The sequence below is a fragment of the Buttiauxella warmboldiae genome, assembly GCF_003818135.1.
GTDB lineage: Bacteria > Pseudomonadota > Gammaproteobacteria > Enterobacterales > Enterobacteriaceae > Buttiauxella > Buttiauxella warmboldiae.
This window is the reverse complement of the sequence record NZ_RPOH01000015.1, coordinates 1-57,671: the sequence shown is the minus strand read 5'-3', so window position 1 is coordinate 57,671 and position 57,671 is coordinate 1. Positions and strand designations below refer to the sequence as shown.

The 57,671-nt window shown below is 52.7% G+C and carries 53 protein-coding genes and 1 tRNA gene (1 of these 54 running past the window's edge); 17 read left to right on the top strand and 37 right to left on the bottom strand.

Translation table 11 applies throughout. The features are described from left to right. Positions 1-505, top strand: partial view of a tryptophan permease gene (gene mtr / locus EHN07_RS04730; protein ID WP_124023046.1) — the final stretch only. Its footprint begins 740 nt before the window's first position; only the last 505 of its 1,245 coding nucleotides appear in the window; the start codon falls outside the window, past its left edge; it ends in the stop codon at positions 503-505. Positions 506-537: 32 nt separating this feature from the next. Here the strand turns inward: mtr and EHN07_RS04725 are convergent, their stop codons facing one another. The 3 genes from EHN07_RS04725 to ubiU all read right to left on the bottom strand — a co-directional run bounded on the left by EHN07_RS04725 (position 538) and on the right by ubiU (position 3,528). Beyond that, positions 538-1,548 (bottom strand): luciferase-like monooxygenase, encoded by a 1,011-nt coding sequence (locus tag EHN07_RS04725; protein ID WP_124023045.1) that lies wholly within the window; start codon positions 1,546-1,548, stop codon positions 538-540. Between the two features lie 91 nt (positions 1,549-1,639). After that, positions 1,640-2,524 (bottom strand): U32 family peptidase, encoded by an 885-nt coding sequence (locus tag EHN07_RS04720; RefSeq protein WP_124023044.1) that lies wholly within the window; start codon positions 2,522-2,524, stop codon positions 1,640-1,642. A gap of 8 nt (positions 2,525-2,532) precedes the next feature. Next, complete coding sequence (gene ubiU, locus EHN07_RS04715; protein WP_124023043.1) at positions 2,533-3,528, bottom strand: ubiquinone anaerobic biosynthesis protein UbiU; 996 nt, start codon at positions 3,526-3,528, stop codon at positions 2,533-2,535. 248 nt (positions 3,529-3,776) lie between these two features. On the opposite strand from ubiU, the gene ubiT reads away from it, so the two are divergent. Together ubiT and EHN07_RS04705 are read left to right on the top strand one after the other, a co-directional pair. Next, entirely contained in the window at positions 3,777-4,301 is a 525-nt protein-coding gene (ubiT, locus tag EHN07_RS04710) for a ubiquinone anaerobic biosynthesis accessory factor UbiT (RefSeq protein ID WP_124023042.1), read from the top strand. Beyond that, positions 4,295-4,801 (top strand): GNAT family N-acetyltransferase, encoded by a 507-nt coding sequence (locus EHN07_RS04705; protein WP_124023041.1) that lies wholly within the window; start codon positions 4,295-4,297, stop codon positions 4,799-4,801. The genes ubiT and EHN07_RS04705 overlap by 7 nt, the downstream gene beginning before the upstream one ends. On the opposite strand, the gene EHN07_RS04700 is transcribed toward EHN07_RS04705, so the two are convergent. Continuing rightward, positions 4,785-5,093, bottom strand: a complete 309-nt coding sequence (locus tag EHN07_RS04700) for a GIY-YIG nuclease family protein (protein ID WP_124023040.1) — start codon at positions 5,091-5,093, stop codon at positions 4,785-4,787. The two genes, EHN07_RS04705 and EHN07_RS04700, sit on opposite strands and share 17 nt — an antisense overlap. Positions 5,094-5,146: 53 nt before the next feature. Here EHN07_RS04700 and EHN07_RS04695 point away from each other — a divergent pair, with 53 nt between their 5' ends. Further along, the gene (locus tag EHN07_RS04695) at positions 5,147-5,575 is read left to right on the top strand and encodes a YhbP family protein (protein WP_124023039.1); all 429 of its coding nucleotides are present in this window, start codon (positions 5,147-5,149) and stop codon (positions 5,573-5,575) included. Here EHN07_RS04695 and EHN07_RS04690 read toward each other — a convergent pair. Beyond that, positions 5,572-6,090 carry a type 1 glutamine amidotransferase domain-containing protein gene (locus tag EHN07_RS04690; protein ID WP_124023038.1) on the bottom strand — a complete coding sequence of 173 codons (519 nt, stop codon included), beginning with the start codon at positions 6,088-6,090 and terminating at the stop codon, positions 5,572-5,574. The two genes, EHN07_RS04695 and EHN07_RS04690, sit on opposite strands and share 4 nt — an antisense overlap. A 101-nt stretch (positions 6,091-6,191) precedes the next feature. On the opposite strand from EHN07_RS04690, the gene EHN07_RS04685 reads away from it, so the two are divergent. After that, complete coding sequence (locus EHN07_RS04685) at positions 6,192-6,833, top strand: NAD(P)H-binding protein (protein ID WP_124023037.1); 642 nt, start codon at positions 6,192-6,194, stop codon at positions 6,831-6,833. 6 nt (positions 6,834-6,839) lie between these two features. Here EHN07_RS04685 and nrdG read toward each other — a convergent pair whose 3' ends face one another. The 13 genes from nrdG to arcA form a co-directional block, all read right to left on the bottom strand. Continuing rightward, positions 6,840-7,304 carry an anaerobic ribonucleoside-triphosphate reductase-activating protein gene (gene nrdG / locus EHN07_RS04680; protein ID WP_124023036.1) on the bottom strand — a complete coding sequence of 155 codons (465 nt, stop codon included), beginning with the start codon at positions 7,302-7,304 and terminating at the stop codon, positions 6,840-6,842. Beyond that, positions 7,305-9,440, bottom strand: a complete 2,136-nt coding sequence (gene nrdD, locus EHN07_RS04675) for an anaerobic ribonucleoside-triphosphate reductase (RefSeq protein ID WP_124023035.1) — start codon at positions 9,438-9,440, stop codon at positions 7,305-7,307. It lies immediately after the preceding gene. 346 nt (positions 9,441-9,786) lie between these two features. Beyond that, positions 9,787-11,445: an alpha,alpha-phosphotrehalase gene (gene treC, locus EHN07_RS04670; RefSeq protein WP_124023034.1), complete on the bottom strand. Its 1,659-nt coding sequence runs from the start codon at positions 11,443-11,445 to the stop codon at positions 9,787-9,789. A gap of 66 nt (positions 11,446-11,511) precedes the next feature. Continuing rightward, complete coding sequence (treB, locus tag EHN07_RS04665) at positions 11,512-12,930, bottom strand: PTS trehalose transporter subunit IIBC (protein ID WP_124023033.1); 1,419 nt, start codon at positions 12,928-12,930, stop codon at positions 11,512-11,514. Between the two features lie 124 nt (positions 12,931-13,054). Further along, positions 13,055-14,002, bottom strand: a complete 948-nt coding sequence (gene treR / locus EHN07_RS04660; protein WP_124023060.1) for a trehalose operon repressor TreR — start codon at positions 14,000-14,002, stop codon at positions 13,055-13,057. A gap of 266 nt (positions 14,003-14,268) precedes the next feature. After that, a complete protein-coding gene (gene ridA / locus EHN07_RS04655; RefSeq protein ID WP_124023032.1) occupies positions 14,269-14,655 on the bottom strand; it encodes a 2-iminobutanoate/2-iminopropanoate deaminase in 387 nt (128 codons plus the stop codon). A 65-nt stretch (positions 14,656-14,720) separates the two neighbouring features. Further along, positions 14,721-15,182 carry an aspartate carbamoyltransferase regulatory subunit gene (gene pyrI, locus EHN07_RS04650; protein WP_124023031.1) on the bottom strand — a complete coding sequence of 154 codons (462 nt, stop codon included), beginning with the start codon at positions 15,180-15,182 and terminating at the stop codon, positions 14,721-14,723. 17 nt (positions 15,183-15,199) lie between these two features. After that, positions 15,200-16,132 carry an aspartate carbamoyltransferase gene (gene pyrB, locus EHN07_RS04645; protein ID WP_124023030.1) on the bottom strand — a complete coding sequence of 311 codons (933 nt, stop codon included), beginning with the start codon at positions 16,130-16,132 and terminating at the stop codon, positions 15,200-15,202. A gap of 257 nt (positions 16,133-16,389) precedes the next feature. After that, positions 16,390-16,869: an arginine repressor gene (locus EHN07_RS04635; protein WP_244202351.1), complete on the bottom strand. Its 480-nt coding sequence runs from the start codon at positions 16,867-16,869 to the stop codon at positions 16,390-16,392. Between the two features lie 175 nt (positions 16,870-17,044). Continuing rightward, positions 17,045-18,448, bottom strand: a complete 1,404-nt coding sequence (locus EHN07_RS04630; RefSeq protein ID WP_124023027.1) for a YfcC family protein — start codon at positions 18,446-18,448, stop codon at positions 17,045-17,047. A 69-nt stretch (positions 18,449-18,517) separates the two neighbouring features. Next, positions 18,518-19,522, bottom strand: coding sequence for an ornithine carbamoyltransferase (gene argF / locus EHN07_RS04625; RefSeq protein WP_124023026.1), 1,005 nt, complete (start codon positions 19,520-19,522; stop codon positions 18,518-18,520). Between the two features lie 119 nt (positions 19,523-19,641). Beyond that, positions 19,642-20,553, bottom strand: coding sequence for a carbamate kinase (gene arcC / locus EHN07_RS04620; protein WP_124023025.1), 912 nt, complete (start codon positions 20,551-20,553; stop codon positions 19,642-19,644). 16 nt (positions 20,554-20,569) lie between these two features. Continuing rightward, on the bottom strand, positions 20,570-21,790 hold the full coding sequence (arcA, locus tag EHN07_RS04615; RefSeq protein WP_124023024.1) for an arginine deiminase: 1,221 nt from the start codon (positions 21,788-21,790) through the stop codon (positions 20,570-20,572). Positions 21,791-22,459: 669 nt separating this feature from the next. Here arcA and EHN07_RS04610 point away from each other — a divergent pair. After that, on the top strand, positions 22,460-22,912 hold the full coding sequence (locus tag EHN07_RS04610) for a NanQ anomerase/TabA/YiaL family protein (protein ID WP_124023023.1): 453 nt from the start codon (positions 22,460-22,462) through the stop codon (positions 22,910-22,912). 43 nt (positions 22,913-22,955) lie between these two features. Here the strand turns inward: EHN07_RS04610 and argF (EHN07_RS04605) are convergent, their stop codons facing one another. Beyond that, the gene (gene argF, locus EHN07_RS04605) at positions 22,956-23,963 is read right to left on the bottom strand and encodes an ornithine carbamoyltransferase (RefSeq protein ID WP_124023022.1); all 1,008 of its coding nucleotides are present in this window, start codon (positions 23,961-23,963) and stop codon (positions 22,956-22,958) included. A 163-nt stretch (positions 23,964-24,126) separates the two neighbouring features. Here argF (EHN07_RS04605) and rraB point away from each other — a divergent pair, with 163 nt between their 5' ends. Further along, the gene (rraB, locus tag EHN07_RS04600) at positions 24,127-24,552 is read left to right on the top strand and encodes a ribonuclease E inhibitor RraB (RefSeq protein WP_124023021.1); all 426 of its coding nucleotides are present in this window, start codon (positions 24,127-24,129) and stop codon (positions 24,550-24,552) included. Between the two features lie 60 nt (positions 24,553-24,612). Here the strand turns inward: rraB and EHN07_RS04595 are convergent, their stop codons facing one another. The 4 genes from EHN07_RS04595 to pepA form a co-directional block, all read right to left on the bottom strand. Next, entirely contained in the window at positions 24,613-25,116 is a 504-nt protein-coding gene (locus tag EHN07_RS04595; RefSeq protein WP_124023059.1) for a GNAT family N-acetyltransferase, read from the bottom strand. Positions 25,117-25,253: 137 nt separating this feature from the next. Beyond that, the gene (locus tag EHN07_RS04590; RefSeq protein ID WP_124023020.1) at positions 25,254-28,109 is read right to left on the bottom strand and encodes a valine--tRNA ligase; all 2,856 of its coding nucleotides are present in this window, start codon (positions 28,107-28,109) and stop codon (positions 25,254-25,256) included. A 6-nt stretch (positions 28,110-28,115) separates the two neighbouring features. After that, entirely contained in the window at positions 28,116-28,574 is a 459-nt protein-coding gene (locus EHN07_RS04585) for a DNA polymerase III subunit chi (protein ID WP_124023019.1), read from the bottom strand. 115 nt (positions 28,575-28,689) lie between these two features. Further along, entirely contained in the window at positions 28,690-30,201 is a 1,512-nt protein-coding gene (gene pepA, locus EHN07_RS04580) for a leucyl aminopeptidase (protein WP_124023018.1), read from the bottom strand. Between the two features lie 277 nt (positions 30,202-30,478). On the opposite strand from pepA, the gene lptF reads away from it, so the two are divergent. Beyond that, positions 30,479-31,582: an LPS export ABC transporter permease LptF gene (gene lptF / locus EHN07_RS04570; protein ID WP_124023017.1), complete on the top strand. Its 1,104-nt coding sequence runs from the start codon at positions 30,479-30,481 to the stop codon at positions 31,580-31,582. Continuing rightward, positions 31,583-32,662 (top strand): LPS export ABC transporter permease LptG, encoded by a 1,080-nt coding sequence (gene lptG, locus EHN07_RS04565; RefSeq protein WP_124023016.1) that lies wholly within the window; start codon positions 31,583-31,585, stop codon positions 32,660-32,662. Between the two features lie 92 nt (positions 32,663-32,754). On the opposite strand, the gene EHN07_RS04560 is transcribed toward lptG, so the two are convergent. Together EHN07_RS04560 and EHN07_RS04555 are read right to left on the bottom strand one after the other, a co-directional pair. After that, positions 32,755-34,251, bottom strand: a complete 1,497-nt coding sequence (locus EHN07_RS04560) for a helicase HerA-like C-terminal domain-containing protein (protein ID WP_124023015.1) — start codon at positions 34,249-34,251, stop codon at positions 32,755-32,757. A gap of 150 nt (positions 34,252-34,401) precedes the next feature. Further along, positions 34,402-34,914, bottom strand: a complete 513-nt coding sequence (locus EHN07_RS04555) for a M48 metallopeptidase family protein (RefSeq protein WP_124023014.1) — start codon at positions 34,912-34,914, stop codon at positions 34,402-34,404. Between the two features lie 84 nt (positions 34,915-34,998). Here EHN07_RS04555 and rlmG point away from each other — a divergent pair, with 84 nt between their 5' ends. Continuing rightward, the gene (rlmG, locus tag EHN07_RS04550) at positions 34,999-36,135 is read left to right on the top strand and encodes a 23S rRNA (guanine(1835)-N(2))-methyltransferase RlmG (protein WP_124023013.1); all 1,137 of its coding nucleotides are present in this window, start codon (positions 34,999-35,001) and stop codon (positions 36,133-36,135) included. Here rlmG and EHN07_RS04545 read toward each other — a convergent pair. The 3 genes from EHN07_RS04545 to proP all read right to left on the bottom strand — a co-directional run bounded on the left by EHN07_RS04545 (position 36,132) and on the right by proP (position 41,804). Beyond that, positions 36,132-38,150: an NADPH-dependent 2,4-dienoyl-CoA reductase gene (locus tag EHN07_RS04545; protein WP_124023012.1), complete on the bottom strand. Its 2,019-nt coding sequence runs from the start codon at positions 38,148-38,150 to the stop codon at positions 36,132-36,134. The genes rlmG and EHN07_RS04545 overlap by 4 nt on opposite strands. A 447-nt stretch (positions 38,151-38,597) precedes the next feature. After that, entirely contained in the window at positions 38,598-39,995 is a 1,398-nt protein-coding gene (gene ygjG, locus EHN07_RS04540) for a putrescine aminotransferase (RefSeq protein WP_208646979.1), read from the bottom strand. 303 nt (positions 39,996-40,298) lie between these two features. Further along, on the bottom strand, positions 40,299-41,804 hold the full coding sequence (gene proP / locus EHN07_RS04535; protein WP_124023010.1) for a glycine betaine/L-proline transporter ProP: 1,506 nt from the start codon (positions 41,802-41,804) through the stop codon (positions 40,299-40,301). Positions 41,805-42,373: 569 nt separating this feature from the next. On the opposite strand from proP, the gene EHN07_RS04530 reads away from it, so the two are divergent. Further along, the gene (locus tag EHN07_RS04530) at positions 42,374-43,405 is read left to right on the top strand and encodes an NADP-dependent oxidoreductase (protein WP_124023009.1); all 1,032 of its coding nucleotides are present in this window, start codon (positions 42,374-42,376) and stop codon (positions 43,403-43,405) included. Between the two features lie 29 nt (positions 43,406-43,434). On the opposite strand, the gene EHN07_RS04525 is transcribed toward EHN07_RS04530, so the two are convergent. Beyond that, complete coding sequence (locus EHN07_RS04525) at positions 43,435-44,454, bottom strand: LacI family DNA-binding transcriptional regulator (RefSeq protein WP_124023008.1); 1,020 nt, start codon at positions 44,452-44,454, stop codon at positions 43,435-43,437. A gap of 277 nt (positions 44,455-44,731) precedes the next feature. Here EHN07_RS04525 and ascF point away from each other — a divergent pair, with 277 nt between their 5' ends. Both ascF and EHN07_RS04515 read left to right on the top strand, forming a co-directional pair. Next, positions 44,732-46,195: a PTS cellobiose/arbutin/salicin transporter subunit IIBC gene (gene ascF, locus EHN07_RS04520; protein WP_124023007.1), complete on the top strand. Its 1,464-nt coding sequence runs from the start codon at positions 44,732-44,734 to the stop codon at positions 46,193-46,195. 17 nt (positions 46,196-46,212) lie between these two features. Next, complete coding sequence (locus tag EHN07_RS04515; RefSeq protein ID WP_124023006.1) at positions 46,213-47,643, top strand: 6-phospho-beta-glucosidase; 1,431 nt, start codon at positions 46,213-46,215, stop codon at positions 47,641-47,643. A gap of 29 nt (positions 47,644-47,672) precedes the next feature. Here EHN07_RS04515 and EHN07_RS04510 read toward each other — a convergent pair whose 3' ends face one another. The 4 genes from EHN07_RS04510 to EHN07_RS04495 all read right to left on the bottom strand — a co-directional run bounded on the left by EHN07_RS04510 (position 47,673) and on the right by EHN07_RS04495 (position 50,277). Continuing rightward, positions 47,673-48,170 (bottom strand): YjjA family protein, encoded by a 498-nt coding sequence (locus tag EHN07_RS04510; protein WP_279630480.1) that lies wholly within the window; start codon positions 48,168-48,170, stop codon positions 47,673-47,675. 115 nt (positions 48,171-48,285) lie between these two features. After that, positions 48,286-48,927, bottom strand: a complete 642-nt coding sequence (locus tag EHN07_RS04505; RefSeq protein WP_244202350.1) for a TetR/AcrR family transcriptional regulator — start codon at positions 48,925-48,927, stop codon at positions 48,286-48,288. Positions 48,928-49,036: 109 nt separating this feature from the next. After that, on the bottom strand, positions 49,037-49,510 hold the full coding sequence (locus EHN07_RS04500) for a threonine/serine exporter (protein WP_124023003.1): 474 nt from the start codon (positions 49,508-49,510) through the stop codon (positions 49,037-49,039). Next, positions 49,501-50,277, bottom strand: a complete 777-nt coding sequence (locus tag EHN07_RS04495; protein WP_124023002.1) for a threonine/serine exporter family protein — start codon at positions 50,275-50,277, stop codon at positions 49,501-49,503. Before EHN07_RS04495 ends, EHN07_RS04500 begins: the two co-directional genes overlap by 10 nt. Before the next feature lie 304 nt (positions 50,278-50,581). Here EHN07_RS04495 and pobA point away from each other — a divergent pair, with 304 nt between their 5' ends. Both pobA and EHN07_RS04485 read left to right on the top strand, forming a co-directional pair. Beyond that, on the top strand, positions 50,582-51,766 hold the full coding sequence (gene pobA / locus EHN07_RS04490; RefSeq protein ID WP_124023001.1) for a 4-hydroxybenzoate 3-monooxygenase: 1,185 nt from the start codon (positions 50,582-50,584) through the stop codon (positions 51,764-51,766). 48 nt (positions 51,767-51,814) lie between these two features. Then, a complete protein-coding gene (locus EHN07_RS04485) occupies positions 51,815-52,693 on the top strand; it encodes a helix-turn-helix domain-containing protein (protein ID WP_124023000.1) in 879 nt (292 codons plus the stop codon). A 94-nt stretch (positions 52,694-52,787) separates the two neighbouring features. Here EHN07_RS04485 and EHN07_RS04480 read toward each other — a convergent pair whose 3' ends face one another. Further along, positions 52,788-53,252 (bottom strand): YbaK/EbsC family protein, encoded by a 465-nt coding sequence (locus EHN07_RS04480; RefSeq protein ID WP_124022999.1) that lies wholly within the window; start codon positions 53,250-53,252, stop codon positions 52,788-52,790. A 413-nt stretch (positions 53,253-53,665) separates the two neighbouring features. Between EHN07_RS04480 and EHN07_RS04475 the strand changes: the two genes are divergently transcribed. Further along, positions 53,666-55,006, top strand: a complete 1,341-nt coding sequence (locus EHN07_RS04475) for a PTS sugar transporter subunit IIC (protein WP_124022998.1) — start codon at positions 53,666-53,668, stop codon at positions 55,004-55,006. A gap of 46 nt (positions 55,007-55,052) precedes the next feature. On the opposite strand, the gene fhuF is transcribed toward EHN07_RS04475, so the two are convergent. Continuing rightward, on the bottom strand, positions 55,053-55,841 hold the full coding sequence (fhuF, locus tag EHN07_RS04470) for a siderophore-iron reductase FhuF (protein WP_124022997.1): 789 nt from the start codon (positions 55,839-55,841) through the stop codon (positions 55,053-55,055). 113 nt (positions 55,842-55,954) lie between these two features. After that, positions 55,955-57,022, bottom strand: a complete 1,068-nt coding sequence (locus EHN07_RS04465; protein WP_124022996.1) for a diguanylate cyclase — start codon at positions 57,020-57,022, stop codon at positions 55,955-55,957. A 269-nt stretch (positions 57,023-57,291) separates the two neighbouring features. Here EHN07_RS04465 and EHN07_RS04460 point away from each other — a divergent pair, with 269 nt between their 5' ends. After that, positions 57,292-57,531, top strand: a complete 240-nt coding sequence (locus EHN07_RS04460) for a DUF1435 domain-containing protein (RefSeq protein WP_244202352.1) — start codon at positions 57,292-57,294, stop codon at positions 57,529-57,531. A gap of 53 nt (positions 57,532-57,584) precedes the next feature. On the opposite strand, the gene EHN07_RS04455 is transcribed toward EHN07_RS04460, so the two are convergent. Beyond that, positions 57,585-57,671: transfer RNA gene (locus tag EHN07_RS04455), tRNA-Leu, on the bottom strand.

Genomic DNA, 57,671 nt, shown 5'->3' with positions numbered 1-57,671 from the left:
CATGGGAAATATTCCACGCAGCGACTTTATCGCCATTGCGGATAAAGGCGGCAATATTGATGTGCTGGTCGGCGCGTTGAGCGGCGTGCTGAACAGTCGTGCGCTGGATTTACTGCTAATCGTTTTCTCAAACTTCGCCGTTGCCAGCTCCTTCCTCGGGGTGACATTGGGCCTGTTCGATTATCTGGCTGACCTGTTTAAGTTTGATGACTCCCCCATTGGCCGCCTGAAAACCGCTCTGGTGACATTTATCCCGCCAATGTTAGGCGGCGTTATCTGGCCTGACGGGTTTATCTACGCGATTGGTTTTGCGGGGCTGGCAGCCACTATCTGGGCGGCAATCGTTCCCGCTCTGTTGGCAAAAGCCTCACGTAAAAAGTTTGGTAGCCCAATTTATCGGGTGTGGGGCGGCAATAAAATGATTGCGCTGATTCTGATCTTTGGTGTGACAAACGCAGCAATTCATATCCTTTCAAGCTTCGATCTATTACCGGTTTATGATTAAATTTGTCGCCCCTCCATTGAGGGGCGACATCATTAACTGGTCAAACTTTCATGCACATCCATCGCCAAATCAAATGAGTGTAGCCGTGCCTGGGGATCAAAAATTTGCCCGTTAACCATAATTTCATCGGCCTGGGTTTCCCGCAGTAATGCAGTCAGCCCGTGGCGAACTTTCGCTTTATCTCCCACCAGCGACATGCTCAGCGCCTGCTGCACGCCATACTTCTCCGCCGGGCTCCAGAAGTTATCCATATTTTCAATCGGCGGCGGGAGCTGGCCTGTTTCACCACGGCGCAATTTGACAAACGCTTGCTGCATCGAGGTAAACAGAAATTCGGCGTCGCGGTTACTGTCTGCGGCGATGATATTAATGCACACCATCGCATAGGGTTTTTGCAGGCGAGCAGAGGGTTTGAACTGCGCGCGGTAAAGCTGGAGCGCCTGGAACAACATATCGGGCGCAAAGTGTGAGGCAAAGGCAAACGGCAGCCCGAGCTGTGCGGCAAGCTGTGCGCTATAAAGGCTGGAGCCCAGCAGCCAGACGGGGATTTTCGCGTTATAGCCGGGAACCGGGCGCACCGCCGGGTTTGGATCGGTTGCGTCAAACCACGAAATCAGCTCGCCCACATCACGTGGGAAATTGTCGATATCGCCACTCATGTGGCGGCGCAGCGCCATCATGGTGCGCTGGTCGCTGCCCGGTGCGCGGCCTAATCCCAAATCAATACGTCCGGGATAGAGCGTTTCCAGGGTGCCGAACTGCTCGGCAATCACCAGCGGGGAATGGTTCGGCAGCATCACGCCGCCGGAGCCAAGGCGTAAAGTCTCGGTGTTCGCCGCCAGATAGCCAATCAGCACGGATGTTGCTGCGCTGGCGATACCGGTCATATTGTGGTGCTCGGCCAGCCAGTAGCGGTGGTAACCCCGCTGTTCGGCAAGACGCGCTAAATCCAGCGAGCGGTGAAATGCATCACGAGGCGTTGCGCCTTGTGGGATGGGGGCTAAATCGAGTAGAGAGAACGGAACTTGGGTGATGTCAGACATAACGGCTCACTTTGTTGGTTTCGTTTGCTGATAATTGCCTTTCAGTATTACGCAAAATTACCAACAATTAAGTAACAAAGTGAGCCTTTTCTCAGCTCTGAGTCACCAGTTCTAAGCCCGCCACGCGTCGCCAGTAACCATTACAATCACTTTGCTGCGCCAGTGACAACGGAGCATTGCCATTCTCATTTTTACGGAAGGCTTCCAGCACGCGCAGTGTTTCCATACCCATCGGCGACAGGCGCACCATATCGACTAAGCCTTTCATCGATGCCAGCTCATTGCCGAGGTTATATACATAGCCGCTCATGGTCTGAATACCGTTGAGCACAAACACCTGCTGGTTTTCCTGCGACAGCATGTTGCGCCCGACGGGATATTTAATGCAGCAGGTTTCGCATTCATCTTTTGGCTTATCTTCTGAACGCGCGGTAAAGCAGCGTGCGGAGTAGGCTAGCGGCAGGTGCCCGTAGCTAAGCACTTCCACTTCAAACTTGTTGCGGATGCCCAGCTCATCACACTGAGCCAGCATATTCGCCAGCCAGTCGCGCGACAGCTCAACCGGCATGCACCAGCGAATCATCCCTTGCTTGAGTAACAGACGGAGAGTCACCGCGTTATAGCAGTTAAGCGCATGGCCTGCGACAAAGGGCAGCTTACGCTCGGCCGCCATATTCACCGCGCCAATATCGTTGGCTTCAATCAGAAAATCGCCGTTTTCGACATAGCGTTTCAGCTCGTTTAATTCAGACGGGGCCTGGACCAGCGCAAGGGTCGAAAGCACAATCTGTTTCCCCTGGTCTGCGAGGCTTTTCGCCATATCCAGCCAGTCGCCGGTTTTGGTAGCGCGGCGCTTGCTGCATACCGACTCGCCAAGATAGATGGTCTCGGCGCTGCTGCTTGCCGCCGCCTGGTAGAATTTTTCCAGCGTCTCTTTTGGCCAGTAGTACAGCACCGGCCCTAATGAATATTTCATGGGTTTTCCTACTGCCATTTACGGTGATAGGCACCGAGAGTGGTTTGCGTACCTTCGGCCATCGCACCGAGATCTTCCATCCATGCCGGTTGAGCACGATAGTTTTCCGCATCGGCCATACACAGGTCGATTGCCTGACGCCAGACTTTTGCCACCTGGCTGACATAGGCCGGGCTGCGCTGGCGGCCTTCGATTTTTACCGAGGCAATATTGGCCGCCAGCAGCTCCGGCAGCAGCTCCAGGGTGTTCAGGCTGGTTGGCTCTTCCAGCGCGTGATATTTCTGATCGTCAACCAGGTAGCGGCCTTTACACAGCGTGGGATAACCCGCGTTTTCGCCATCCTGATATCTGTCGATCAGCACATCGTTAAGGCGTGATTCCAGCCCCTGCGGTGTTTGCTGCCAGCGCACAAAGCGCGCCGGGGAGCAGGCGCCCACGGTATTCGGCGATTCACCCGTCAGATAGGAAGAGAGGTAGCAGCGCCCTTCAGCCATGATGCACAGGCTGCCGAATGCAAAAACCTCCAGCGGCACTGGCGTGACCCGGGCTAGCTGTTTGACCTGATGGATAGAGAGCACGCGTGGTAATACAACACGCGCAACCTCGAAGTTGCGATGATAAAAACGAATCGCTTCTTCATTGGTGGCGGAGGCTTGTACCGAGACGTGGCGCTCAATGTGTGGATAACGTTCTGCCGCGTACTCAAGCATGGCGAGGTCAGCAAGAATTAACGCGTCGGCTCCGAGTTGCGCTGCCATATCCACTGCTCGCTGCCAGCGCACGTAGCCGTCCGGGTGCGCAAACGTATTGATAGCGATGTGCAGTTTACGGCGATGTTGATGCACGTAACTCACCGCTTCTTGCAGTTTCTTCTCCGTGAAATTCAGTCCAGCAAAATGGCGAGCGTTGGTATCATCTTTAAGACCAATGTAAACCGCATCGGCGCCATTATCGATGGCCGCTTTCAACGCCGGTAAGTTTCCAGCTGGGCAAAGCAACTCCATAATTTATCCTGAATCATCGGGTCGCCTTAGCGGGCCACCCTTGCCACCCGGTGTCGGGCGGCAAAATTGTTAACGAACTGGGATTTTAGTTAACCCGTCCGCGACAAATTTTGATTTAAGGCAGCTAATGGCGTATTGATGAAATCAAACTGGTGGTATTGATAACCCGCAAACTTGTTGATTTACACCGCTACGGAGAATGGCTGGTGTGGCAAAATAGCGGTTAAATTTCTCAAGGAGTAAAGCTTGTGTTGGATAAATTGCGTTCACGCCTGGTCCATCTTGGCCCGTCACTGTTAAGAACCCCGGTTAAACTGACGCCCTTTGCTCTGAAGCGCCAGGTGCTGGAACAGGTGCTGGGCTGGCAGTTTCGTCAGGCAATGGAAGAGGGCGAGCTCGAGTTCCTTGAGGGACGCTGGCTGAGTATTGAAGTGCGCGACCTCGGGCTGAAGTGGCTGACTTCAGTCCAGGATAATAAGCTGGTGGTGTGTGAAGATGCCCCGGCGGATGTGAGCTTTAGCGCCACCGCCAACGATCTTTTGCTGATCGCCGCCCGCAAGCAAGATCCCGATACCCTGTTTTTCCAGCGCCGCCTGATGATTGAAGGTGATACTGAGCTGGGTCTGTACGTCAAAAATTTAATGGATGCCATTGAGCTGGATGCGATGCCGAAACCCTTACGCATACTGTTGCTACAACTGGCTGATTTTGTTGAAGCAGGGATGAAATACAAACCTGTTCCAGAACGTAACTCGGTGGGTGAGCCATGCTAATTCGTGTAGAAATACCTATTGATGCTCCCGGCATTGATGCTTTACTTCGCCGTTCCTTCCATGGCAACGGTGAAGCGGATTTGGTGAAAGATTTACGGGAAGACGGCCTGCTGACGTTAGGCGTGGTTGCTACGGACGAGGAAGGTCAGATTGTCGGTTATGCCGCATTCAGTCCGGTTGCGGTCGCAGGTGAAGAGCTACAGTGGGTGGGCCTGGCCCCCCTTGCCGTAGATGAAGCTTACCGCGGCCAGGGGCTGGCAAAGAAACTGGTGTATGAAGGGCTGGATTCGCTCAATGAATTTGGCTATGCGGCGGTGGTGACTTTAGGTGAAGCGGCGCTGTATCAGCGCTTTGGCTTTGTTCCCGCCGCACAGTTTGGCCTACGTTGTGCCTGGCCTGATACCGAAGCTCACTTCCTGATCCATCCGTTAGCCGACGATGCGCTTAACGGTGTTTCCGGGCTGGTGGAATATCACGAACGCTTCAATCGAGCTTTTTGATCTCCAGGCGCTTTTGAAGACCTGTCAGCAGGTCTTCAAAAGCCAGGGTTCCCGTCACCAGCTTCTCTTTCTGCCCCTTCGTGAGCTGTTTGATGCGATACTCCAGGCGCAGTGCGCTGGAACGATCGCCCACCGGATGGCTGAAGGCCAGGGCTAGCTCGCCTTTTCCCCGTAACGCTTTCGCACCCTTACCGCTCTGATGCTGTGAGAAACGGCGTTCCACATCGGTGGTAATACCGGTATATAAACGGTTATCTGGCGTGCGGACTAAATAGAGATACCACAGAGACATAGGTCAGGCGCATAATTGATGTTTCCCGCAGAATATCACTCTTCAGGTTGCTCATGGAAACGCTCAATGCCATCAGCCGTTGGCTGAACAAACAGCATGTACTGACATACTGCGTCGGCAGTCACGATGATTTATGGTGCGCCAATGCCTTCTATTTATACGACGCACAGCGAATCGCTTTTTATTTGCTAAGCGAAACCCATACCCGGCATGGCGAGCTAATTGGCAAACAGGCGCGGGTGGCTGGCACCATCAACGGGCAGCCCAAAACGGTTGCGTTGATTCGTGGCATACAGTTTCGTGGCGAAATCACGCTAATTGAGGAAGAGGCGGCAGCCGCCGTTCGTAATCGCTACTGCAAGCGCTTCCCGGTGGCGAGAGTGATGAAGGCGCCGGTGTGGGAAATTCGGCTTGATGAACTGAAAATGACCGACAACACTCTCGGCTTCGGGAAAAAACTTCACTGGCTGCGGGAAAGCTAACGCCCTAACAGGCGCAGCGCCTCGCGATTAAATGCCGGCAGATCGCCCGGCGTTCGGCTGGTGACCAGCTGGTCCTTATCCACCACCACTTCTTTATCGTAAAAATCGGCTCCGGCATTTTTTACGTCAATAATAATAGGCTTCACGGCGGTTAATTTACGCCCACGAATGACATCCGCGCTGATTAAAAGCTGCGGGCCGTGACAGATAGCAAATACGGGCTTGCCGCTATTCACAAAATCCCGCGTGAAGGTGACGAAACGTTGATCCCCGCGCAGGGTATCTGGTGAATGGCCGCCGGGTAACAGCAGGGCGTCGAAATCAGCCGGCCGTACTTCATCAATAGCTTTGTCGATAGTGACTTTTGCCTCGCCTCTTTTGCCGGTCACCGTTTTTCCCGCCTGTTTATCAATGGTCACCACTTCATGGCCCGCTTTGCGGAACTCTTGTGCAGGCGAGGTAAACTCAGCATCTTCAAATTCGTCGGTGATCAAGACTGCAATCTTCTTGCTCATAGCGCCTCCGGTTTGATGGTTTCAGTGATTAATCCTGGACGACGGGGCTGACTTTGCAAGCGAGCGGGCTAGACTTAGATTCATCTGAATAAGGAGTTTCCATGACGCGTGTATTGATTACCGGAGCCACAGGCCTGATTGGCGGGCATCTGTTACGCATGCTGGTTAATGAGCCACAGGTCAGCCATATCGTTGCGGCGACGCGGCGGCCGATGACGCCGATGCATAAAGTCACCAATCCCCACGATCCGCAATTAAGCGATGTGCTCACCCAATTAAGCGCACCGCTGGACGTCGTTTTTTGCTGCCTTGGCACCACTTTGCGCGAGGCGGGCAGTAAAGAAGCGTTTGTGCTGGCGGATTACACGCTGGTGGTCGATACTGCAATTACCGGTCAGCGTCTTGGCGCGAAGCATATGCTGGTGGTCAGCGCGATCGGGGCTAACCGTCAATCACCGTTTTTCTACAATCGGGTGAAAGGCAAAATGGAAGAAGCGTTAATCGCGCAGAGCTGGCCGTGTCTGACCATTGCGCGCCCGTCCATGTTGCTTGGGCATCGCGAATCGCAACGCTTTAACGAAGCGTTGCTTGCGCCATTGTTTAAAATTATGCCTGGAAAATGGAAGTCTATTGAAGCGCGGGATGTGGCAAAGGCGATGCTGCACGCGGCGCTTGCACCTGCGTGCGAAGGGGTGAATATTCTCGACTCGCGTCAGTTACGAGAAAGGGCAACAGCCTCATAAAGAGGCTTACCGCAAATAATGAACAACCTGATTGCTGCTGCCGCGCCAGATAAGCGCCGGGTCTTTGAGATCCTGAACAAATTTGCCGTCGACCAGCACATTGATTAAATCCACCACTTCACGCTGAGCCGCGGTTAATTCATCAATTTTATAACCCGTCCACATCCAGATATCTTTGCCGGGACATTCCGCGATTACCCGTTTTACCAGCTTCAGTACATCGGCGAGGTTTTGCGGATGCAGCGGGTCGCCGCCCGAAAGCGACAACCCCTGGCGACGAATACGCGTATCGTTCAGATCGGCAACGATCTGGTCTTCCATTTGCTGGGTAAATGGCACACCTGAATTGACCCGCCAGGTGCTCTTGTTATAGCACCCGGGACATTCATGCACGCAGCCGGAGACAAACAGCGTGCAGCGGGTACCCGGCCCATTCACGATGTCTACCGGGTAATACTGATGCATATTCACTTAGCCAATCTGCCCGTTGCCAAGATGCTTGACGCGACGCTTCACCTCTTCTTGCTTACCGGCGTTAAACGGACGTGCATCCGGGCTGCCGAGATAGCCACAAACGCGGCGCGTTACCGAGACGCGTGCGGCGTCGTGGTTGCCGCATTTCGGGCAGGTGAAGCCTTTGCTGGTGCACTCAAACTCACCGGTAAAGCCGCACTCGTAGCACTCATCAATTGGCGTATTGGTGCCGTAATACGGCACGTGTTGATAGCTGTAATCCCAGACATCTTCCAGCGCCTGCAGGTTGTGCTGGATGTTCGGGTATTCGCCATAACAGATGAAACCACCATTCGCGATCGGTGGATACGGCGCTTCAAAATCGATTTTGTCGTAAGGGTTAACTTTCTTCTCAACGTCTAAATGGAAGCTGTTGGTGTAATAGCCCTTATCCGTCACGCCCGGGACAATGCCAAATTCGGCGGTGTCCAGACGGCAGAAGCGGTCGCACAGGTTTTCACTCGGCGTGCTGTACAGGCTGAAACCGTAGCCGGTTTCCTCTTTCCAGCTGTCGGTTGCCTGGCGCAGGCGTTCGACAATGGCGACGGCTTTGGCACGCAGCTCTGCGCTATCGTACACGTGCTGATTGCCGAACAGCGCGTTCACCGTTTCGTGAATACCGATGTAGCCCAGGGAAATCGACGCGCGGCCATTTTTGAAAATCTCCGCAACGTCATCGTCTGCTTTCAGGCGCACACCGCAGGCCCCTTCCATATACAGGATTGGCGCCACGCGAGCTTTCACCCCTTCAAGGCGAGCGATGCGCGTCATCAGGGCTTTATAAGCCAGCTCCAGGCGCTCATCGAGCAGCTGCCAGAAGGTGGCTTCATCCCCTTTGGCCTCCAGCGCAATACGCGGCAGGTTCAGACTGATCACCCCGATATTGTTACGGCCATCGTGAATCTGCTCGCCGTTCTCTTCATACACACCCAGGAAGCTACGGCAGCCCATCGGCGTTTTAAACGAGCCGGTGACTTTTACCACCTGATCGTAGTTCAGAATATCGGGATACATGCGCTTGCTGGCGCACTCCAGCGCGAGCTGTTTGATGTCGTAGTTGGCATCGCCAGCTTTGTGATTCAGGCCGTCTTTAATGGCGAAGACCAGTTTTGGGAACACCGCCGTTTTACGGTTTTTGCCCAGGCCCGCGATGCGGTTGCGCAGAATCGAGGTTTGGATCAGGCGCGATTCCCAGCTGGTTCCCAGGCCAAAGCCAAAGGTCACAAACGGCGTCTGACCGTTGGCGGTATGCAGGGTGTTGACTTCATATTCCAGCGACTGGAAGGCGTCATAGCACTCTTTTTCAGTGCGCGAGAGCGCATAGCCTTTGGCATCCGGGATCTGCCACTCTTCAGCCGTCTGGCGATGCTTTTCAAAGCTTGCGCTCACAAACGGCGCCAGCACCTCGTCAATGCGGTTAATCGTGGTGCCGCCGTAAATGTGGCTGGCAACCTGGGCGATAATTTGCGCGGTAACGGCGGTTGCGGTAGAGATGGATTTTGGCGGTTCAATCTCCGCATTCCCCATCTTAAAGCCTTGCGTCAGCATGCCTTTGAGATCGATAAGCATGCAGTTAAACATCGGGAAGAACGGCGAGTAATCCAGGTCGTGATAGTGAATGTCACCGCGTTCGTGCGCCAGCACCACATCACGCGGCAGCAGGTGCTGTGAAGCGTAGTGTTTTGCCACGATACCGGCTAATAAGTCGCGCTGCGTCGGAATAACTTTGCTGTCTTTATTGGCATTTTCATTGAGCAAAGCGGAGTTGGTTTGTTCTACCAGACCGCGGATTTCCTGGTTCAGACGGCCACGCTTCTCACGCTCGATATCACGGTCGTGGCGATATTCGATATAAGCGCGCGCCAGCTGCTTATAGTCGCCGGCCATCAGCTGATTTTCTACAGCCGTCTGGATCTCACCAATATCAACCTGGCTGCGGCCTTCCATCTGAGCGCGGACAATATCTGCGACGCGGCTGCAATAGTCTGCGTCATCGACTCCCGCTGCTTTAGCTGCACGAAGAATAGCTTCTTTAATGCGCTCTGAAGTGAAAGGCACTTTGCACCCGTCTCTTTTCATCACATGCGGCGTCATGATTTCTCCATTTTAAAAAGGTTATCCACAAAGGGATGTCGTTGTCAGCAAGCCGCGACGAGCTCGCACTGCCGCAGGCTTGCTGATTTTGCCCCAGGCTTTATCCACAGATAATCCCCAGAGATGTCGGTGTCTCTTGTTGCTATAATAAGCGAAAAATACAATATATGGGGGCGGGATGCATTTTAAGGTCTATATGTAGTGATTTGCATCAAACAAGTTTGCGATTTTATTGATGCAGGACAAGGTAAATCGGGCGTAGCAGGAGGGATGGGCAACAAGGACAAATCTTAAAATTTTGGAGAAGAGATCTCCCTCAAAATAAGAGGGAGAAATTGAGGGAAGTTTAACCTTGCAACCAGTAAACCGCTTCAAATGGCCGTAAACTCATGTCACCCGGTTCACCCGCAGCATCACAATAGTTGCTCATCAGCACATCCCAGTCGCCGGTGAAGGCTTCCGGCATCCACCATTGATTTTCGCGGCTGAGATTGGCGGCAACCACCAGCGTTTGTCCCTGCCATTCGCGGCGGTAACACCATAAATACGGATGCTCCGGCAGCAGGTCCTGATAGTTTCCCCAGGTGAAGACCGGGTTAGCCTTGCGCAGCTTAATCAGTTTTTGATAGGCGTAAAATACGGAGTCCGGGTCATCGATCGCGGCTTTAGCATTGATGCTCTGGTAGTTATCGCACAGGTTTATCCACGGCGTACCATCAGTGAATCCCGCATGTTCACCCTCATCCCACTGCATCGGCGTACGGCTGTTATCGCGTGATTTACCGGCAAGAATCGCCAGCAAATTGTCGCTATCCCGGCCCTGGGCGCGCAGCTCGGCGTACATGTTATGGCTTTCCACATCGCGGTAATCAGTGATGCGTTTGAAGTGTGGATTGGTCATCCCCAACTCTTCGCCTTGATAAATGTACGGCGTGCCCTGCATACCATGTAGCACCATCGCCAGCATTTTTGCCGCCGGAACACGCAGTTCGCCTTCATCACCAAAGCGCGACACGATGCGCGGCTGGTCATGGTTGCACCAGAACAGCGCATTCCACGCCACGTTATGCATCCCTTGCTGCCAGTGGCTGAAAATGGCTTTCAGCGCCACGTAATCAGGTGCGGCCAGCGCCCATTTTTGCCCGCCCGGATAGTCCACCTTCAGGTGGTGGAAGTTAAACGTCATCGACAGTTCATTGCTGTTGAGCGCCGCATATTGCTGGCAGTTATCGAGCGTGGTTGATGACATTTCGCCTACCGTCATCAGTTCGCGCGGCACAAACACATCGCGGCTGAACTCTTGCAGATATTCATGAATACGCGGCCCGTCGGTATAGAAACGACGCCCGTCGCCGCCTGCAATATCACAGGGGAAATCCTGATCCTTAGAAACCAGATTGATCACATCAAGACGCAAACCGTCCACGCCGCGATCGGCCCAGAATTCACACACTTTTTTCAGTTCAGCGCGAACCTGTGGGTTTTCCCAGTTGAGATCCGCCTGCTCAGGCGCGAAAAGGTGCAGATAATACTGGCCGCTTTCCGCATGCCAGCGCCAGGCGTTGCCGCCAAATTTAGAGCGCCAGTTATTGGGTAAAATTTCCGGGGTGCCGTCACGCCAGATATAAAATTCGCGGTAGGGGCTCTCTTTATTGAGCGCCTCATGGAACCAGGCGTGCTGTGTGGAGGTATGGTTAAACACCATATCCAGAATAATGCGGATGCCGCGCTCATGGGCGCCGGCGACTAACAGATCAAAATCATCCAGGGTGCCATAGGTGTGGTCGATGGCGCAGTAGTTCGCCACGTCATAGCCGTTATCCACCTGCGGTGAGACATAAAACGGCGTCAGCCAAATGGCATCAACGCCCAGCAGTTTGAGATAGTCGAGACGCTTAATCACGCCAATCAAATCACCGGTGCCGCTGCCGGTGGTATCCTGGAAACTCTTCGGGTAGATCTGGTAGATGACACCATGCTGCCACCAGGGAGGAGTTGTATTCATATTACGGGTCCCGAATATAAGGGGCCGCACCGGGCCCCTGGTAAAACACACCAAACCTGAAGCGAACTACACCACCAACAACGTGCCCTGACGGTGATTACGCTTATACATAACGCTGGTCAACACGATTGGGATCGCCACCGCAGTCAGCATCGCCAGGGAATAAACCTGCCAGTAACTCGGCTGAATGGACAGAATGCCAGGCAGCCCGCCAACGCCAATCCCGTTCGCCATCACGCCGCTCAGGCCGCACAGCAAGCCTGCCAGCCCTGAGCCAATCATCGCGCACAGCATCGGGAAGCGGTATTTCAGATTGATGCCGTACATCGCCGGTTCGGTGACGCCGAGGAAGGCGGAAATCGCCGCCGGAACTGAAATCTCACGTTCGTTATGCTTGCGGCTGCAAATGATGATGCCAACCACCGCCGATGCCTGAGCAATGTTCGACAGCGCAATCAGTGGCCACACCGGCGTACCGCCCATGCTCTGAATCATCTGCATGTCGATAGCGAGGGTGGTCTGATGCACCCCGGTAATCACCAGCGGGGCATACAGGAAGCCAAACAGCGCGGCGCCAACCGGGGCAAAACTTCCGGTCATCAAATGGCGAACCGCAAAGGCCACGCCATCACCAATCCAGCGACCAAACGGGCCGATAAACGCATGGGCCAGGAATACCGCCACAATCAGGGAGCAGACCGGCACTACTACAAGATAGAGGTAATCTGGCACGATGCGTTTCAGACGCGTCTCAATCATCCCCAGAGCCAGACCTGCCAGCAGCGCCGGGATCACCTGCGCCTGGTAGCCCACCTTCTCGATGGTAAACAGGCCAAAATTCCAGACCTCAGGAATTTTGCTACCCAATTCATAGGCATTCATCAACTGCGGTGACACGAGTGTGACGCCCAGTACAATCCCAAGGATAGGTGTTCCACCGACTTTTCGCACCGCTGACCAGCAAATACCCACCGGCAGATAGAAGAAGATCGCCTCGCCAATCAGCCATAAAAAGTCATAGATGGATTGCAGTGCAGGGTACATTTGCGCAAGCGTCTGCCCGTTGCTCATTGGCAGATCGCCAATCACGTTACGGAAGCCGAGGATCAAACCCCCGCTGATTAACGCGGGTAGCAGAGGGAAGAAGATCTCTGCAAAATGGGAGATTGTGCGCTCATGCCATTTCATATTCTGGCGTGCCGCGAGTTTCGCCTGCTCTTTGTCTGAATTGCTGTGGCCGCTGGTGGCGATCAGCGCCTTGTAGTAATCACCCACTTCGGGGCCAATCACCACCTGGAACTGCCCGGCATTGGTAAAGCAGCCTTTGACCATCGGCAGCTCTTCAATCTCTTTTGGCCGGGCAATAGCGCTATTGTTTAAGACAAAACGCAACCGGGTAATACAGTGGCTGACGGTGGCGATATTCTCCCGCCCGCCGACCAGCTCAATCAGCTGGTCTATGTCCTGTTGTTTCACTTTGGCCATGATGATGTTCCGCAGTAGTGAGTAGGGGTATCTGGCTGCAAGGTTATCTTTTAATCTTTTTCACTAAAATGGGAACGTTCCCGAAACCGGGTGACGATCACAATAAACCGTGAGGAGCGGGGGATTATTGTAATGAACTGGGGATCACTATCTGGCGCAGATCGCAGGAGTGGGTGATTTGGCCGATTAGCTGTCTGGCGGCCTGACGTCCGGCTTCGGCGTAACCGGGATCGACGGTAATAATCTCGGGGTGGAGGAATTTCATCAGCGGCGTGCTTCCCACGCTCGCCAGCTGCAAGGCGCCGAGCGGCCGTTGCTGCAAATACTTACTGGCACCCAGCGCGAGGGTATCTGTGGCGCAAACCAGCGCGCTGGTTTGTGGGGTCAGCACTTCAGCAACGCGATCGTAGCCTTGTTTCATCGCCAGACCCGGCAAAGAGAAGTTGGGCGTCAGCGCGTGGCGCTGGCAAAAAGCGAGATACGCCTGGTGGCGGCGTAAACCTGTGGTCACATCACTATGGGGGACGCCAAGGAAGCTGATGTGGCGATGGCCTTGCTCATAAAGACGCGACATTAAGATATTGATTGCCCCTTCGTCGTCATAACACACCGAGGCAAACCCTTTGGCATCCCGCGCCATCAGCACCATCGTTGACTGCCACGGCTGCAAAATCTTTTCGTTAATGCCGGTGAAACCAAATAAAATCACGCCGTCGATATTGCGCCGTTGCAGGACGCCAAGATGTTCTTCAACCAGTTTTGGGGAAAACTGACTTTCCATCATGATCGGATCGTAACCCTGCTCGTACAGCGACGGCAGCATGGTTTGCACCGCCAGGTTTTCTGATAGCGAGTCCAGGCGCGTCACGATAATGGCGACGACTTTATCGCTCTGCCCACGCATCGCGCGCGCCGAACGGGAAGGGGAAAACCCCTCTTGCTGCATCACCGCTTCCACGCGTGCTCGCGTACGGGCGCTAACCCCGCTTTCATTATTTAAAACACGAGAGACAGTCGATTTACCTACGCCGCTTAAACGGGCGATATCTTTTATCGTGAGGCGGCTTTGCATAGTGATGGTTTTCCCGGCAATCAATTGCTTATCAGAGTACGGCAGCCCAACGATATCACAATGGAAAAAATCTGGTTTACGTGAGGTTAATATTTGCCGCCATACAAAGCCCGCGGGCATGAGATTAGCGATGGCGAAGGTTGGCTTGCCGTTCCCGGCGGTGGGAAACGCTTTGCTGAGGCGGCACAAACGTAAGCCGGGGCAATTGTTGCGAGCGTAAAGCAATAACTGTATTAAGGCCGCGAGAGCGGCCCTGGATAGAATCTTTAGCGGCGAACGGCAATCGCTTCGATCTCAATCTTCACATCTTTAGGCAGACGAGCGACTTCCACGCAAGAGCGCGCAGGGAAAGTAGCATGGTGCTCATTAAAGAAGGCTTCGTAAGTGGCGTTGACGAGAGCAAAGTCGTTGAGGTCTTTTACGAAAACGGTAGTTTTAACGATATCGCCCACTTTCAGGCCGGCCGCTTCAACAATCGCCTGCACGTTTTCCAGAGACTGGCGCGCTTGCGCTGCCACATCTTCCGGCACGCTACCGGTTTTCGGATCGACCGGGATCTGGCCCGAGGTGATGATCATGCTGCCAAGATCAACGCCCTGAACATAGGGGCCGATAGCTGCTGGTGCGTTTTCGGTGCTGATGGTACGAGACATGAGAACTCCTCTGAATGGTTTTAAAGCTCCGCCCATTATAGAGGCGAGAGCTTTAGCAGCAACGTTTAATCCGCCAGCACAACGTGGTGGGCAAACTCTTTTTCACAGTATTTGCATTTGAGGCTGATGGTCTCGTCGCGTTTTTTCACGGCAAACGATGAGTGAACCGGTTCACTACGGCTGATGCAGTTGGTATTCGGGCACACCAGCACTTTATCGATGCGTGAAGGCAGGCTTGGTTTGCTCTTACCCACCACTTCATATTCGTCAATACGGTTCACGGTTGCGTGCGGGGCGTACAGCGCCAGTTGGTTAACCTGCTCATCCGTCAGGAAGGTATTTTCAATTTTGATCAGGTCCTTACGGCCCTGCTCGTGAGAAGGCAGGTTCAGGCCAATGGTGATACGCTGGTCGGTTTCCGTCAGCTGGAACAGGGTCAGCAGCTTAAAGCCAACCTGTGCAGGAATATGGTCGATAACCGTGCCGCGTTTAATCGCTTCAACTTGTAATTTGTTGTCGTGTGTCATCTTAATTTTCCTCTCACTCAAACCAGTTCCGGTTGCAAAACTAACGCCAGCAGTGCCTGGCGGGCGTAAATGCCGTTGCCTGCCTGCTGGAAATACCAGGCGTGGGAAGTCTTATCGACATCCGTGGTAATTTCATCCACGCGTGGCAGCGGGTGCAGCACTTTCATGTTTTCGCGGGCATCAGCAAGGTCTGCGGCGCGCAGCACAAACTGCGCCTTCACGTTGGCGTATTCCGAGGGGTCGAGGCGCTCTTTCTGCACGCGTGTCATGTACAGAATATCCAACTCAGCTACCACATCATCGATGCCTTCGTGACAGCTCCACTCAATGCCTTTTTCGTCCAGCATATCGAGAATGTACTGCGGCATAGCCAGCGCATTGGGGGCGATAAAGTAGAAGCGATTACCCTCGAATTTCGCCAGCGCCTGCGCCAGTGAATGCACGGTGCGGCCATATTTCAGGTCACCGACCATGGCGATATTCAGGTTCTCCAGACGGCCCTGCGTCTCCTGAATGGTGAACAGATCCAGCAGCGTTTGCGTTGGATGCTGGTTGGCACCGTCGCCCGCATTGAGCACCGGCACACGGCCTGAGAACTCTGTCGCCAGACGCGCGGCCCCTTCCTGTGGGTGGCGCATCACAATGGCGTCGACATAGGTGCTGATAACCGAAATGGTATCGGCCAGCGTTTCCCCTTTTTTGCCCAGCGAGGTATTGCTGCTGTCTGAGAACCCGACCACCGACGCCCCCAGACGGTGAATGGCGGTTTCAAAAGAGAGGCGCGTGCGCGTTGATGCTTCAAAGAAACAGCTGGCAACAACGATGTGTTTCAACAGTTCGGGTTGCGGATTCGCTTTCAGTTTTGCCGCGGTAGACAACACCAGTTCAAGTTCTTCACGACTGAGATCGTTGATGGAAATGATATGTTTTTGATATAGGGGGTTAGCCATGTTTATCTCCTGCTCTCGGGCGTCGGGCAAAAAAAAGCCCCTCAACGAGGGGCCTTTAGAATGGGTTGCAGCAACGGAAAGAAAACAGGCTAGCGCCGTCTTGCAGACGACGTGGTGTGGCATTTTTTTGAACACACTGGACCATGCTTCCTCCCGGCAAATTGTGGCGCATTATACGCATCTCAAAGGACACTTCAAGCGATTAATTCACAACTTTTTAGCGTTAGCAATCGATTGCTGTGAATATTTATCCAGGGTTAATGCAATCCAAGGGCCTGCACTATACGCCGATGTACCTGCGCGGTTTTCTGCACTTCACGTGGCGCAATCCACACGATACTGCTGCCCGCAACGACCCCTAAAATTTCCGGCAGGGCGTGATAGTCAAGAATTCTGGCCACGGCACGGCCGTATCCGTGAGCGGTGTGAATAAGGACAAATTCGGCATTATGCTCCACGCTAATCACCATCTCTGCCACCGAACGTGCGGCATCTGGCTCGGGTTGGGATTGCGGGTTTAATGCATAAATTTTCTGCCCTTTGGCGTTGCGCATTTTGATAACGTCGAGCAGTTTTAACAGGCGGGACACCGTTGATTGGCTGATATCGTTATAGCCGTGGCGCCGTAAATCCTGGCGGATCTCTTCTTGTGAAAAATAGCTCTTATGTACGATAAGTCTCTGGCAAAGGGCGAGTTGACCTTGTTCTTTGTCTGAGGTTACGTTGGAAACCCTCATAATATTCACCATTCCATGTGTTATTCAGGTTAATAATTTACGCGATGGATAGTTTTAAACTGTTTACTGGATCGTAGTTTTACTTTTTTGTTAGATAACAAGTAGTAAAACAAGGCGTATTTCGCTATTCACTCAGGTTCTGCCACCGCTAACCTGAGTGAAATGTCGCAGCCCGTTATAACATGGTGCCAATACTCAGGGTCGCCATTACCAGCACGGTCAGGATGCCGAGCAGCGGAGCGACCCATTTGAGCCAGCGCATATAGGGCACGCGGGCAATGGCCAGGCCCCCCATGACTACCGCAGAAGTCGGTGTGACAAGATTGACGATGCCGGATGCTGATTGATAGGCGGTGACGATTAAATCGCGGCTAACACCGGCAAAATCACCCAGCGGCGCCATAATTGGCATGGTCAAAACCGCCAAACCTGAAGATGAAGGCACCAGGAAAGAGAGCACCACTTCCAGCCAGTACATCACGTTGATAAACATGACGCTCGGGAGGCCCGCCACCAGACCTTCGGCGCTATGCAGAATGGTATGGGTGATCATACCTCTGTCCATAATCACCACGATCCCACGAGCGATACCGATGATCAGCGCCACGCCGAGCAGATCGCGCGCGCCGTCAATAAAGTTACCGGTGATCTCTTCTTCGCTCATGCGGGCGATTAGCCCGACAACAATCGCTGAGCCGAGGAAGACGGCGGAAATTTCTGCCATCCACCAGCCCAGAACCGAAACACCATAAATCATTACGGCGAAGGCGAGGGTAAAGATTGCCAGCACAATTTTGCGAGTGGTGGTGAACTCAAGGGCGTCTTGTTTTCGGTTACGCAGGAACCAGGCGCGATCTTCTTCTAATTTATCAGCGACCAGCGAGCGGCCTGGATCTTTACGTACCATGCGGGCATAGCGCATGACATAAGCGACGCAGATAAACCAGCCGACGACTAACATCGCAACGCGTAGCCCAATACCATGGGTAAAGGGAATGCCTGCGGCGTTAGCGGCAATAACGGTAGCGAAAGGGTTGATCGTGGAGCCGAGCGTTCCGATCCCGGCGCCGAGTAATATTGTGGCTGCCGCAACCACCGGATCAAAACGGGCGGCAATCATGACGGGAACTAACAGGGTATAGAACGGAAGTGATTCTTCGGCCATGCCATAGATAGTGCCGCCTGCGGCAAATAGCCCCATCAGGATTGGGATCATCCACTCTTCGCGGCCGCGTAGTCGTTCTGTTACACGTTCAATACCGGCATCAATGGCTCCGGTTTTTGTCACGATCCCCAAAAAGCCACCGATGATCAGAATGAACAGCGCAACATCAATCGCACCCGCTTCGTTGGTTTCATGGTTATACAGGCCGTTAATCGGTGCCATCAGTACGTTGACTAACCCTTGTGGGTTGGCGGGAACGTTCTGATAAGTGCCCGCTACCGGAACTTCTTTGCCCAACACCTCATTCATTGCCATATCGTATTGACCTGCGGGGACGACCCAACTCATTGCAGCGACCAGGGCAATTAACACAAACAGGATGGTGTAGGCTGAGGGGAACTTGAATTTAGTCATGGTTCAGCTTCCTTATGAACTTCAGGGTAGGGATAACCGGGGAAGGTGCCCCGGTTATCCTCCTGCTAACTACTCGCCAAGCGTGGCAACCATTACTGCTTTGATGGTATGCATGCGGTTTTCGGCTTCGTCGAAGACGATGGAGTTTGGTGACTCAAAGACTTCTTCTGTGACTTCCAGTCCTTTAAGGCCGTAGGTTTCTTCGATTTCGCGGCCCATCGTGGTGTGCTCGTTATGGAACGCGGGCAGGCAGTGCATAAATTTCACCTCGGGATTGCCGGTGGCATTCACCACTTGCTGATTGACCTGGTACGGCGTCATCAAACTGACGCGTTCAGCCCACGCCTCTTTTGGCTCACCCATCGATACCCACACATCGGTGTAGAGGAAATTGACCCCTGCGACCCCTTCTTCCACGCTGTCGGTCAGCATGATGCGAGCTCCTGTTTGCCTGGCGATAGCCTGGCATTGCTCAACCAGGGCGCTTTCCGGCCAGAAAGCTTTTGGCGCCACAAGGCGGATATCCATCCCCATTTTCGCCGCCCCGACCATCAGCGAGTTGCCCATGTTATTGCGGGCATCGCCCAGGTAAGCGAAGGAGAGTTGATTGAGTTTTTTACCCGGCGAATGCTCAAGCATGGTCATTAGATCGGCCAGGATTTGCGTTGGGTGGAATTCGTTGGTCAGGCCGTTCCACACCGGAACTCCGGCAAATTCACCAAGCTCTTCAACGATAGCCTGGCCAAAACCGCGATATTCGATGCCGTCATACATGCGGCCCAGAACGCGTGCGGTATCTTTCATTGACTCTTTATGGCCAATCTGCGAGCCGCTTGGGCCGAGGTAAGTGACCAGCGCGCCTTGATCAAAGGCGGCGACCTCAAATGCACAGCGGGTGCGGGTGGAGCTTTTTTCAAATATCAGCGCAATATTTTTGCCGACCAGGGTTTTCTTTTCAGTCCCGTTATATTTTGCGGCTTTCAGTTGCAGAGCCAGGTCGATCAGATGCTGGATTTCTTCAGATTTGAAATCGAGAAGTTTCAGAAAATTGCGGTTTTTCAAGTTGATAGTCATTTTAGTTGTCCCTTTGATTATTGATTTTTTTCCCCTCACCCCGGTCCTTTCCCCCAGTTGGGGGAGAAGGTCGTACAGTCCTCCTCCAGGAGAGGGTGAGGGTGGTTTAAACTCAACGCTCACTCGCGAATCAGCGTCCCTTTCTCACCGGCCAGAATCGCCGGGCCATCCTCAAGCGGCCCAATTCCCGCAATCCCGTGGCACTGCGCCACGAACTTGCTACAGGCGGCAACTTTTGGCCCCATCGAACCGGCATCAAATACCATGGCGTCTAACTCTTGCGGAGTGATTTGAGAAATTGGGCGTTGCGTTGCGGTGCCCCAGTCGAGATACACCGCATCAGTATCGGTGAGAATAAGCAGGGCGCTGGCTTCAATCTGGCGTGCCAGCAAGGCCGCTGAAAGATCCTTATCAATAACGGCTTCAATACCGTGTAAGCCACCGGTTTTTTCTACCACCGGCACACCGCCGCCGCCGTTACAAATCACCAAATGGTCACGCTGGATGAGTGCAGTAATCGCATCGCTTTCTACGATGCGCATCGGCTGAGGTGACGGCACCACGCGGCGGAAATAGTGGCCGTCGGCTTTTACTGTCCAGCCTTTTTCCGCAGTCAATATGTCGGCCTGCGCCTTGTCATACACCGGGCCGATGTATTTGGTCGGGTTCTGGAACGCAGGGTCGTTTGCATCCACTTCAACCTGCGTCAGCAGCACGCTGACTTCGCGGTTCGGCAGCTGGTTTTTCAGCGACTGTTGCAGCATATAGCCGATCATTCCCTGGCTTTCCGCCCCCAGAATATCCAGCGGATAGGCGGCTACTTTGCTGTAAGCGCTGTTTTGTAATGCCAGTAAGCCCACCTGCGGCCCATTACCATGCACCAGTACCACGCGCCATTGTTCGGTTAATGCGGCGATAGTTTTTGCTGCGATATCAATATTCTTACGCTGGATATCCGCTTCCAGTGGCTCGCCGCGTTTTAACAGCGCATTACCGCCCAGAGCGACGACGAGAGTGGGTTTTATCTTCATCCTGAAACTCCTTATCTCAAATTCCATCACGCTCTAATGGGCAGCTCATGCAGCGTGCGCCGCCGCGACCGCGGCCGAGTTCGTCACCTGGAATTGCCAGCACGGTGATACCGGCTTTATCATATTTTTCGTTGGTCCAGATATTGCGCTCGTAGCCGATCACGACTCCTGGACGCACGGTCAGGACGTTATTGGCGTCATTCCATTGCTCACGTTCGGCTTCAAACGCATCGCCGCCGGTGGTAATCAACCGAACCTGGTCAATTCCGAGCGCCACTTCAATGGCGTGCAGCAGGTGCGGCTCCTGATGACGCTTAATGCCGCCGCGCCCGTCTGGTGTCAGCGTCCAGCATTGTGAATCTTTACGCACTACTTCGGGATAAACCGAGAAAGTATCCACATTGATATGCGTCATAACCGTATCGAGGTGCATGCAGGAACGGTGTTTTGGTAATTCAACGGCAATAACGCGGGTCGCCTGCTGATGCTTAAATAAAGATTGAGCGAGGAACTCGACACCCTGTGGCGTGGTGCGCTCAGACAGGCCAACTAATACCGCACCACGACCAATAACTAATACATCACCGCCTTCAATAGTGGCGTGATCGTAATTAATGTTTTCATCGCCATAATATTTAATGAAATCACCATTAGCGAATTTTTCGTGCCAGCGATAAATAGCTCTTAAATTATTTGTTTCGCGTTGGCGAGCACGTTTAGCCATTGGGTTGATTGACACGCCATTATAAATCCAGCAAGAGGTGTCACGAGTAAATAAATGGTTCGGTAATGGCTTTATGATAAAGTCAGAGGCCTGATGAATATCCACCACCATATTGCTTACATAATTTGGGATTTCACTGTAAGTCAGGCCGCCACTCAGGCGTCTTGCCAGCTCACGGTGCGGCATATCCGCCAGCCAACTGCGAACGTCAGAGGCGAAAGTGGGGCCTAAACGGTAATCGGAAATTTGTGTTTCAAGCAACCAGTCTTTTGCTTCGCGATTATCTAAAGTCTCAGTAATGAGATCGGTTAATAATAAAACTTCGACACCTTGCTGGCGTAAATTATTGGCGAATATATCATGCTCGGCACCCGCACGCTCTACGGATAAGACATCGTCAAACAATAATTCCTGGCAGTTTGATGGCGTTAATCTTTTCAGGCTGAGGTTGGGGCGGTGCAGCATAACGCTACGTAATTGACCAATTTCTGAACCGACAAAATGTTTGTCCATAATTATTCCCTTAAATTACTCTGAAAAATATCTCCGTGGCTCAAAGGATTCCTCTCCCTTGACCAGATATATTTGATAACTTAACTCGGGGCCTATACTAAAATCATTGCAGTTATTTAATGTGATATTTGTCACGCGTTGTGGTGCCAGGTAAATAAATGGGGAATTAATTGATAAAAGTCTGAATATTGATGATAAATAAAATGACCATGGTGAATAAAAACCGGGAATAGCGATTTTTTATTTAATGAGGGGAAATTCATAGAATCATGAAATAAAAATAATGTCATATATGTAATTGAAAAATAAGGTTTATTTTTAATGGTGAAATGCTTATGCAAAATCAACTATTAATTATTTTAAAAAAAACAATCTGGCAGGGATAATTATTTTCGAATTTGCACTATTTTACGAAGTGTAAACTGTGAGCGATAACCGTATCTTAGATATTTATTGTTATAAAGCAACGTGTTGCAGAGGTTGCAATGTCCGTCTGTTTTGCATTTATGTTGTATTTGTGAATAAAAACCCAAAAATTATCCCTGAGATGTGAAAAATTTTTAGATAACTATGCGTAAGTGCAGAAATCCGGCGGAAAGATCTGGTCGTTTGAAAAATTTGGTCGTATAAAACAACTATTGAAACGGTGTTTTAAAAAAGGAAAGAAAAATGATTATTGGTAACATCCACGCATTACAGGATTGGCTCCCTGAACAACTGCGCCAGGCCATTGAGCATGTTAAGCAGCACGTCACCCCAGAAACCCCGGTGGGCAAGCATGATATTGATGGCAACCGTCTGTTTATGCTGGTTTCTGAAGACTCCACTCAGCCAATCGAAGAACGTCCGGCTGAATTCCACCAGCGTTACCTGGATATCCAGATCGTGATGCGCGGCGTGGAAGGGATGACGTTTAGCTGCCTGCCTGCGGGTACGCCGGAAAAGGACTGGCTGGCTGATAAGGACATCGCGTTCCTGCCTGCGGGCGAGCAGGAAAAAACCCTCGTATTAAACGAAGGGGATTTCGTGGTCTTCTATCCTGGTGAAGTTCACAAACCGCTGTGTGCCGTAGATAAGCCTGCCACCGTGCGTAAAGTTGTCGTGAAAATGCTGATGGCTTAACAGCTGAACAGGGCGGATGGTTTAAACCATCCGCTATCTTTGATTAAATATCCGCAAGCGTCGCGACCATCACGGCTTTAATGGTATGCATCCGGTTTTCAGCCTGGTCGAATACCACGCTACTGGCCGACTCAAACACCTCATCGGTCACTTCCATTCCCCCGTGCATGCCGTACTGCTCAGCCATTTGTTTGCCCAGCGTTGTCTGGTCATCATGGAAAGCAGGCAGGCAATGCATAAACTTCACGTCTGGATTATCGGTTAATGCCAGCATCCTGCTGTTAACCTGATAAGGACGTAACAGATTAATGCGCTCGGCCCATTTCTCTTTGGCCTCGCCCATGGATACCCACACGTCGGTATAAATGAAATCGGCCCCTTTTACGCCGGTGGCGACATCTTCCGTCAGGGTTATCTTGCCACCGTTATGCGCGGCCAGCGCCTGACATTCGGCCACCAGTTTTTCATCCGGCCAGCAGGCCTGTGGTGCCACCAGACGCAGATCCAGCCCGGTTAAGGCCGCCGCCTCCAGCATTGAATTGCCCATGTTATTGCGCGCATCGCCAGCATAAACCAGCGTCATCTGCTGGAAGGTTTTACCCGGCAACTGTTCCTGCATGGTCAGCAGGTCCGCCAGCAATTGCGTGGGGTGAAACTCGTTAGTCAGCCCGTTCCATACCGGCACTCCGGCATACTGCGCCAGCGTTTCAACCACTTCCTGACCAAAGCCGCGATACTGAATACCGTCGTACATTCTGCCTAAAACACGCGCCGTATCCTTAATTGATTCTTTATGCCCAATCTGGCTTCCGCTTGGGCCGAGATAAGTGACGCGAGCGCCCTGGTCAAATGCGGCAACTTCGAAAGAGCACCGCGTACGGGTCGAGTCTTTTTCGAAGATGAGCGCGATGTTTTTTCCAGCAAGACACTGAATTTCAGTGCCTTTTTTCTTGTTATTTTTTAGTTTGCTAGAAAGAGCGAGTAGTTCATGAAGCTGGGCAGGGGTGAAATCCAGTAATTTCAGAAAATGCTTTTGATAAAAGTGACTCATATTTCCCTCGCATGGCATACACTGTTTATTGAATATAAATTCAATTTATATGTATGGATATTCATTTGCAACCCCGTGTGTAAAAACTTTGCCGGGAAAGGTGGAGGCAATCTCTGCCGTGTGTGAAAATAGCAGCATCTGCCGACAAATTGAGGGAAAGGCCATGGCAAATCCAGAACTGCTCGAAGAACAACGCGAAGAAACGCGCCTGATTATTGAAGAATTACTGGAAGACGGCAGCGATCCTGACGCGCTGTACACCATCGAGCATCACCTTTCCGCAGACGATTTCGAAACGCTTGAAAAAGCCGCTGTTGAAGCGTTCAAAATGGGTTACGAAGTCACGGACCCGGAAGAGCTGGAAGTGGAAGAGGGCGATACCGTTATCTGCTGCGACGTACTGAGCGAAAGCGCGCTGAAGGCCGAGCTGCTGGATGAACAGGTGGAACAGCTGCTAAACCTTGCCGAGAAATTTGGCGTTGAGTACGACGGCTGGGGCACTTACTTCGAAGATCCGAATGGCGAAGAGGGTGATGAAGGCGATGACGACGATGTCGTTGACGAAGACGACGACGGCATTCGCCACTAGGTTCCCCGTGCAGCGGCTCCCCACCGCTGCATTTTCCGACCCATCAACAGGATGGCAAGGCTACAGCGATTTCAGCATCCGCACTTCACAATCCACGTGTCCGGTACAGCCCAGCGGTTCGCTGATGTGCTCAAAACCTAAACGTTGATATAGCGCGATGGCTTCGGTCAAAAAGGCCGTGGTTTCCAGATAGCAGCGTTTAAACCCTTCAGCACGCGCGAAATCCATCGCCTGGAGCGCCAGCCGTTTTGCCAGTCCTTTACCCCGCACCGTAGGCAGGAAATACATCTTTTGCAATTCACAAATATCCGGTTCGCTACAGGTTAATGGCGCAACGCCGCCGCCACCCACGACTTCCCCATCCAGCTCTACTACCCAGTAAGCATGGCCCGGCTGGCTGTAAACCTGATAAAGCTCATCGAGATTGGGATCTGCTACGGTGTAGCCTTTATCAGCCGTTAAGCCGTATTCAGCAGAGACTTCACGGATAACACGAGCGATAGCCGCGTTGTCCTGGGCGGTTATCCGGCGCAGTGCGATTTTAACCGGAGCAGTGATATTCATCATATGACTCGTAAGATCTGGTGGAACATAAGCCGAAGTTAATAGCACTCCAGCTGGGCTGGCGCAAGGGAGGATATTGCAATCAGCGACAAAAAAAAGCCGGGAAGTTTCCCGGCTTTTAAGGTCAGCTAACGCGCTTACAGAGCAGCGATAGTTTCTTTTTGCTCAGCCAGCTTCGCTTTCGCTTCACCGCAGGCAGCCAGACGTTCGCGCTCTTTGGCGACCACGGCTTCTGGCGCGCGCGCCACAAAACCTTCGTTAGAGAGCTTGTTTTCGATGGCGGTAATTTCAACATCCAGCTTCGCCATCTCTTTATCCAGACGCGCAAGCTCGGCGGCTTTATCGACCAGGCCTGCCATCGGGATCAGCAGCTCTGCACCGTCAATAATTTTGGTCACCGAAACCGGGCCTTTATCCTCAACCGGCAGAATGGTGATGCTTTCCAGACGCGCCAGGTTTTGCAGGAAGGTGCGGTTGTCGGTTACGCGACGGATAGCCTCTTCGGTACAGCCGCGCAGCAGCACTTCCAGGCGCTTGCTCGGCGCGATGTTCATTTCGGCACGAATATTACGCACCGCGGTGATCACATCTTTCAGCCACTCGGTATCCGCAAACGCCGCTTCATCGTCCTGGTCGCTGTTATACGCCGGGAACGGCTGCAGCATGATGGTATCGTCCGTGATGCCTTTGAAGGTTTTCACGCGCTGCCAGATGGTTTCAGTGATGAACGGAATGATCGGATGCGCCAGACGCAGCAGACCTTCCAGCACGTTAATCAGCGTATTACGCGTGCCGCGCAGTTCCGCTTCAGTGCCGCTGTTCATCACCGGCTTGGTCAGCTCCAGATACCAGTCACAGAACTGGTTCCAGGTGAATTCGTACAGAATGTTGGCAGCAATATCAAAGCGATAGCTGTCCAGCGCTTCACGGTACGCTTTCACCGTGCGGTTGAATTCCGCCAGAATCCAGCGGTCTGCCAGCGACAGAACCATTTCACCGCCGTTAAAGCCGCAATCCTGGTCTTCGGTATTCATCATCACGAAGCGGCTGGCGTTCCACAGCTTGTTACAGAAGTTGCGATAACCTTCCAGGCGCTTCATGTCCCAGTTGATATCGCGGCCGGTAGAGGCGAGTGCCGCCAGCGTAAAGCGCAGCGCATCGGTGCCGTGCGGTTCGATGCCGTTCGGGAACTGCTTCTCGGTGCGCTTGCGGATTTTCTCCGCCAGCTGCGGCTGCATCATGTTACCGGTACGCTTCTCGAGCAGATCTTCCAGCGAGATACCGTCAACCATATCCAGCGGATCGATAACGTTACCCTTGGACTTGGACATTTTCTGCCCTTCGTCGTCGCGGATAAGACCGGTCATGTAGACGGTTTTAAACGGAACCTGCGGCTTGCCGTCTTCGTCTTTGATGAAGTGCATGGTCAGCATGATCATGCGCGCAATCCAGAAGAAGATGATGTCGAAGCCGCTGACCATCACGCTGGTCGGGTGGAAGGTGCGCAGCGCTTCGGTGTTCTCAGGCCAGCCGAGCGTGGAGAAGGTCCACAGACCGGAAGAGAACCAGGTATCCAGCACGTCTTCGTCCTGGTTCAGTACAACGTCATCGCCCAGGTTGTTTTCCGCGCGTACTTCGGCTTCGTTGCGGCCAACGTAAACGTTGCCTTCGGCATCGTACCAGGCCGGGATACGATGACCCCACCACAGCTGACGAGAGATACACCAGTCCTGAATATCGCGCATCCAGGAGAAGTACATGTTTTCGTACTGTTTCGGCACGAACTGAATGTCGCCTTGCTCAACCGCTTCAACCGCCACTTTCGCCAGCGGTGCCGTACGCACGTACCACTGGTCGGTCAGCATTGGTTCGATAACCACGCCACCACGATCGCCGTAAGGAACGGTCAGATCGTGGGGTTTGATCTCTTCCAGCAGACCCATTTCATCGAACGCAGCAACCACGGCTTTACGCGCCGCGAAACGTTCTAATTTCTGGAACTGAGCTGGGATTTCATTGCTATACACATCGGCTTCTTCGCCGTTGGTATCGAACACTTCTGCCGCTTCGCGGATATCACCGTCGAAGGTCAGAATGTTGATCATTGGCAGCGCATGACGGCGGCCAACTTCATAGTCGTTAAAGTCATGTGCAGGCGTGATCTTCACGCAGCCGGTGCCTTTTTCCATATCGGCGTGTTCATCGCCAACGATCGGAATAAGACGGTTAACCAGCGGCAGCACCACAAATTTACCGATCAGATCTTTATAACGCGGATCTTCCGGGTTCACTGCTACGCCGGTATCACCGAGCACGGTTTCCGGACGCGTGGTGGCGACAATCAGATAATCTTTGCCGTCAGCGGTTTTTGCGCCGTCAGCCAGCGGATAACGCAGGTGCCACATGGAACCTTTGGACTCGCGGTTTTCAACTTCCAGATCGGAAATTGCCGTGCGCAGTTTAGGGTCCCAGTTGACCAGGCGTTTACCGCGATAAATCAGATCTTCTTTGTACAGGCGAACGAACACTTCTTTCACCGCGTTGGACAGGCCTTCATCCATGGTGAAACGCTCGCGCTCCCAGTCTACGGAGTTGCCAAGACGACGCATCTGACGGGTAATGGTGCCGCCAGACTCTGCCTTCCACTGCCAGATTTTGTCGATAAAGGCATCACGGCCATAATCGTGGCGTGTTTTCCCCTCTTCGGCGGCAATTTTGCGCTCAACGACCATTTGCGTTGCGATGCCGGCGTGGTCGGTGCCCGCCTGCCACAGGGTGTTTTTACCCTGCATGCGCTGGTAACGGATCATGGTGTCCATGATCGTCTGCTGGAAGGCGTGACCCATATGCAAGCTGCCGGTAACGTTCGGCGGCGGGATCATGATGCAGAAGCTTTGCTGGCTGGTGTCGCCATTTGGCTTAAAGTAGCCCTGCTGTTCCCAGTGCTCGTAAAGCGGCTGTTCGATATCTTGCGGGTTATATGTCTTTTCCATTGTCTGCTATGTTGTTCCCGGCGCGGTATGCGTCGCCGTAGTCAAGTGGAAACCAGCAACGCGGTACGCCTTATAGCGATCGCGGGCCAGTTGTTTTTGAGTGTCTTCGTAAGGTACGAAGTCTATCACTTCATGGAAAGCGGTGGCAAAATCTGCGAACTGCGGCAGCAGGCTAATCAGCACATCGCGCGGTGAGCTGCCACGACGCTGCGGCCAGGCCAATTCTACCGGGGCACCGTAACGTGGCCCTTCACCGGCAAGATTATGCGGCACAAACGCGTGTGCATCCCGCTGCCAGAGCGCTTCATCCAGACGGATAGCCTGTTGTTCATCAACACAGGCAATCAGCAGGCGTTTCCCTGCGCGAAAGTTTTCTGCCGCCAGTTCACAAACCAACGCTTCAACGGCGCTCAACTCGCCGCAGGGCGTGTCGTTATCGAGCAGGTAGAACGTCGCGTTTTTCATTAAGCCAGCTTTTAATTTTCATGGGGTTTCCCCCTTATCCCGGCCTTCCCCCAGGAGAAGGAGAAAACCGGCCAATCCCCTCTCCCGGGGGAGAGGGCCAGAGTGAGGGCGCTGATTACTCTTCGCCGTTAAACCCTGAACGATTCAACAGGAATTGCGACAGCAGCGCTACCGGGCGGCCGGTCGCACCTTTGGCTTTGCCAGAACGCCAGGCGGTGCCGGCAATATCCAGGTGCGCCCAGTTGTACTTGCGGGTAAAGCGCGACAGGAAGCAAGCCGCGGTAATCGCACCACCTGGACGGCCACCAATGTTGGCCATATCCGCAAAGTTAGATTCCAGCTGTTCCTGATACTCGTCGCTGATTGGCAGGCGCCATGCGCGGTCACCGGCTTGCTCAGAAGCCCCAATCAGCTCGTGGGCCAGCGGATTGTGGTTAGACATCAAACCGGTGATGTGATGGCCCAGGGCAATCACGCATGCGCCGGTCAGCGTCGCCACGTCAATGACCACTTCCGGTTCGAAGCGTTCGACGTAAGTCAGCACATCACACAGCACCAGACGGCCTTCCGCATCGGTGTTCAACACTTCCACCGTCTGGCCGGACATGGTGGTTAGCACATCACCCGGACGATAAGCGCGCCCCCCAGGCATGTTCTCACAGCCCGCCAGCACGCCGGTTACGTTAATCGGCAGGTTAAGTTCGGCCACCATACGCATCACGCCGTAAACGGAAGCCGCACCGCACATGTCGTATTTCATCTCGTCCATGCCTTCGGAAGGCTTGATGGAAATACCGCCGGAGTCGAACGTCAGACCTTTACCGACCAGCACGATTGGCCGCATCTCAGGATCGGCGCTGCCTTTATATTCGATAACGGACATCAGCGATTCGTTCTGGGAACCATCCCCCACCGCGAGATAGGAGTGCATACCCAGCTCTTTCATCTGCTGTTCGCCAATCACGCGAGTCACTACGTTTTTGCTGAAAGCATCGGCCAGCTGGCGTGCCTGGGAGGCCAGATACGCAGGGTTACAGATGTTGGGCGGCATATTGCCAAGGTCTTTTGCCGCTTTAATACCGGCAGCGATGGCCAGACCGTGCTGGATCGCGCGCTCGCCGCTGGTCAGTTCGCGGCGGGTCGGCACGTTAAACACCATTTTACGCAGCGGCCGACGCGGTTCGCTTTTGTTGGTTTTCAGCTGGTCGAAGCAGTACAGCGACTCTTTTGCCGTTTCTACCGCCTGGCGTACTTTCCAGTAAGTATTACGGCCTTTCACGTGCAGTTCGGTCAGGAAGCAGACGGCCTCCATCGATCCGGTATCATTCAGAGTATTAATGGTTTTCTGAATAACCTGCTTATACTGCCGCTCATCCAGCTCACGCTCTTTGCCGCACCCAATCAGCAGAATGCGCTCGGAGAGCACGTTCGGAACGTGGTGAAGCAATAAAGTTTGACCGGGTTTCCCTTCAAGCTCCCCACGGCGTAAAAGCGCGCTGATGTAGCCATCGCTGATTTTATCGAGTTGTTCGGCGACCGGGGACAGGCGACGCGGTTCAAAGACTCCCACAACGATGCAGGCACTACGCTGTTTCTCGGGGCTACCGCTTTTTACACTGAACTCCATGCACTACGCTCCTGAATCTTAAAGACAACGGCGGCAGCTACAGCTAGAATTACAAGCTTTCGTAACTCATCTCCGCGGTTGCGATGACTTCGTGTTAATCTTACGAGTATGTTTTTTTACCGTTTAGGCAACGTCATGTAAATTGCCCCGCACCAGTATGCAGGCGGGTTTTTTAATCTTAGCGATGTTTTCGACGACTCAAGAGAATAAATGACGTATAAGCGATGAAACAAGCGATTTTCCTGCAAAAAGACTCGTTTTCACAGGCGTATTTAATGTGATAATCATAAGATATCTGGTTCGGGAGACGCTCAAAAGCCAACTTGCGATCCTCTTTATCCTGCTGCTGATCTTCTTTTGTCAGAAGCTGGTCAGGATCCTCGGGGCGGCGGTTGACGGCGATATTCCGACAAACCTCGTACTTTCTCTGTTGGGGCTAGGCGTGCCTGAAATGGCGCAGCTCATCCTGCCGCTTAGCCTTTTCCTGGCGCTGCTGATGACGCTTGGCCGACTGTATACCGAAAGTGAAATCACGGTAATGCATGCCTGTGGCTTGAGTAAAGCGGTGCTGATCAAAGCTGCAATGATTCTCGCACTCTTTACCGGCGCCATCGCGACAGTCAACGTGATGTGGCTTGGCCCGTGGTCCTCTCGCCATCAGGACGAAGTGCTGGCTGAAGCTAAGGCAAACCCCGGTATGGCCGCACTGGCCCAGGGGCAGTTTCAGCAGGCCACCGATGGGAACTCAGTGCTGTTTATTGAAAGCGTTGACGGCTCAAGCTTTAAAGAGGTTTTCCTTGCGCAGCTGCGCCCGAAAGGTAATGCCCGGCCATCGGTAGTGGTGGCTGATTCCGGCCATTTATCCCAGCGCCCTGATGGTTCGCAGGTGGTGACGCTCAATACCGGGACCCGTTTTGAAGGAACGGCGCTGCTACGTGATTTCCGCATTACCGACTTCCAGGATTACCAGGCGATTGTCGGGCACCAGACCGTAGCGCTTGACCCTGATGATTCCAGCCAGATGTATCTGAAAGCGCTGTGGTCAAATGACTCTCCGAACGTGCGTGCCGAGCTGCACTGGCGTTTAACGCTTATCGTGGCCGTGGTGATGATGGCGCTGATGGTGGTGCCGCTAAGCGTGGTCAACCCTCGCCAGGGGCGTGTGCTTTCCATGCTGCCGGCCATGTTGCTGTATCTGGTTTTCTTCCTGCTCCAGACCTCGCTGAAATCGAATGCGGCGAAGGGGAAAATCGATCCGATGATTTGGCTATGGCTGGTTAACCTGGTTTATTTTGTCATCGCGATTGTGCTCAATGTGTGGGATACGGTGCCGATGCGCCAGCTACGTGCGCGCTTTAGCAAAACTCGAGGAGCGGCATAAATGTTTGGTGTTCTCGACCGTTATATCGGTAAAACCATCTTTACCACCATCATGATGACGCTCTTTATGCTGGTGTCGCTGTCGGGCATTATTAAGTTTGTCGACCAGCTGAAGAAGGCCGGGCAGGGCAGCTATTCGGCGATGGGCGCAGGCGTGTACACGGTACTTAGCATTCCAAAAGATATCCAGATCTTCTTCCCGATGGCGGCGCTGCTTGGGGCTTTACTGGGGCTGGGGATGCTGGCGCAACGTAGCGAGCTGGTGGTGATGCAGGCTTCCGGCTTTACGCGTCTGCAAATCGCTCTGTCGGTGATGAAAACCGCCATCCCGTTGGTGCTGTTAACTATGGCGATTGGTGAGTGGATAGCGCCACAAGGCGAGCAGATGGCGCGTAACTATCGCGCGCAACAAATGTACGGTGGCTCTTTGCTCACTACGCAGCAGGGGTTATGGGCGAAAGATGGCCAGAGCTTTGTCTATATCGAGCGCGTAAAAAGCGATAACGATCTTGCTGGCGTGAGCATTTATAGCTTTAACAAAGAGCGCCGTCTGCAATCGGTGCGTTACGCCGCCTCTGCGCAATATGATGTGGAGCATAAGGTATGGCGCCTGTCTCAGGTTGATGAATCAAACCTGAGCAATGAGAAGCAAATTACCGGCGCTCAGACCGTGAGCGGCGAATGGAAAACCAACCTGACACCAGACAAGCTGGGTGTGGTGGCGCTGGACCCGGACGCGTTGTCGATCAGCGGCCTGCACAACTATGTGAAATATCTGAAATCCAGTGGGCAAGATGCCGGGCGCTACCAGCTCAATATGTGGAGCAAAATCTTTGCCCCCGTCTCCGTGGCGGTGATGATGCTGATGGCGCTGTCATTTATCTTCGGCCCGCTGCGTAGCGTGCCGATGGGGGTACGTGTCGTCACCGGTATCAGCTTTGGTTTTGTGTTCTACGTGCTTGACCAGATTTTCGGCCCGCTAAGCCTGGTGTATAACATCCCGCCGGTTCTGGGGGCGTTACTCCCAAGCGCCAGCTTCTTCCTGATTAGCCTGTGGATGATGATGAAGCGTTCAGGCTAAGCGCTTGAGATTGATGGGTGGGTTTATCCACCCATCAATACCCCGTTGTGGTGGGTTGTTAGACGCGAATCTGGCTGACAACCCCCGCCTGATTAGCGTTTACGCCCGCCCATAATACTGCCCAAGACCCCGCGAATGATTTGATTCGTCACCTGGCGTGCCGCGCTCTTCGCCATGGTCTGCACCACGCCATCCTTCTTGCCGCCACGCGGCCCGGTGGTGCCAAACAGAATATCTTTCAACCCGCCCAGAATTCCACCGTCTACTGTTTCACTTTTCGCTGGCGGCGCGTTTTGTTGCTCGCCTGCTGCCTGTACGCCCTGCTGTAAGCGCTCATAGGCTGATTCACGATCGGCAGCCTCATCGTATTTGCCATACAGTGGTGAATGGTTCAATAGCCCGTTGCGCTCGTCATCCGTGACTGGCCCCATACGGGAGCATGGCGCGATAACCATGGCTCGTTCCACCACCGTCGGACTGCCTTTTTCATCCAGCAATGAGATGAGCGCTTCCCCAGTCCCCAGCTCCTGTATGGCTTTTTCGGTATCAAATTTTGGATTGGCACGCATGGTTTGTGCTGCGGTTTTAACGGCTTTCTGATCTTTGGGGGTAAAGGCTCGCAGGGCGTGTTGGATACGGTTGCCAAGCTGCCCCAGCACGGCATCCGGGATATCAGAGGGGTTCTGCGAAACAAAATAGACGCCCACCCCTTTGGAGCGGATCAGGCGGATAACCTGTTCGATTTTGTCCAGCAGCACCTGAGGAGCCTCGTTAAACAACAAATGCGCCTCATCAAAAAAGAACACCAGCTTCGGTTTCTCCAGATCGCCCGCTTCCGGCAGCTGCTCATAGATTTCTGACAGCATCCACAGCAGGCTGGCGGCATACAGTTTTGGCATCTGGTAGAGTTTTTCGGCAGACAGAATATTGATGACGCCTTTGCCGTTGGCATCGGTACGCATCCAGTCTTTGATCTCCAGCATAGGTTCGCCAAAGAAATATTCGGCCCCCTGTTGCTCAAGCTGCAACAGCCCGCGCTGGATAGCGCCTACTGACGCGCTGCTGATATTGCCATACTGGTTCTGGAACGACTTGGCGTTATCACCGATGAACTGCGTAGCGGCCCGCAGGTCTTTAAAATCGAGCAGCAATAAACCCCGATCGTCGGCGATGCGGAAGATGATTTGCAGTACCCCCGCTTGCACATCGTTGAGATTGAGCAGGCGTGCAAGCAGCAGCGGGCCGAGATCGGATACGGTGGCCCGCACCGGGTGACCCTTTTCGCCAAAAATATCCCATAACACCACGGGATTACCGTGTGGCGACCAGTCATTCGCCCCAATTTTGGCAAGCCTTGCGAGCAGTTTTTCTGACCCGACGCCTTCCTGCGCGATACCAGTGAGATCGCCTTTTACGTCGGCCATAAATACCGGTACGCCGATTTCTGAAAAGGATTCAGCCAGTTTTTGCAGCGTGACGGTCTTACCGGTGCCGGTCGCTCCGGTGATAAGCCCGTGACGGTTCGCCATGCCGGGCAGCAAATGCAGTGCTTGTTCAGTGGTTCTGGCAATCAGGAGTGGGGCAATCATGATCTGTTCCCTGTAGCGACATTTTCATAAGCATAGCAAGCGCCTGGAGAACGGTATCTGCAAAACCGCCGCTTTGCTGTTTCTCTCACAGCAAAGGCGATGCCCGGGACAGGTATATCAGGATTGTGTGTTGAATTAGCGCAGGCGCCATCAGCTCTGGTTTAAAGCTGACCCGCTTAACGCCATGTGCGTCAACCAAAGCCGCGTGTCAAACTCCAGCTGGTGATACTGCGGCTCCATATGGCAGCACAATGAATAAAACGCTTTGTTGTGGTCTTTCTCTTTCAGGTGCGCCAGCTCGTGAACCACAATCATGCGCAAAAAGGCTTCCGGCCCGTTTTTAAATACCGTGGCCACGCGAATCTCTGCCTTGGCTTTTAGCTTGCTGCCCTGCACGCGTGATACTGCGGTGTGCAGGCCCAGGGCATTGTTCAAGACATGAATTTTGCTGTCGTACGCCACTTTATTCACCGGAGGGGCATGGCGCAGATACTGGTTCTTCAGCTCTTGCGTCCAGGCATACAGCGCTTTATCCGTGGTGATGTTATGAGTGTCCGGATAGCGTTTTTGCAGTACTTCGCCCAGACGCTGTTCCGCAATCAGAGTCCTGACCTGGGCGAGTAAATGTTCCGGGTAGCCTTGCAGGTAAGTTAAATTGCTCATTCGTCTGCTCAAAGTAAGGGGAAAAAAGGTATACTCACGCCCCCATTCGGGGATTAGCCGAAATTTTACCATCCAGGAGGGCCGATGAGCCAATTAGACAACGGTTTCCGTTCACTGACGCTAAAACGTTTTCCGGAAACGGACGACGTTAACCCACTACAGGCGTGGGAAGCTGCGGATGACTACCTTTTGCAGCAACTGGACGAAATCGAAATCAGTGGCCCGGTCCTGATTTTTAATGACAACTTCGGGGCGCTGTCCTGCGTGCTGGCCGAACACCAGCCGTACAGCATCAGCGACTCGTACCTGAGCGAACTGGCTATCCGTGAGAACCTGCGCGAGAACGGCATCGCTGAGTCCAGCGTTACGTTCCTGGATAGCACGGCAAAGTATCCGCAAGCACCGGCGGTGGTGCTGATTAAGATCCCTAAAACGCTGGCTTTGCTGGAACAGCAATTGCGCGCCCTGCACGAAGTCGTGACGCCTGAAACCCGTATTATTGCGGGAGCAAAAACGCGTGATATTCACAACTCCACCATCGAGTTGTTTGAGAAAATCATCGGGCCGACCACCACCACTCTGGCGTGGAAAAAAGCGCGACTGATCAACTCGACGTTCAATGCGCCGGTGCTGAAAGAGAGCGCAGAAACCCTGAGCTGGAAGCTGGAAGGCACGCCGTGGACAATCCATAACCATGCCAACGTCTTCTCCCGCACCGGTCTGGATATCGGCGCGCGCTTCTTTATCGAGAATTTGCCGGCTAACCTGGAAGGTGAAATTGTCGATTTAGGCTGTGGTAACGGCGTGATTGGCCTGCACTTGCTTGAGCAAAACCCGGAAGCGAAGGTGGTGTTTGTTGATGAATCACCGATGGCCGTGGCATCAAGCCGCCTGAATGTCGAATTCAACATGCCGGAAAACCTGCAGCGCTGCGAGTTTATGATTAACAACGCGTTGTCCGGCGTTGAGCCGTACCGCTTTAATACCATCCTGTGCAACCCGCCGTTCCATCAGCAGCACTCTCTGACTGACCAGGTCGCGTGGGAGATGTTCCACCATGCGCGTCGTTGCCTGCAAAATGGCGGCGAGCTGTACATCGTTGCTAACCGCCATCTGGACTACTATCACAAGCTGAAGAAGATCTTCGGTAACTGCGACACCGTTGCCACCAACAAGAAATTTGTGGTGCTGAAGGCGGTGAAACTAGGTCGTCACCGCTAAATTTCCAGCGCTAAACGGGTGCCCTGCGCGATTGCGCGTCGGGCATCCAGTTCCATCGCCACATCCGCCCCACCAATCAAATGCAGCGCTTTCCCCAGTTCGCGCAACGGTTGCGCCAGCTCACGACGCGAATCTTGCCCGGCGCAAATAATCACGTTATCTACCGCTAATATCTGCGACTCTCCGCCTACCGTAATGTGCAACCCTTCGTCGTCTATGCGTTCATAAGTGACGCCTGCAAGCATTTTTACGCCACGTGCCAGCAGCGTTGTGCGGTGAATCCAGCCCGTAGTTTTGCCTAAGCCTTCACCCGGCTTACTGGTTTTGCGCTGTAGCATCACAATCTGGCGCGGGCTTTTATGCAGCAGAGCGCCTTCCGGGCGTAACCCACCCGCATGTTGCAGGCTGGTGTCGATACCCCATTCCGCGCAAAACTCTGCGATATTCTGGCTGGTGGGTTTCCCCTGCTGGCTCAGATACATCGCAGTATCAAAGCCAATTCCGCCCGCTCCGATGATGGCCACCCGCTCGCCAACCGGCGCTTTTTCACGCAGTACATCGATATAATTCAGCACTTTAGGATGCGTAATTCCTTCGATAAGCGGCAGGCGCGGTTCGATGCCGCAGGCGAGAATTATCTCGTCGTACTCTTTAAGCAGCGGGGCGGTGGCGTATTGATTCAGGCGCACTTCAACGCCCGTAATCTCTAACATGCGGCGGTAATAGCGCAGCGTTTCGTCAAACTCCTCTTTGCCGGGAATTTGCCTGGCAATATTAAATTGCCCGCCAATTTCCGAAGCGGCATCAAATAGCGTCACTTTGTGGCCGCGTGCTGCGGCGTTGACGGCAAAAGCTAATCCCGCCGGGCCAGCGCCAACCACGGCCAGATTTTTACGAATTGATGCCGGAACAACGGGCATTTTGGTTTCGTGGCAGGCACGAGGATTCACCAGGCAGGAGGTGACTTTACCGAGGAAAATCTGATCCAGACAGGCCTGGTTGCAGCCAATACAGGTATTTATTTCATCTTCGCGGCCTTGCTGCGCTTTGGAAACAAACTCGGCATCGGCGAGGAATGGCCGCGCCATCGACACCATATCCGCATCGCCATCGGCCAGGATCTTTTCGGCAGTTCGCGGATCGTTAATACGGTTAGTGGTGACTAACGGGATCGAAACCATACCTTTGAGTTTACGCGTCACCCAGCTGAACGCCCCGCGTGGAACGGGGGTGGCGATGGTAGGAATACGTGCCTCATGCCAGCCGATACCTGTGTTAATCAGCGTGGCCCCGGCTTTTTCGATAGCTTGGGCAAGCTGTACGGCCTCGTCAAAAGTGCCGCCACCTTCGACCAAATCCAGCATCGACAGGCGATAGATAATGATGAAATTCGTCCCCACTTTTTCACGTACCGCCCGTACGACTTCGATGGCAAACCGCATACGTCGCGGATAGTCGCCGCCCCATTCGTCATCGCGCTGGTTAGTTCTTGCCGCCAGAAACTGGTTAATCAGATAGCCTTCGGAGCCCATAATCTCGACGCCATCGTACCCGGCCTGCTGCGCAAGATACGCACATTGGGCGAACTCTGCTATCAGCCTGAGGATTTCATCATGGGTTAAAGCGTGAGGCTTAAAACGGTTAATGGGAGCCTGAATGGCTGAAGGAGCGACCGGGTGTGGCTGATAGCTATAGCGCCCGGTATGCAGGATTTGCAGGGCAATTTTCCCCCCTTCGCGGTGCACGGCATCGGTTACCCTCTGGTGATGGGCAAGCAGGCTTTCGTCATTGAGCACCGCGCCGCTTTCTACGCCGACGCCGGAAGGTGAGGGGGCAATGCCGCCTGTAACAATCAGCGCCACGCCGTGGCGCGCTCGTTCGGCATAGAAAGCCGCTAAGCGTTCGGCGCCGTTTGGGTGTTCCTCAAGTCCGGTGTGCATCGAACCCATCAGCACACGGTTTTTAAGCTGGGTAAAACCCAGGTCCAGCGGGGCAAGCAGCGACGGATAGCTCATATTCTCTTCCAGAAAAGACATTATTAAGAGTGCTGATAAAGAAGGAAAAAGCGCGGTTTTTCGTTCTTTATCGTTATCAGCCGAAAACCATAAGGCCTGTTATCAGTCCGTTATTATTATGTGGTCGGATGAGTGAGTAATTTAGCGGGAAGTCGCGAAAAGGGGGGAAAGTCATCAAATGATTGTGACGTGACTCAAAGAACGGCGGTGTTCCCCCTTTTTATCGGAGGTTGTCTTTTAGTCACATCTTTGTGAGTAGGTAAATTGTCAGCAACACTGACGCTAACGCCCCCCTGACACGTTTATCGTATACGGAAGCTACAAAGATAACCCTGCGTTCAGGTGAATGGAAAACCTGCGAAACTTACAGATCTCACTCTGACAAATTGCCAGAGTGAGGTGCAAGTTATGTATAAGAGACAACCTCATCCGGGCAGGGGAACTGGATTAATGTTCTTCTGTAGCAACCACTTCCGTGTGCCTGACTCTCAGGCTGGTTAGCGCCTTTCTTGCACAATCCAACACCTGTCCACACTGCTCCATTGTGATAGTCAGCGGTGGCTCAATGCGGATGGTTTGCGCATTATTGAGCGTCCCGGCGACCAGCACCTGCTGGCGGAACATAGCGCTGGCAAAGTTATAGCCGATTTCGTTGTCGCTAAACTCAATGGCAATCAGCAAACCTTGCCCACGCGCGTCTACCACCAATTCCGGGAACTCGCGTTGCAGAGCCTGGAAGCCATCCAGCAACAGCTCTCCTTTCTGTTGCGCCTGCGCGGGCAGATTTTGCTCAAGCAGCACATGGATGGCGGCAAGCGCTGCCGCACAGGCCAACGGATTGCCGCCAAAGGTGGTGGTGTGCAGGAAAGGATTATCGAATAGTACAGAGAACACTTCTTCCGTGGCGACGGTTGCGCCAATCGGCATTACGCCGCCGCCGAGCGCTTTGGCGAGGCATAAAATATCAGGCTGTACGTTTTCATGCTCGCAGGCGAACATCCTGCCCGTACGTCCCATACCGGTTTGCACCTCATCGAAAATCAGCAGCGCGCCAAATTCGTCGCAAAGCTTACGAACCGAGGGCAAATAACCAACCGGTGGAATAATTACGCCGCCTTCGCCCTGAATAGGTTCAAGGATGACCGCGGCGACATCATCACCGGTTTTGCGGCATTCGCTAAGCATAGTGCGTAACGCCTCGATATTGCCAAACGGCACATGCCGGAAGCCCGGAAGCAGCGGCATAAACGGTTTACGGAAAGCGGCTTTTGCCGTTGCGGACAATGCCCCGAGAGATTTGCCATGAAACGCGCCGCTGGCGGCGATAAAGGTAAATTTCCCGCGTGGCGATTGATACGCTTTGGCGAGTTTAATCGCCGCTTCAACCGATTCAGTCCCGCTGTTGCTAAAAAAGCTGTATTTAAGTTTACCCGGAGTGAGGGTCGCAAGCGTTTTGGCAAGCATTGCCCGTAAGGGGTCGAGCAATTCCTGGCTGTGCAGGGGTTGTTTTTCAAGCTGATGCTGTACGGCGGATACCACTGTTGGATTACGGTGCCCCACGTTAAAAATGCCGAACCCACCCAGGCAGTCGAGATACTCCTTACCCTGGGTGTCGACAAGCGTATTCAGACTGCTCGCCTGCCACTCTACGGCTCCGTAATCCCCGCCGGCGGTCACTGATTTGCGATACTCAAGAAAACCCGGATTCACATGCTGTTGGAAGTTATCAATCACCTCCCGGTTTAGCGTTTTCATCTGCTCGTGAGTGAGTGACTTTTTTTCGATAATATTCAGAGCGTGCGCTGTGCAGGCTAGAGCCGAAGCGCTGGTAGGTAACCTGTTCAAAATGAGCTCCTGGGAAGGACGTATCACGCGATACACAAAATAAGTATTGCAGGGAATACGCCACTTCGCTTCTCACCCATGAAATCAGGATAAACGATCTAAACTAAGGGTGGTTGCGTAATAATTAATCATAAACAAAGGTGCTTTTTGGCTAAAAACTCTGGCATAAAGCCGCTTTGCTCTGGGTTATCTGGTTTCTTTGCCCTATCACCATGCGTCATGCTACATCATGGTGCATTGCGTGATACAGCTGCAAAAAAATGCCGGGGTAAGAGCCCCGGCATTAATGGGTATTAAGAAGCGCTATTCGTTAATACGCGGATGCTGATGTACCAGATTGGTCCGTTTTGCCTGTAATTCTTCAATCTCACGATCGATTTCTTCGATTTTTTGCTCAATATTATCGTGATGCTCCTGAACGATTTCTCGCGCTTCGGCAATATCCGATGCCGCAGGCGTCGCCCCTTTCAGCGGCTTATTCGCGGTTTCTTTCATGGTGATCCCCGTCACCAGGCCAATAGCCGCCACCACCATCAGATAATAAGCCGGCATCATCAGGTTTTCGGTGGACTCCACCAGCCACGCGGCAACCGTTGGGGTCACGCCGGCTACCAGTACCGAAATATTAAAGGCGCTGGCCAGCGCGCTGTAACGGATATGCGTTGGGAACATGGCCGGCAGCGTGGAGGCCATCACCCCGGTGTAGGCATTAAGGATCACAGCCAGTATCAGCAGCCCGGCAAATATCAGCCCCAGCACATTACTGTTAATCAGAATAAAGGCCGGAATGGCCAGCAACAGCAATGCGAGGCTGCCGCCGAGGATAAATGGGCGGCGACCGAAGCGGTCACTCAGCAGGCCAATCACCGGCTGAACAAACAGCATCCCAATCATAATGGCGATAATGATCAGTACGCCATGCTCTTCGGAATAGTGCAGGTTGTGAGAGAGATAGCTCGGCATATACGTGAGCAGCATGTAGTAGGTCACGTTGGTCGAAATAACGATACCGACACAGGTCAGCAGGCTGCGCCAGTGCCTGGTGGCAATCTCTTTAAAGGAGATTTTTGGCCCTTCAGCCAGGCCTTCTTTATCACCCTGTTCGAGCTTATCAATGTGCTGCTGGAACGCAGGCGTCTCTTCCAGCGCATGGCGCAGATACAGACCGATAACCCCTAGCGGCAGCGCCAGGAAGAACGGCAGGCGCCAGCCCCAGTCGAGGAAGTTATCTTCACCGACGATGGCGGTAATCAGCACCACCACGCCCGCACCGCAGACGAAACCGGCAATCGAACCGAAGTCCAGCCAGCTGCCCATAAAGCCGCGTTTACGGTCCGGCGAGTATTCTGCAACGAAAATAGAAGCGCCGGTATATTCACCCCCCACCGAGAACCCTTGCGCCATTTTGGCAAGTAACAACAGGATTGGCGCCCAGATACCGATGGTCGCGTACGATGGGATCAGGCCAATACAGAAGGTACTCAATGACATAATGATAATGGTAATGGAGAGGATCTTCTGGCGTCCGTACTTATCGCCCAGCATGCCGAAGAACAGGCCGCCCAACGGACGAATCAGGAAGGGGACAGAGAAAGTGCCCAGCGCGGCGATCATCTGCACGCTTGGGCTGGCATCCGGGAAGAAAACCTTACCGAGGGCATAGGCAACAAAGCCATATACGCCGAAGTCAAACCATTCCATCGCGTTACCGAGGGATGCGGCAGTAATCGCCTTTTTCAGGCGGCTATCATCGATAATGGTAACGTCACTGACCTTGATAGGTCTGACTTTCTTTTTCCTTTTTAACATTATTATCCTCTTTTTCCTTGCGGGAGCGAAAAGGTGCTCCTGACTAAGTGTAGTGGGCTGGTTACAAGTTGAAGGTTAAAACTCCAGCACTTAACGTCATTATGGCAATTCCATTAATAACAGCATGAAATTAATGGGAAAAATGTCAGCTTTCTAAAGTCATTTTAAAAATAGGGCTTAGTTAAAAAAGTGTGATCGTCATCAAGTTTAACCGCAAAAGTAAATCTTTGCAGCGCCAAAACAACAACGCATCTAAAGTGATTAACAATTAAATAACCTAAAGATGGAGTTGTTATGACTGCGCACACGGCTGCTACACGGCATGAATACCTGTCCAATGATCACACCCTAAGAATGCCTGGCACCAATTTGAAAAGCATCATCGTCCAGGCAAACGAGACTTTCGTTAAAGTGCCGTCCGGCATCGTTGATTAGCTATGAGCCTGGAAGAGGCGGTAACGGTTTTGCATTGAGCTTTAAAAATCGATAACCGCACGTTTTTACCCCTGCGCCGGTTTTTTTTAGCTAGTCTGGGACTAGAATCACGACCCTAATCAATGGAGAGCGTTATGACACAGTCGTCCCATATTAACCGCCGCTTTGTGCTGGCGCAGCGCCCACAAGGTATGCCTGACGATCGGGATATTCGCCTGGAAGAAGGGCCGGTTCCCCAGCCCGCAGCAGGCCAGCTCTTGTTGCGCACCCTCTATTTGTCTCTCGACCCGTATATGCGCGGGCGCATGGATGATGCGCAATCCTATACGCCGCCGCTCGCCATTGGCGATGTGATTGGTGCAGGAACCGTATGTCGGGTCGAAAAGTCCGAACATGCGGATTACAAAGCGGGAGACCTGGTGCTGGCCTACACCGGCTGGCAGGATTATGCGCTGTCTGATGGCGGCGATTTGCAGAAACTCGATCCCAATATGGAGCATCCTTCGTATGCGCTTGGTTTGCTCGGCATGCCTGGTTTTACCGGCTATATGGGGCTGACCGATATCGGCCAGCCGCAGGCCGGAGAAACCGTAGTTGTCGCCGCAGCCAGTGGTGCAGTAGGTTCGGTGGTCGGGCAGGTGGCGAAATTGCTCGGTGCAAAAGTTGTAGGAATTGCAGGCGGCGCCGATAAATGCCGCTACGTCACCGAAACGCTGAAATTTGATGCCTGTATCGATCGTAAAGCGCCAGATTTTGCCGAACAGCTGAAAAAAGCCTGTGATAAAGGCATTGATGTCTATTTTGAAAACGTCGGCGGCGCGGTGTTTGATGCGGTTCTGCCACTGCTTAATACCCAGGCGCGTATTCCGGTGTGTGGCTTAATTAGCCAGTACAACGGGGCTAATAGCGCGTTTGAACAGGATCGTTTACCGCTTTTAATGGGGACTATTCTGAAAAAGCGGCTGCGCGTGCAGGGGTTTATTATTTCCCAGGATTATAGCGATCGTTACCCGGAATTCTTTAAGCAGATGAGCCAGTGGCTGGCGGAAGGAAAAATCCAGTTCCGTGAAGATATTGTCGATGGCCTGGAAAACAGCGTGGAAGCGTTCTGTGGTTTGCTGGCGGGTAAGAATTTCGGCAAGTTGATCATCAAAGTCGCGCAGTAATGTAGGGAGCGGCGCATCTTGCGCCGCATTTATTTGGCGGTAAAAGGGCCATCCGCCACTGAATTTCTTACCTGTAAATCCGAGATGAATATATTCTCTTTCGATAAATAGCCGCCATCCAGCATAGCTATTAAGCGGCTAATCACCTGGCTAATCATTTCGCTGACCGGATCTTTAACGCTGGATAACGCCGGTGATAAATAAGGCGCGGTGGGAATATTATCGAAGCCGATTATTGATATTTCATCAGGAACCGAAATCCCCAGATCGTTTAGTTTTTTCATGACGCCAATCGCCATCTCATCATTACTGGCAACGACCGCGCTGAATTTTTCCCGGTGTGCCAGCAGAGATTCCACCGCGGCTACCCCGCTGGCGGGCGACCACTTCCCGTGTGCAATCAAATTGTCGTTAACACCGATATCGTATTGATTCAAAGCTTCTTTATAGCCAGACAGGCGTTCGATGGCCGTAGGGGAATCCATTGAGCCGGTAATAAAGGCTATAGCGCGGTGCCCGCGCTCAATAAGGTATTTTGTCGCCAGAAAACCGGAGCCTTTATGGTCACAAAAAATACAGTGGCTTTGATGTTTTCTTAATTTGCGGTTGACCACCATAATAGGTTGTTTGTGCTGCTCAATGATTTCGTCCATTTCATCAACGGTTAAAAAACGCGGATAAATAATCACCGCGTCACAGCGTAAATCGAGTAGAAACTGAATAGCTTCGCGTTCCTCCTGCGCGCTGTGTTTACCATCCACCAGAATCAGCTGACGGCCATTGTCGGCTAATTTTTTGGCGGCCTGAGAAAGTATTTCACTAAAATAACTGCCGTTATACAGCGTATTGGTTACCACCAGCCCAATACATTGCGACTTATTCAATGCCAGGTTGCGCGCCAGTAAATTTGGCCGATACCCCGCCTCCTCAATGGCTTTATAGACCTGCTCTTTCGTCGCTTCGCTAACGTATCCCTTGCCGGATAAAACGCGTGAAACGGTGGCCTTTGAGACACCGGCTTTTTTTGCCACTTCTTGCATTGTCGACATTGAGGCATCCTGGCTTGTTTTGAATGCGCCCATTTTACACGTTCCGGGGCGACAAAATACCGCCTGGACGGCTTTGTCGGTTGCTGTCAGCGCCACCTATGGCGATCAACATCACAAAATTAATAATATGTAAAATTATTGTTTGATCTGTTTGTTTTGCCTGGTCAATCTAATGTGAAACCGGTTACCTCTATTCAGCACCCTACAACCTGGCGTGAAATTACCGGTAAAAGATACTCACAACTTAATGAATTTAAATAAGAAAGAGTGGTAACTCATGGCTAAGAATTATGCGGCAGTTTCGCAGGCGATCGTCGATGCAATTGGTGGCGCAGGTAACGTAGGCGCCGTGACGCACTGTATGACGCGTTTACGGTTTGTATTAAACGACGACAGCCTTGTGGACAGCGCGAAGCTGAAAGCTATCAGTGGCGTAATGGGCGTAGTTCGTAGCGAAAATCAGTGCCAGGTCATTATTGGCAACACCGTTTCCCAGGCCTATGCCGAGGTTTTGAAACTGCTGCCGGAAGGGATGCAGCCCGCCGCACCCGCATCAGGCAAAAATAAAATCACCCTCAAACGCATCGGCGCCGGCATTCTGGATGCGCTGATTGGCACCATGTCGCCATTGATTCCTGCCATTATCGGCGGCTCGATGGTGAAACTGCTGGCGATGATACTGGATATGACCGGAGTCTTCGAAAAAGGCTCCTCCACGCTCATTATTCTTAATGTTATCGGCGACGGCGCATTCTTCTTCCTGCCGGTCATGGTAGCGGCTTCTGCGGCGGTTAAATTTAAAACCAATATGTCGCTGGCGATTGCCATCGCGGGCGTGTTGGTTCACCCAAACTTTGTTGACCTGATGGCGAAAGCTGCGCAGGGCCAACACGTTGAATTTATGGGGATGACGGTCACTGCGGTGAAATACACCTACACCGTTATTCCTGCATTGTGCATGACCTGGATACTCTCTTATATCGAGCGCTGGGTTGACCGCATTACGCCTGCGGTGACAAAAAACTTCCTGAAACCGATGCTGATTGTGCTTATCTCCGCACCGATTGCCATCATGCTGATTGGCCCGCTGGGTATCTGGATTGGTACCGGTATCTCTTCGCTGGTTTATACCATTCACCACTATTTAGGCTGGCTGTCGGTAGCAATTATGGGCGCGCTGTGGCCGCTGCTGGTGATGACGGGCATGCACCGCGTATTTACGCCGTCTATCATTCAGACCATTGCTGAGACGGGCAAAGAAGGGATGGTTATGCCGTCTGAAATTGGCGCTAATCTGTCGCTTGGCGGTTCATCTTTAGCGGTGGCGTGGAAAACGAAAAACCCTGAACTGCGCCAGACTGCGCTGGCCGCTGCGGCATCAGCGATTGTTGCGGGTATTTCCGAACCGGCCCTTTACGGCGTTGCCGTTCGCCTGAAACGCCCGTTAATTGCGGCATTAATCAGTGGCTTTGTCTGTGGTGCGGTGGCGGGGATCGGCGGGCTTGCGAGCCACTCCATGGCATCACCTGGTCTATTTACCAGCGTGCAGTTCTTTGATCCGGCTAACCCGATGAGCATTGTCTGGGTGTTTGGCGTGATGCTTCTGGCCGTGGTGCTCTCTTTCATCCTGACATTAGTCCTGGGCTTTGAAGATATTCCGGTTGAGCACAGCGATGAGCAACAGCAGCCCCTGCCAAACGCCGCGGTTGCACCACAGCAAGCTGCCGCGCAAGCGAACTAATTTAGAAGAGGAATCTCATGAGCGAGTCTATGTTTCCGCAGGATTTTTTATGGGGCGGCGCGATAGCCGCGAATCAGGCTGAAGGCGCTTATCTTGAAGGCGGCAAAGGGCTGACGACGGTTGATACTATTCCTCATGGTAAAGACCGCTTATCGGTGAAGCTGGGTATCGAGAAGCGTTTTAGCCTGCGTGAGGACGAGTATTACCCGAGCCATGTCGGTATTGATTTTTACCATCGCTATCAAGAGGATATCGCGCTGATGGCGGAAATGGGCTTTACCGTTTTCCGCACCTCCATTGCCTGGAGCCGCATTTATCCGAATGGCGATGAGTTAACGCCGAACGCGCAAGGCATCGCGTTTTATCGCGATATGTTTGCCGAGTGCAAAAAACAGGGCATCGAACCGCTGGTGACGCTGTGCCATTTTGATGTGCCGATGCATCTGGTGAAAGAGTACGGCTCGTGGCGCAACCGTAAAATGGTGGAGTTTTTTACCCGCTATGCGCGTACCTGTTTTGAAGCATTTGATGGGCTGGTGAAATACTGGCTCACCTTTAACGAAATCAACATCCTGTTGCACAGCCCTTACTCTGGCGCAGGTCTGGTATTCGAAGAGGGGGAAAATAAAGAGCAGGTGAAATATCAGGCGACGCACCACGAATTACTGGCAAGCGCGCTGGCGACCAAAATTGCTCATGAAGTGAACCCGAATAATCAGGTTGGCTGCATGTTGGCAGGGGGCAATTTCTACCCGTACTCCTGTAAGCCTGAAGATGTGTGGGCGGCGCTGGAAAAAGACCGTGAGAACCTGTTCTTTATCGATGTGCAGGCGCGTGGCGCGTATCCGTCATACACCAAACGCCTGTTCCGCGAGAAAGGCATTACGTTAGAAATCGAGCCGGGCGATGACGAAATCCTCAAGAACACCGTCGATTTTGTCTCGTTCAGCTATTACGCCTCGCGCTGCGCGTCGGCGGAGATGAACGACAACAACAGCAGCGCGGCAAATATCGTCAAATCCCTGAAAAACCCGCACATTCAGGCGAGCGAATGGGGTTGGGGCATCGACCCGCTAGGCCTGCGCATCACCATGAACATGATGTACGATCGCTACCAGAAGCCGCTCTTCCTTGTGGAGAATGGGCTGGGTGCGAAGGACGTTATCAACGAGCAGGGTGAAATCAACGACGACTACCGCATCAGCTATTTGCGTGAACATATCAAGGCCATGGGCGACGCCATCGGCGACGGCATCCCGCTTATGGGCTACACCTCATGGGGCTGTATTGATCTGGTTTCAGCATCGACCGGGGAGATGAGCAAACGCTACGGCTTTGTCTATGTCGATCGTGACGACCAGGGGAACGGCACGCTGGCCCGCACCCGCAAAAAATCGTTTTACTGGTATAAGAAGGTCATCGCCAGCAACGGCGCTGACCTGAGCTAACGGCTGGTTGGAAAACGCAGGTTTACTGATTAAGAGAGGTAGTTCATGCCTTGCTTCAGCACAAAATCGCACGCCTGCGTTTTCACTTTTTCTGCCAGCGGTGAACTGCCGATGGTTTTCAGATCCAGCTGCTGACCTTTACCGGTATTAAGCATCCCCATCAAACCCTGAGTGTAATCTTCCGGCTGAGTCTGCTTAGTGCCGCTATCCAGGCCCAGCTTATCCAGAAGCTGATTTTTGATGTTGGCGCTATTGGTGGCTGACACCAGCTTATTTTTCATGCAGTACTGCAAAATACCCGCCGCGTTGGTCATGCTGTCAGCGCTCAGGGCTTTTGTGCCGCCGCCCAGCAGGCTGGTCAGCGAGGCCACAGAGTTACCGGTGCTAGCTGTATTACCGGCGGTGGTTTTACTTAGTTCGCTTGCCGCGCTTGACAGCTGATCCTGCCAGCTTGCCGCCAGCGCCTGGCCGGTGAAGACGGACGTTGCCAGCGCCAGAGCGCATATAACCTGTTTGCTTGCTTTCATCATTGATACTCTTTTTTGCTAACCTGCCTCGCAGGAGAAGTTCCGCCGAGTATACCGTTTTCTGTAGGTTTATTGGGGGTCAGAGCATTCTTAAAGCCGCCAGATAGCCGGTTATTTATGGTCCGATATAGCGCAGCACCACTTTGACCGCCATTTCCCGGTAATGAGCGGTGCTGTCAATCGGCTCTGCGCCGTCTTCAAAGAAGTTGGAGAAGGTGTAACTGTTGGCGACATGATAGAAGCTAAAACTACTGATCAGACGATGGACATCTTTAGCGGTAACCTGCTTATTAAACAGCTGTTTTTGCTGGCCACGCTTTAGCACTCCCTCCAGCAATTCCAGCGCGCTGCGGTTAATCTCGCGCAGATAGGCAGACTGTTTCACAAAGCGTCCGCGTTGCATGTTCTCCATACAGATGATGCGAATAAAGTCCGGGTGGGTGGCGTGGAAATCAAACGTCCATTCCACCAGTTCGACCATCGCTTCTACCGGCGGCTGGCCGGTGAGATTTAGCCTGCGCTCGCAGCTGCGGATTTGGGTGTACACATACTCCAGCACCTGGACATACAGCAGCTCTTTGCTTTTGAAGTGATACACCACCATGCGTTTGGTGGTGCTGGCCTTTTCGGCAATTTGCTCCATGCGGGCGCCGTTCAGGCCAAACTCAGCGAATAAACTAATGGCGCTGAAGAAAATCTTTTCTTTCAGGCTGGCGTCATCAAAACGCTCAGGAAGATAAATTTCGTGGGTTTCCACGCTGGGCTCCTTAATGGTCAGCAGGCCGCGGGTAACGCCCTGGCCTGACGACATTAAAACAAGTTTGTGCAGACAAAGCACTGACGGGTAAGTGAAGCCCTGAATTGCATCACACTCGCGGGCGTTTACGGTAAAGCCACAGGCCGGGAATGGACAGGCCAATCGATAATGCGCCGACGATAAACGAAGCTTTCAGAAAATGGGTGAGCAGCTGAATCATGAGATCTTCGGCGTAGCCAAAGTGGCTCAGTTTTACCGCTGAAATCATCGCGCTGTAGGCCGAAATACCCGGGAACATGGGAATAACCGCTGCCACGGTGAACACTTTCGGGTGGGCCAGATACCAGCGCGACCACTGGATGCCGATGCTGCCCACCAGAATAGAGGCGATAAAAGTGCTCCATTCGATATTCATGCCTGCCGTCATCATCGCCATTCTGGCGCCATGGCCAATCGCCCCCAGCAAGGCGCAGTAAGGTAAAGCACGCTGCGGCACGTTAAACACCAGCGCAAAGCCTGCCGCAGGAATGGCGGCCAGCACCATGTCCTGCAGCAACGCCAGTAAGAAGTCGACTATTCCCATCCGCGCAACCCCCATACTGACATTGCCATCACCACGCCAATGCAGGTGGCAAGGGTGAGCAGACTCGCCATTGCCCACCTGGCAAGCCCGGTATTGACGTGGCCTTTAAACATATCGGCTACGGCATTAATTAATGGAAAACCCGGCACCAGCAGCAGCACGCTCGCCGCCATGGCAATGTTGGACGTGCTGGCGAACGGGCCTTTGGCGATCAGCAAGCCCGAAATCGTGGTGGCGACAAACGCCGCAATACAGAAGTTAATTTGCGGATGGAGGTGACGCGCCGTCAGCACCAGCCGGACGTACATGGCGACTGAGCTGGCAAGAAATGCCACCATTGCCCCATCCCAGCCGCCGCGATTAATCTTACAGAAGCAGCCGCAGGAGAGGCCAACCATCAATACGACTAGCCAGCGCGGGTAGCGCAGCGGCTTAATATGTTCGAAGCGTTTCAGCACGCCTTTATGATCCAGAAGCTGGTGCTCTGCGAGAATGACAATGTGCTGGACTTCCGTCACCACATGCATATTGATGCCGCGATCGATATTTTTGCGCGTGGTGGTCAGGCACTGATTATCTTTAATGGTGCTAAGCACAATCGCGTTCGCAGAAATCGAGCTTTCAACGCTATCCATGCCCAGAGCGATCCCCAGGCGGCAGGAGAGTTCTTCAACCAGCGCGCTTTCCGCCCCATGTTGCAGCAAAAAAAGGCCGCACTGGATGCACAGGCGCGTCACTTCACGTTGTGGGTTTACCTCGGCTGACATACCTGTCCTGTGAAAGATGAAAAGCGACGCATGTCGCACAATTTTTAACATCCTTCATTATTAACATAGGCCACCCCCTGGATTCAGGCGCGCCAGATCAATTTTTCACCAGATAACCCATTTCGCCCGCTTTTTCGACGAACTATGAGCTCGCCCACACTCTGTGCGCGCCTTTCGAAAAGTACATGTTTTAGACCGATATTGGCCTTCTTTTCCCTGCTGCTGGCGTTAAAAATGCATTGGTGATCAATTTTCAAACATAAAAGAAACATTTAAATAACCAGTCCGCAGAAAGGAATACCCTATGAAAACTCAGGTCGCGATTATTGGTGCTGGCCCGTCGGGCCTGCTGTTGGGGCAATTACTGCATAACGCCGGTATCAGCAATGTGGTGATCGAAAGGCAAACGCCCGAGCGCGTATCAGGGCGTATTCGGGCGGGAATTCTGGAAAATGGGACTGTCGATTTGCTACGGGAAGCGGGCGTCAGTGAGCGCATGGATGCCGAAGGATTAGTCCATGAAGGCGTTGAATTTTTAATGGATGGCAAGCGAATCCCTGTTCCGCTTAAAGAGTTAACGGGTGGAAAGACGGTGATGGTGTATGGCCAGACGGAAGTCACGCGCGACTTAATGGATGCGCGCAGGGCCAGCAATGCGCTTACCCTGTACGGCGTTAGCGATGTGCAGTTATTTGATGTTAAAAGCGATTCGCCCTATGTCACCTTTGAAAAGCAGGGTGAAATCTACCGTATTGATTGCGACTATATTGCGGGCTGCGACGGTTTCCATGGTGTTTCCCGCAAAGCGATTCCTGCTGAGCTGACGCAGGAGTTCGAACGCATCTACCCGTTCGGCTGGTTAGGGCTATTATCCGATACGCCGCCGGTAAATCATGAGCTGATTTATGCCCATCATCAGCGGGGGTTCGTTTTGTGCAGTCAGCGCTCACTAACAAGAAGCCGCTACTATTTGCAGGTGCCCCTAAGCGATAGCGTGGAAGCCTGGCCGGATGAACGTTTCTGGGGGGAGCTGAAGGAGCGTTTACCGGAAGATCTGGCGAAAAAGTTAGTAACTGGTCACTCACTTGAGAAAAGTATTGCGCCGCTGCGCAGCTATGTGATCGAGCCCATGCAATATGGCCGTCTTTTCCTGGTGGGCGATGCGGCGCATATCGTGCCGCCGACCGGGGCAAAAGGGCTCAATCTTGCCGCCTCTGACGTTAATTATCTGTATCGGATTTTATGCAAGGTCTGTCATGAAGGGCGACGCGATCTGCTGGATGCCTACTCGCCCATGGCGCTGCGGCGGGTATGGAAAGGCGAGCGTTTTAGCTGGTTTATGACCAATCTTCTGCATGACTTTGAAGGAATGAATGCTTTTGACCGTAAAATGCAGCAGGCCGAGCGTGAATACTACCTGACATCGCTCGCGGGATTAACGACGATTGCTGAAAATTACGTTGGGTTGCCTTTTGAAGCGGTTGAATAAACTATAGTTATGCAACATTGCATGGTGTTTATGCCGAACGAGGGCGTTATGAGTCTGAGCAGCAGCATTCCGGTATTTAAACTTTATGGCGAAAGCCGGAACTGGCCTGCGTCAGATTTGCTGCACTGTGAGTCTATCCATAGCCGCAGCAGTCTGCATGAATGGCATATCCGGACTCATCAACATGCAGATTTGGTTCAGCTGCTCTATTTGCATAAAGGGCAGGTGGAGATAGACATTGAAGGCGTGAATCACCCTGTGGAGCACGCCTGTATTCAGATTGTGCCAGCGCTATGTGTACATGGGTTTCAATTTTCCCCCGGCGCTCAGGGCTATTCACTCTCGCTTTCTGCTCCGTTAATTACGCAGTTTGAACAGCAATTTGGCCGCCCTTTGCAGGTGCTTACCCAGGCGGCGTGTATACCGGTGAAAAATTCGCACCGGCAAATAAAAACCTTGTTTAAGGCATTGCAGAGCGAGTATCAAGGCCAGGGAGAGGCACGCGATATGATGCTGCATTCGCTGATCGGCACGCTGCTGGTCTGGCTCAATCGCCAGTGCGCTCCGGTGCCGGGAGGCGGCTCGCATGGTGAGCGTAAACGCGCCGTGGTTCAGCGCTTTAACCGGCTGGTTGAACAGCACTACCGGGAGCAATTGCCGGTCACCTATTATGCCCGTGCCGTGGGGGTATCGAGCGTATCTTTAAATAATCTGTGTCATGAGTTTTATGGCGAGAGTGCGCTTAATGTCCTGCATCAACGCGTGTTGCTCGAAGCGAAGCGCAGTTTACTTTACACCAGCATGACGATTAGCCAGATTTCTGACTATCTTGGTTTTAGCGATGCGACCTATTTTTCACGCTTTTTTCGCCGCTATACGGCAACCACGGCGAAAGATTTTCGCCAACAGCCGCTGCGAGACTTGTAAATTAACCGTACAGATAACTGAAAAAGAAGGAAAAAGCAGGGTTTTCCTTCTTCACCGCGTTCGGCTTATAGGGCGCTAAGAACCCATCCTCAGGCTATGATGACTGGCAAACATCGACCCACTGCGCGGCGGTGAGTTCGGCCAGACGGCCAGGTGAAATACGCACTGCGCTATGAATGGCTCCGGCAGCAGGTAAAACCTCTGCGTACTGCTGCAGGGAAATATCACAGTAAATCGTTAACGGATTTTCCAGTCCAAAAGGACAGACTCCACCCACCGGGTGGCCGGTCCAGATCACCACTTCGTCGCTGCTCAGCATCCTGGCTTTAGCCCCAAACACCGCCTTCAGTTTTTTATTATCCAGGCGTGCGTCACCTTTCGCGACAATCAGCACCACCCGATCCTTGATTTTCAACGACAATGTTTTGGCAATTTGGCCCGGTTCGACGTTATGGGCAACGGCGGCTAACGCTACGGTTGCGGTACTTTGATTCATTTCAATGATGTCGATATCAGGGGCTTTTTCGGCAAAAAATTGCCGGACAGACTGCAGGCTCATGTTTTTCTCCCGTTGTGGCCGGCAAATAATTTGGCATAAGTCGATGCCACCTGTAAATCAGTGAAATCTGCCCGGAGCAGGCTGGATACAGGGGCAGGATTGTGATGTGAGCAGGCCAAAAAGGTGAGGTTTTCAGCGATTTCTGGATCTTCTTCACAATCACTGCAACCGGTTTCAGTAACCGGTTGCAGTAGGTGAAAGAGCGATGAATACTGCCATGGTCACCTCCCTCTTCCCAATAATAAGAGCAGCCTATGAAAAAGATTTTGTTGTGCTGTGCCACCGCCATCGAACGTAAAGCTGTCGCTAATAAGATCCCGGTTACGGGAAGAAAGCCTATGAATTGTGCAAAGTTATACGGCAATACTCGCCCGTAGATACCCCGGTGTTGATAGCCTGACAGGAGCTTCGCTATGTCTTCGAATCATGCAGCTTTTAATTTGATTTTCCGCTTTGTGGAGAATTACGTCAGCCCCATCGCCGGGCGTATCTCCGCGCAACGCCATGTGATGGCGATCCGCGATGGCTTCATCTCGGCGATGCCTTTTATGATTGTCGGCTCGTTTCTGCTGGTGTTTGCCTATCCGCCATTTTCGCCAACCACCACCTGGGGGTTTGCCCGCGCGTGGCTGGATATGGCGAAACAGTTTGAGGGGCAAATTCTGACGCCGTTTGATATGACGATGGGCATTATGTCTATCTACATTTGCGCGGCCATCGCCTATAACCTCGGCAAACATTATGTGAAGTCGCACGGGCTTGACCCCTTTATGTGTGCGATGCTTTCACTGATGGCATTTCTGCTGGTGGCGGCTCCGAAAACGAAAGGTACTCTGCCGGTTGATAGCCTGGGGGGAACGGGGATCTTTACCGCGATTCTGGTGGCGATTTACTGCGTTGAGATGATGCGTTTCCTCAAAGCGCACAATATTGGCATCAAACTGCCTGACCAGGTTCCCCCGATGATCAAAAACTCTTTTGATCTGCTGATTCCGGTTCTGGTGGTGGTGCTGACGCTTTACCCGCTGAGCCTGTTTATTCAGTCCCAGTTCGAGATGTTGATTCCGCAAGCGATTATGTCGGTGTTTAAACCGCTGGTTTCTGCGGCTGATTCATTACCTGCGATTCTGCTGGCGGTGCTGATTGGCCATCTGCTGTGGTTTGCTGGAATTCACGGCGCGGCGATTGTTTCCGGAATGCTGCAAATGTTCTGGCTGACCAATCTGGGAATGAACCAGAGCGCGCTGGCGCAGGGCGCGCCTTTGCCGCATATCTTTATGGAGGCGTTCTGGACGTTCTTTATCGTGGTGGGAGGATCGGGCGCGACGATGGGGCTGGTCATTTGCTACCTGCGCAGTAAATCTGCCCATCTGCGCTCCATTGGCCGCCTGAGTATCGTCCCAAGCTGCTTCAATATTAACGAGCCGGTCATTTTTGGTACGCCCATCGTGATGAACCCGGTGTTCTTCATTCCTTTCCTGCTGGCACCGATGGTTAACGCGGTACTGGCGTGGGGCGCCATGAAGATGGATCTGATTGGGCGGGTGATTTCGGTGGTTCCCTGGACTGCCCCGGCACCGATCGGTGCGGCATGGGCCTTAGGCTGGGATTTCCGGGCGGCGATTCTGGTGATATTGCTGGCCGTAGTTTCCGCCATTATCTACTTCCCGTTCTTTAAAGTGTACGAGAAGCAGCTGCTGGAACAAGAAGCGGCACAGAAAGCATCCGAGGACGAGAATCAACAGGCTGCTTAACCGGCCGGGGAGCGATGGGGTAAAACGGTGGGGGAAGCCCGCCGTTTTACTTCAGGGTGCAATCACCGCAACGCTGTACATCCGGCAGCTTATAGCGCTGGCAGCAGGTGCGGCGAACCAGTAACCCTTCGCGCGGAATAACGGTGCGATACAGGGGGTTATCCTGCCCATTACGCAGCTGTTTTTCAAAGAAACAGGCGTGGCGCAATGCGGCGATGGTTGCTTCATCCAGCAGCTCCCTTAGCTCGCCAAAAAACCAGTTCAGTAAATATCCGGTGTTACTCCAGATAAGTTTCCCGTTAATCTCGCCGCTCTTCTCCAGCGCATCAACCACGGGCATTAGCCCCTGAATAAGAAGCTTTTCCAGACGTTGGGTGAGCGGCAGGGTGGTCGCCATTTTATCTTCGTGAACTTCAATCCAGAAAGTCGCGGCTCGGCCTGTTTCATGAAACTCGACCTGAATATGCTGCGGGTCAATATCCAGCGCGCGGGGTTGGGTAACCAGCGCCATGACCAGCGGCGGCACCAGTAAGCCAAGGTACCATTGTGCCCAGAGTGACTTAAGCGGTTTTCCTTCCCGGGCAAGCTGTGGTTGATTACGGTAAATATGATCGCTGTAACAGGCGAGCAGGGAGGTTAGCGCCGCGGGCTGTGCCCACTGATGCAGGGTCTGGCTGGTGGCCGGAGCGGATTGATTGAGTCTGACGATATCGTTGAAGTACGGGCGATGTGCGGTGAAACAGGCGCACAGCTCATCAGCAAGCGCTGAGTGCGAGCGGTTAAACGGCATCTGCCATGTCAGAACATCAATATGCTGTGAGGACGGTAACGCCATCGACAAATCAGACCACTAATACAAATGATAATGATTGCCAATCCTATCTATAGGCAAGGCCATAAGCAAGGCCATTTTATGTGTCTGGTGTTTTACTGCCGGTAGCGGCCGGTTTAAGCTCTGGTCGAAAACAGTGCCTCGCTAACAAAAATACTGTTGCGCCCCTGGCGTTTTGCCTGATAAAGCGCGGTATCAGACTCGCGTAACGCCTCTTCAATATTCTGCTGTTCAAGGGCTGCGATACCGATACTGAGGGTGACATGAGTATCGGTATCGTTAAACAGATGAGGGATGTTTAAATCATAGACGCGCTGTCGAATGCGCTCGGCCGTTTGTATCGCGCGCTCGGCATCAATATCTGTCAGCAGCACCATAAACTCTTCGCCACCGTAGCGCGTGACGATATCGCGTGAGCGCACCGCATCCCGAATCGCTGCTGAGACACGGGTGAGCGCCTGGTCGCCCATGCTGTGACCGTAGTTGTCGTTGTAGGCTTTGAAATGATCGATATCTAATAGCAGCACGAAGTGCTGGCCCGCATCCAGCCCCAGAATGGTGTCGAGGCGGTTACGGAAACCACGGCGGTTATACAAACCGGTGAGCGGATCCAGCATGCTCAAATCAGTCAGCGTTTCTTTTTCTTCGAGTAATTTATCCATCAAGCGACGGGTAAAATTATCATTACGTTTCTGAATGATATGTTGAACCGTAATGCCAAAACCCGGGAGGGCCACGGAATACAGGACACGTGGCCAGTGAGCGCCCTGATCGAGCCATAAAATCATGGTGGTGACGGGCAGGCATGCGGCAAAAAAGGCCTGGATATTATTGATAAAAGAAATTGAGCCAATAAATAATATCGCTAATAAAGCAATAATTAAAAAATTAAGATCTATCGCGGGCATAGCGCTCGCTTTGATATAGATATGCCACGCCCAAAGTAATCCGATGATTAACGACACCGCATTAATATTGATTAACTGCTTTTTACTCCCCCACTGCCAGAGCAGGCACGACAGGCTCAGCACCAGCAATATAATGACGGGCAAGGTGAAACGTTGAGTGTTAACCGATGGCGACACCATGCTGAATCCCGCAGAAACCGCGTTCAGTAATAAAAATAAACGCAACGAGAGTTGATGTTTCTCTTTCAGTAATGCACGCCAGGTAGTTGCTGTCATATCAAATCGTTCTTTCGACTCATGCTCAACATTATGCTGTTGAATAATAGTATAAAAAAATAAAATGGGTGATTATTTGATGTCATTATATATTTTTTAATCATGGAGTTAACATCGCTGCTCAATCTATCACCTTAATGAAAATATGTCATCAGATGATAAGGAATGCTTAACATTTCTAATGTAAAACGGTGAATACACCATGCTGACAAACGAGAAATTATATCATATGATATTGGTTATCATTTTCAATTGGTGCGATAGCGATGATATTACAACGGCAGTTAGAAAGCGCCTGGGGGGTGTTGATTCCGGGAGGCATTGTCGCTGCACTGCTGTGTCTGGAACTTTCGTTCAGCCAGTGGCGGGTGTTGATTGTATTAGGGTTACTGGCCACTACCGCTATGCTGTACCACAAACGGTTACGCCATTTTGTGCTGTTGCCATCATGCGTGGCGTTTGCCAGTGGGCTTGCGCTGGTGATGATGAATCTGGACAACCTAAAATAGGGGGGATAAAGCAGGGGATAAACAGACTCTTACGTGCAGATGATGATAAGAATTGGTGCGAAGAGAGGGACTTGAACCCTCACGTCCGTAAGGACACTAACACCTGAAGCTAGCGCGTCTACCAATTCCGCCACCTTCGC

Coding starts and splice junctions, on each gene's coding strand:
- EHN07_RS04495 (WP_124023002.1), bottom strand. CDS start 50,277: ATGTCAGCCGAGGTAAACCCACAACGTGAAGTGACGCGCCTGTGCATC.
- EHN07_RS04480 (WP_124022999.1), bottom strand. CDS start 53,252: ATGAGCCTGCAGTCTGTCCGGCAATTTTTTGCCGAAAAAGCCCCTGAT.
- EHN07_RS04725 (WP_124023045.1), bottom strand. CDS start 1,548: ATGTCTGACATCACCCAAGTTCCGTTCTCTCTACTCGATTTAGCCCCC.
- pobA (WP_124023001.1), top strand. CDS start 50,582: ATGAAAACTCAGGTCGCGATTATTGGTGCTGGCCCGTCGGGCCTGCTG.
- proP (WP_124023010.1), bottom strand. CDS start 41,804: ATGTTAAAAAGGAAAAAGAAAGTCAGACCTATCAAGGTCAGTGACGTT.
- treB (WP_124023033.1), bottom strand. CDS start 12,930: ATGGCCAAAGTGAAACAACAGGACATAGACCAGCTGATTGAGCTGGTC.
- pyrI (WP_124023031.1), bottom strand. CDS start 15,182: ATGACACACGACAACAAATTACAAGTTGAAGCGATTAAACGCGGCACG.
- EHN07_RS04590 (WP_124023020.1), bottom strand. CDS start 28,109: ATGGAAAAGACATATAACCCGCAAGATATCGAACAGCCGCTTTACGAG.
- pyrB (WP_124023030.1), bottom strand. CDS start 16,132: ATGGCTAACCCCCTATATCAAAAACATATCATTTCCATCAACGATCTC.
- EHN07_RS04585 (WP_124023019.1), bottom strand. CDS start 28,574: ATGAAAAACGCGACGTTCTACCTGCTCGATAACGACACGCCCTGCGGC.
- EHN07_RS04525 (WP_124023008.1), bottom strand. CDS start 44,454: ATGTCGACAATGCAAGAAGTGGCAAAAAAAGCCGGTGTCTCAAAGGCC.
- rlmG (WP_124023013.1), top strand. CDS start 34,999: ATGAGCCAATTAGACAACGGTTTCCGTTCACTGACGCTAAAACGTTTT.
- EHN07_RS04465 (WP_124022996.1), bottom strand. CDS start 57,022: ATGACAGCAACTACCTGGCGTGCATTACTGAAAGAGAAACATCAACTC.
- treR (WP_124023060.1), bottom strand. CDS start 14,002: ATGCAAAGCCGCCTCACGATAAAAGATATCGCCCGTTTAAGCGGCGTA.
- EHN07_RS04690 (WP_124023038.1), bottom strand. CDS start 6,090: ATGAGCAAGAAGATTGCAGTCTTGATCACCGACGAATTTGAAGATGCT.
- EHN07_RS04720 (WP_124023044.1), bottom strand. CDS start 2,524: ATGAAATATTCATTAGGGCCGGTGCTGTACTACTGGCCAAAAGAGACG.
- nrdD (WP_124023035.1), bottom strand. CDS start 9,440: ATGACGCCGCATGTGATGAAAAGAGACGGGTGCAAAGTGCCTTTCACT.
- EHN07_RS04500 (WP_124023003.1), bottom strand. CDS start 49,510: ATGGGAATAGTCGACTTCTTACTGGCGTTGCTGCAGGACATGGTGCTG.
- treC (WP_124023034.1), bottom strand. CDS start 11,445: ATGAATACAACTCCTCCCTGGTGGCAGCATGGTGTCATCTACCAGATC.
- ascF (WP_124023007.1), top strand. CDS start 44,732: ATGGCTAAGAATTATGCGGCAGTTTCGCAGGCGATCGTCGATGCAATT.
- EHN07_RS04545 (WP_124023012.1), bottom strand. CDS start 38,150: ATGAGCTATCCGTCGCTGCTTGCCCCGCTGGACCTGGGTTTTACCCAG.
- pepA (WP_124023018.1), bottom strand. CDS start 30,201: ATGGAGTTCAGTGTAAAAAGCGGTAGCCCCGAGAAACAGCGTAGTGCC.
- EHN07_RS04475 (WP_124022998.1), top strand. CDS start 53,666: ATGTCTTCGAATCATGCAGCTTTTAATTTGATTTTCCGCTTTGTGGAG.
- EHN07_RS04700 (WP_124023040.1), bottom strand. CDS start 5,093: ATGTCTCTGTGGTATCTCTATTTAGTCCGCACGCCAGATAACCGTTTA.
- EHN07_RS04485 (WP_124023000.1), top strand. CDS start 51,815: ATGAGTCTGAGCAGCAGCATTCCGGTATTTAAACTTTATGGCGAAAGC.
- ubiU (WP_124023043.1), bottom strand. CDS start 3,528: ATGGAGTTGCTTTGCCCAGCTGGAAACTTACCGGCGTTGAAAGCGGCC.
- fhuF (WP_124022997.1), bottom strand. CDS start 55,841: ATGGCGTTACCGTCCTCACAGCATATTGATGTTCTGACATGGCAGATG.
- EHN07_RS04510 (WP_279630480.1), bottom strand. CDS start 48,170: ATGAAAGCAAGCAAACAGGTTATATGCGCTCTGGCGCTGGCAACGTCC.
- lptG (WP_124023016.1), top strand. CDS start 31,583: ATGTTTGGTGTTCTCGACCGTTATATCGGTAAAACCATCTTTACCACC.
- EHN07_RS04515 (WP_124023006.1), top strand. CDS start 46,213: ATGAGCGAGTCTATGTTTCCGCAGGATTTTTTATGGGGCGGCGCGATA.
- EHN07_RS04705 (WP_124023041.1), top strand. CDS start 4,295: ATGCTAATTCGTGTAGAAATACCTATTGATGCTCCCGGCATTGATGCT.
- argF (WP_124023022.1), bottom strand. CDS start 23,963: ATGAGTCACTTTTATCAAAAGCATTTTCTGAAATTACTGGATTTCACC.
- EHN07_RS04695 (WP_124023039.1), top strand. CDS start 5,147: ATGGAAACGCTCAATGCCATCAGCCGTTGGCTGAACAAACAGCATGTA.
- arcC (WP_124023025.1), bottom strand. CDS start 20,553: ATGAAGATAAAACCCACTCTCGTCGTCGCTCTGGGCGGTAATGCGCTG.
- EHN07_RS04530 (WP_124023009.1), top strand. CDS start 42,374: ATGACACAGTCGTCCCATATTAACCGCCGCTTTGTGCTGGCGCAGCGC.
- rraB (WP_124023021.1), top strand. CDS start 24,127: ATGGCAAATCCAGAACTGCTCGAAGAACAACGCGAAGAAACGCGCCTG.
- EHN07_RS04685 (WP_124023037.1), top strand. CDS start 6,192: ATGACGCGTGTATTGATTACCGGAGCCACAGGCCTGATTGGCGGGCAT.
- EHN07_RS04630 (WP_124023027.1), bottom strand. CDS start 18,448: ATGACTAAATTCAAGTTCCCCTCAGCCTACACCATCCTGTTTGTGTTA.
- EHN07_RS04560 (WP_124023015.1), bottom strand. CDS start 34,251: ATGATTGCCCCACTCCTGATTGCCAGAACCACTGAACAAGCACTGCAT.
- ridA (WP_124023032.1), bottom strand. CDS start 14,655: ATGTCTCGTACCATCAGCACCGAAAACGCACCAGCAGCTATCGGCCCC.
- arcA (WP_124023024.1), bottom strand. CDS start 21,790: ATGGACAAACATTTTGTCGGTTCAGAAATTGGTCAATTACGTAGCGTT.
- argF (WP_124023026.1), bottom strand. CDS start 19,522: ATGACTATCAACTTGAAAAACCGCAATTTTCTGAAACTTCTCGATTTC.
- EHN07_RS04610 (WP_124023023.1), top strand. CDS start 22,460: ATGATTATTGGTAACATCCACGCATTACAGGATTGGCTCCCTGAACAA.
- EHN07_RS04595 (WP_124023059.1), bottom strand. CDS start 25,116: ATGAATATCACTGCTCCGGTTAAAATCGCACTGCGCCGGATAACCGCC.
- EHN07_RS04635 (WP_244202351.1), bottom strand. CDS start 16,869: ATGAGGGTTTCCAACGTAACCTCAGACAAAGAACAAGGTCAACTCGCC.
- EHN07_RS04555 (WP_124023014.1), bottom strand. CDS start 34,914: ATGAGCAATTTAACTTACCTGCAAGGCTACCCGGAACATTTACTCGCC.